Source organism: Singulisphaera rosea, from assembly GCF_054877945.1.
This window is the reverse complement of record NZ_JBTYIP020000015.1, coordinates 115343-173013: the sequence shown is the minus strand read 5'-3', so window position 1 is coordinate 173013 and position 57671 is coordinate 115343. Positions and strand designations below refer to the sequence as shown.

Here is a 57671-nt window from a genome sequence, read left to right as displayed (position 1 = left end):
CATCCCCGTCGTTATCGATGTCGTACTTAATCTTCCCAGTGGAATCAGGATACAAATTTGGAAACGTGGTGGCGTCATGACCGTCTGCATACCGCGGCCTTAGAATCTTGGACTGAGCGACCACACTCTGGCTGGTCCAGTCGTCATAGCCCGTGATGGTAGGGTCAAGGGGGTCTGTTGCCGAAGGGTCGTAGACAAGGATGCCTGGGCGATGGAATGAGGGGACAACGATCTGGCCGTCTGCGCTCTGAATCGCAAGGAACCAGTTTTCTAGATCGCAGGCGTCGTAGTCTTCATCCATGCTGGCGATGGAATTCGGATCCCCATACGCAGGCGCATCTTTGAACGTGTATACGGGTGGAGTCTTTGTCGTGTCGAGAGTTCCTGAAATAAGATTTCCGTTGACGCGAAAATTTGAGTTCCGCGAAATTCCGCCACCGTATCCAACTCCGCCGATATTTACCGATGTGGTAGTCCCGCCTGGCGGTGTAACATTTACAAAGTTCGGATTAGCCCCCAATCCGTCCATGCCCGGTCCGTTAAAGGCGTGGAGATAGCGGCCGTCGAGTGTGCATCCCCAGGACCCGTAAGTGGTCACTCCGGTAGGAGGTGAGATCAACGTATCGAGGGAAAGGAGGGAACTCTGAACAGCTGAAGTCTCCGGACTTAGATAGTTTGCGAAGTTCGCAGGACTGACATTCGGGCTCGTAATTGGGCTGACAGGAGCAGCGCCCAGAGGATTAATGACAGATTTGTTGATGACCGGATCTGGTCGCTGGACGTATAGAGCTCGAAAGCCCGAGGAATCGGTCGGGTCATCTGCGACGACTTCATAAGTCGTCCCGACGAAATAGTTGGAAGTGTTCCCGTTGAACGGGTCCTTGTTCACACCCGGACTCATTCTGAGAATCCACCGGGCAAAATTGAAGCCGTACAGCGACTCATCGCCATTCGGTATATTTGTGATCAATTTATAGAAGCCAGTCACATTCACGTTGTTCACAATCGTCGACGCGGCAGTCACCACAGAATAACCCGTGATTTCTAGATCCGTTCCCGTGGAAGGAATGACGGCCAAAAATCCGTTGTGTGTGGCATCATTGCCATACATATCTCGCTTCAAGCTATGCCCACGGATCGCCGACTGAGGATTTGTCGTGTCATCGATCAGTTGCGCGAGGGCGAAATCCATGATCTCCGCCGTGTCGGGCGTGTTCATCGCTTGCGAGAAGTTTCTCGCGTTTACCTTGGCCTGACCGCTGAAGGTCGCGAACGTCACCCCGATCAAGGCCAGGAGGCCGAGCATCCCGAGGATAACGACCAAGACCACGCCACGGCGTTGAATGCGATTTCGAGTGAATTTGGCGAACATGGGAGAAATCCCCTTCCGTAAGCAAGCACTCAAAGCTTGTCGCTGAAGTCTTGACGAATCGTCAACACCTTGACTTTGGAGTTCCGCGGATCGACCACGCGGACCTGGATCTGGAGCGCCCGGAGCGGCGCCGGATACGGGGCTGGGTACGACGGATAGACCGGGGGCGATATCGGGGGCCCGATCGGAAGTTTGTTCACCGGGTCAAATCCCCTAGAGGGTGCCCTGGAATAGGCAGTCGACCACGAGTCCCAAACGCGTCGGAGGCGAATAACACTGTTGCCGTTATCGCCTATGTTGCCGCCCGTATACCCTGTGTAACTCGGATAAGACGTGGCCCCGTATTGCGAGTCCAACCGAAGGTCTTCAATCCTAGGAGGAATCCGCCCTTCGTGAGCAAACGTCTGGTTGAGCAAGTCGAAGGCGAATTGTCCCGTATTCAGAGTTGTCGTGTATGGAGGTGTCCCGATGATCGGCGGCCAGAAGATCACGGGGGTGGAACCCACGACGTGATCCGCATTGCCCATCAGATAGGGCGGAATGGTGTAATTGGTAAAAATCACCGGACTCGCATAGGGAGATGTTGTAAAGGGCTGGTAAATCCGGAGATCATCCCCCCAACCGAGGTCGACATACCCCGCATAGGCATTGTCGTAAGCTTTGACGTCAAAGCTACGAACTCCCGTCATGACGAGGTCATCTTCCCAGGTAACATTCCACAACGCGGACGGGGCTCCTGAAAGCGCATTCGAACCTCGGCCGTCGTTGTTCGGCTGATTCGTGATGCGGAAAGGAACGGTCATCGGCGGCAGTGAATGGTACTGAGGAGGGCTGGTCGCCGTATTGTCACCGAGGCCTGGGTTGGTCGAAGGGTTGAAGGGGTGCAGGAAGTCCGGTTGGCGGAAATTCGCGGCGAACGGAACTCCGGGATCGGTCCAGGCCGGCGACATCGTCTCTCGCCATGTAGGAAAGCCCCACCATGTCTGAGCTGTCTGTGGCAAAGGCAGACTGTCGCCGAGTTCCAAAGGATTGTGGTTTACGAATAATAATTGATCGAGAAAGTGCGAACCCGTTGCCGCGGGATAGTGTGTTGTGTTCGAAAACGAGTTCAGCGTCGAGGGGTCTTCCGAATGAATCCAGCCCGCTCCAGACAGGGAGTTCGATGCGGAATCGGGCATCGAATACGCACCAGGAAAAATATAAGGAAACGGCATCTGGTCGTAGGTGGGGGTTGTTCCACCTCGAGCTGTGGCCGTTGCATTTCTTACCTCGAAAAGCAGTGAATTGTTGCCGCTGGCAATCATATTCGGATAAAGTGTCGGGTAAAAATCATGGACTCCATTGCCCACGTAAAAACCCCCGCCATCAGTCTCTTCATCATCGGCGATGCCATCTCCAGGGGCATGTACATTGGTCGCGGCGATACCAGTGGAATTGATCATGAAATCGTTCGCGAAGCGTGGGTAGGCGAATCGATTCTCGCGATTCGTCAAGTCGCCCAGATTATTGAGGATAATCGGAGTGTTCGACGCGTCAACCGATCCAGATGAGGATGGGCGAGCGGATAGGTCGTTCATCCCTTGCCAACTGACATTTGCGTAGGCAAACATCTCGGGCTCATAAACAGTCTGTGTCGTCGCCGTATTGATTGCTGTGGTCGCATAGGTATAGATCGAAGATTGCCGATCGGGTGCGACAAGCAAAACACGACGGTAGAGGTTGCCATTTCTCAAAAAGTAAATGATCTCGGCATACTGACTCGTCACGACAATTGGCTGCTTATCAACCTTGATCGTTCCCATAGGAAAGAGATTGTTGATCCAGCATCGACCTGTGAACAATTGGCCTTCGGGTGCCTTCGCGGTGAACCGGACGTAGTCGTCGGAGTCCTCACCTTGGGCATCTGCGAACTGATTCTCCCCGTACTCGAAATAACCGAGGTTGTCCTTCGGATCGAGAGGTGGTGTCAACCGAGCGGTGACACCCTGGAGATCCTGCCTAATGATCGAGTCGAGCTGTCGGAGATTGCCATCCAGCTCCTGGTAGGTCTGGAGGCCCGAGACGGCACCCGTGGCCGCGGAGAAGATCGTGACGAGGATCGTCATCATCAGGACCAGTAGTGCAACCGCCACGAGCATTTCGACGAGGGTCACGCCTCGGCGCGGCGAGCGAGGTCGTGGAAATCGTAGCGTCATCTCGGCTCTCCCCCATTCGAAGCGGCCGGAGTTCGGCCGTTCGCAGCCTCGGGCGTTCTTCGCTTATCGAGTATAGACGGTCCTGGGAAACACATTGATGACGCTGGGTGCGACAAGGGCCGCATTCACATGGACCGGCGAGACCGGGGACTGTGTGCTATCGAGCAACGTCTGCGCCCTCAAGTCCGTGGCCACCCACACCGTCATCGACCTGAAGTCGCCGTTATCCCCATTGAAGGCGACCGCGACATCCGGCACCGTCCGCTTGATGATTTGATACCAGTAGCATCGTTGGTAGGGGTAATACGCGGAAACCGGTAGAGCAGCACCCGTAGCGTTAACAGGATAGGCGCGACTCGAATCTAGCGCGGCGTTGCGTTCGTAGGTCACGTCGGCAATCCAACTCCCGACCCTCACGTCCGGGTCCGGCATCGAGGCTGGCCACCGCAAGAGCACCACCCGTTTCGCGGCCGCTCCATATCCGTAGCTCCCCCCGACGGTGAGGACAGAACTGCTGTAGCCGAATACCGCCTCGACGACCGGCTCACCACTGGCATAGTCCAATTCAGTACCACCAGCGAACGGTGCCGTTGTCACCGCGTCGACACCGATCGGTCGGTTTTCAAACACGACGATGTCACCGTCGAATACGTTCGCGTTGTAGACGTCGCTTTGCTGCCCTGTGAACATCCACGTGTATCGCCATTCATTGACGATCGAACCTGCGCTCATGTCGGGCACGATAGGGCTCGCTTCGCCCGCCCCGGCGGTACCGTCTCCACCCTGGAAAATGATGTCTTCGGGGGACACAAAGATGTTCGGTACGGTGCTCCCTGTAGTGACGACCGGATTGAAGTTGGTGACTCGTTGCAAACCATGGGCGCTTGCCGCCCCTCCGTCCGGATCAGCACGGACATATCCGATGCCATTCGCAAACCGGCATTCGGGCGCGGAGTTGTCAAGATACACTCCGCTCGAACCGGCGTAGCTCGACTGGTAACGCCAAAGGGGATCGTAAGCGACAGGCAAGCCTGCGCCGAGTGTCCGGACCGCACCGTTAGCGATGCTCGTAGCGTCCTTCACAGGATAAACGTTGATGTCATGAATCCAAGGATCATAGGAGCCTGCCGCGTTCGGTAGGGCCCCTCCATTGGCGATGGTGTTGTACCAAGGACTGAAATACGGATTCAGGAACGATGACTTGTTCAGAAGATTCCGGGCGCCAAGATCGGCAGCAGCGAACTCGGTCATGTAACCGGAGCGTGAGAGCCTCGCTGCATCCCGGAGTCGGATGAGGCCGAGCGGAAAAAGGGTGGCGATAGAGACGATCCCGACACCCATGATAAGTATCGAAATCAAGATTTCAGTTAGTGTGATGCCTGACCTGGGCTTCGACACTCGGGGGATCATCGATTTGGGCTCCTTCGACCCCGAACAAACCGGGGATGTCCAAGGGTCGGGATCGGGATCACAAGCCATTCCTGTCGGGATTGGGTGTCGATTTCGAGCAGCGATCGCCCGAGAAAGCCCACTTCATCACTGAATCACACCGCCGGCAGCCATGACGTTGTGGTTGGTGATGTCGTCGGCGCCGGACTCCTGGAGGAAGGCGGCGGTCGGTCTTGTGAGCGGATTCACAGGGGTGCCCGTCGGGTGCACCATCTCATAGATGCCGCACTGGGCTGCGAACCCTTCGATCTGGATTGCCGCTGGTGCCGTGGAGTCGACCAGGGCCGACGTCGGATCGTGGCCGTTTTGATTCACGACTCCACTTGAGAGGTTGCCGTAGTCGACTTCGCACATGCCGACGCCTGGGATCTGATCGGGGCCAGCGGAGAGTATCAGGAACTTCGACTTGAAGGCCCGTCGTTGAGTGAAGGCGGCGGTGGTGGTGCCGGAGCGATTCCACCAGTGGACCGTGTCGACGGTCGCACCCCCATACGTCGCCAAAGGCTCACGGAGCGGGACGAAAAGGGCTTCGAACAACGCACCGCTCGAGCTTAGCGTGCCTTGTGCTCCTGGACCTGAGCTGACACCCCAGTTGACCCCGCCTGTTGCCGTATGTGCGAGGAACCAGGCGGGTGCCATGAGTTGCTGATTCGGATCGATCGGGTTTTGCTCGCGGGTCTGGAATACGGAATCGTAGGGCCCATTGCCTGAGGTCCCCATCGTGAAGCCTTCTTGCAGGTCCGAGTGGTAAAACACCGGCCAGCGGAAAAACTGGAGCGGCTGCCCCCAAGAGTCTACGAACTCGGGCAGGCCGTCACCGTCGGTGTCTTGGACTTCCTTCGCGGTGAAATCCTCAGCCTGAAACGCACTGCCAAATGGGCCAGCCCCTTCGACTAGGAGGGCGTAGAGCATTTCCGCCCGAGCGGTATTATGCTTGTGGGCTTTCAATCTGGTGAGGATCGTGGCCTGCTGGTCGGCACTTAGGCCGATGAGACCTTCGGCGAGGTCGTCAATATATCCTTGGGTGTCGTGGTCATTATCCGTACCATCGAAACCCTGGGGACCGTATCCGAGGTTCTTGTAGATCGCCGCAGCAGCCTCGAACGCCGCGCCATTCCAGCCAGCCGGCAGGATCTGCCAGTATGGCTTCCCATGGCTGTCGTTCCCCACATACGTTGTGCCGGGGAGTTGGGCTCGGTAGACAGTACCTTGCCCTGCACCAAGGGGGTAGCCAGCTCCGACCCCACCGTAAATCCTTCGTCCGAAGTTCAGGGGGTAGACGCCGCTTGGCGATGCAAGTGAGGTTATCTCGACGCCGAACGAATCGGGAAGTTGGGCCGCAAGAAAGTCGAACTGAGCGATTACCTGGGCTCGCTGGTTTCCAGCGATGGCGACCGAAGTGCCCGCTCCGGCCACGGCGTTCAGGCTAATCTGGCCAAGCGACGCGTGAAACGGATTCGGAATCTGTCGCTGTGACGTGATGGCGTCCATGCGATCCGTCATCGCGTTCTCGAGCTTGATGATGAGGGATTGCGTCGCGCGGATCTCCGCACTGCGGATCCCCCCGGAGGCGGCCTGGAGGATGAAGGCCAGGATGATCCCGATGATCACCATGACGATCAGCAGTTCGACCAGGGTGAAGCCGGCCGGTCGTCCTGGTTGGCTCGAGTGTCGTGTCATCGGGACCTGTCTCCATCCCGGCCACGAGGCCGGGCTCGATTCGCGAACGGTACCGTGGGTCGGCCTAAGCGAAGGTCAGGGGTATGGACGCCGAACCGGTGCGGCTTGGGCCGCGGGCAAATGGGGCCGGTTCGTGAGTTCGGTTGCTGGAGGCGGGCCCGAGGCTCGCGACAATCGGGCCCGTTGGGGACCTCGAGGCTGCGGAATTCAGCCTCGAGGTGAGTATCGTTGACGTCCGTCCGGGCGATCAGCCCGAGAGCTTGGTGATCAAGGTGATCAGCGGGAGGAACAACGCGATCACGATGAAGCCGATGATACCGCCGAGCACGACGATCATGATCGGCTCGAGGAGGCTCACGAGGCTCTCGACCAGGGCCTCGACCTCTTCGTCGTAGTTGTCCGCGATCTTGTTGAGCATCGAGTCGAGCTCGCCGGTCTCCTCGCCGACGTCGATCATGTTGACGACGATGTCGTCGACGATGCGCGACTCGCGGAGCGGCTGGGCGATCGTCTCGCCCTCGCGGATGCTGTCATAAATCCGGGTGAAGGCCCGCTCGAACACCATGTTGCCGGCGGTGTCACGGACGATGTTGAGCGACTCGAGGATCGGTACGCCCGACTGCACGAGCGTTCCCAGCGTCCGCGTGGTCCGGGCAACCGTCGACTTTTCGACGATCGCCCCCATCACGGGTATCATTAATAATATTCGATCACAGACATACGCTCCTGTTTTATTGCGGTACAGGAGCTTGATGATGATCCAGACGAAGAACGGGAACATGAACACGACGTAGAAGTAGTCGACGACGAAGTGGCTGGCGGAGATCAGGAACGTCGTCATGCCGGGGAGGGGCACGCCGAAGTCTTTGAAGATCGCCTCGAACTTCGGGATGATGAAGTAGAGGATGAAGCCGACGATCACGCAGGCGACGAAGATGACGACGATCGGGTAGACCATCGCCGACTTGATCCGCCGCTTGAGGGACTGCGACTTCTCCTTGAAGTCGGCGAGGCGCTGGAGGATGGCTTCGAGGGCACCGCCCGCCTCGCCGGCCTTGATCATGTTGCAGTAGAGGCGGTCGAAGGCCTTGGGGTGCTTGGCGAAGGCCTCGGAGAGGGTCTGGCCGCTCTCGATGTCCTCGACGACGTCGCCCAGGGAGTTCTTGAGCACGCCCGGCTTGCACTGGCCTTCGAGGATCTTGAGGCTCCGGAGGATCGGCAGGCCGGCGTCCTGGAGCGTCGAGAGCTGTCGGGTGAAGGTACAGAGCTGCTTGGTCGAGATCTTGCCGATCGTGAAGGCTTTCTTCTTGCCGCGCCGGCCCCCCTTCTTGGCCGCGGTGCGGGTCCCCCCGCCCTTCTTCTTGTCGGCGCGTTCGGAGATCTTCGTGACGAAGAACCCCTTCTGGCGGATCAGCTGCTGGGCTTCTTCCTGGGTCGAGGCGTTGATCGTGTCCTTGACCTCGCGACCCGTGTGGTCCATCGCCTCATATTGATACGTCGGCATCGTCGTCCTCCCGGGAGCGGCATCACCACGTCGGCGTCTTGGCTATTGGCATCGAAGTCGAGTCAATCTTGGGGGGGGGGGCGAGCGTGCCTTGCGTCGCCCGCAAGGCCTCGGCCCTTCCCTGGTGTCGCGTCCAAACAGCCACGCCTTCGCGGCGGGACCTCCTTGGATCAAGTTTCATCGAGGATCGTTTCCCGGAGGATCTCCTCGATCGAGGTTTGCCCGGAGTGGATGGCCTTGAGCCCCGCCTCGCGGAGCGTCCTCATGCCGTACTTGCGGCAGGCCTCGCGGAAGTCGTCGAGCGAGGTCTCGGCGACGACCATCTCGCGGAGGGTGTCATTCATGACCAGGAGTTCATAGATCCCCATCCGGCCCTTATAGCCGGTGTTGTTGCACTTCTCGCAGCCCTTGCCGTAGAAGAATTTCTTGGTGGCGGCCTCGGCCGTCGTCATGCCGAGTTCCATGGCCACTTCCTGGCTCGGCTGGAACTCGGTCCGGCAGAAGTTGCAGATCTTGCGGACGAGCCGCTGGGCGAGCACCCCTTCGATCGTCGCCGTGATGAGGAAGGTCGGCAGCCCCATGTCGCGGAGCCGGGTGATCGCCGAGGGGGCGTCGTTCGTGTGCAGGGTCGTGAACACGATGTGCCCGGTGAGCGAGGCCTGGATCGCGATCTCGGCGGTCTCGAGGTCTCGGGTCTCGCCGACGAGGATCTTGTCCGGATCCTGCCGCAAGATGGCGCGGAGGCAGGCGGCGAAGGTCACCCCGATCTCGCCGTTGATCGGGACCTGGATCAGGCCGTCGATGTCGTACTCGACGGGCTCCTCGGTGGTGATGATCTTCTCGGTGATCTCGTTCAGCTCGTTCAGGGTGGCGTAGAGAGTCGTCGTCTTGCCCGACGAGGTCGGGCCGGTCACGAGCACGATGCCGTTCGGCTTGTGGACGAGCTCGCGCCAAAGGACCAGGGTGTCCTCGGGCATGCCGATCTTGTTGAGGTCGAGCTGGACGACGGTGCGGTCGAGGATCCGGAGGACGACGCTCTCGCCGAAGAGGGTGGGGAGCGTCGAGACGCGGATGTCGATCTGGTTGCCGCCGATCTGGAGCTCGATCCGGCCGTCCTGCGGCAGGCGTCTTTCGGCGATGTCGAGGTTCGACATGACCTTGATACGGCTGGCGATCGCGGGGGCGAGGTGGCGGGGGGGCGGGACGAGCTCGTAGAGCACGCCGTCGACCCGGTACCGCATCTTGTACTCTTCCTCGAACGGCTCGAAGTGGATGTCGGAGGCCTTGTCCTTGATCGAGAGCAGCAGCACCATGTTCAGGAGCTTGCGGACCGGCGCCGCCTCGGCCATTTCTTCGATGGCCTCGAGGTCGATCGTGTTCTCGCTGCGGTGCGAATACTGCGACAGCCCCTTGTCGTTCTCGATCTGCTTGACGACGTCCTCGATCGACTCCTGGTGCCCGGCGTAGAGGCGTTCGATCGCCGCCATCACCTCGGACTCGGACCCGATCGCCCCCTTCACGTCGACGCCGAGGAACTGGCGGAGGCTCTCGAGGGTCGACGGGTTCTGGGGCTCGGCCATCGCGACGGTGACGCTCTTGTCCTTCTTGTTCATCGCGACGGGCACAACCTTGAAGGCCGTGGCCATCGTCTCGTTGACCACGTCCGTCAGCTCGGACGGGATGGTCACGTCGGCGAGCTTCATCACCTTCATCCCGAGCTGCTCACCGAGCGCCTTGAGGACGTGGTCCTCCTTCACGAGCTCGAGTCGCACCGCGACCTTGCCGAGCAGCTCGTTACCGGACCGTTTCTGCTCCTCGAGGACGGCCCAGAGCTTGTCCTCGTTGAGGTAGCCCATGTCCACCAGGATCTGGCCAAGTCGGCGCGCCATGAGTGAAACGACCCTCTCGGGGCGGAGGCCCCTTGACGGAGCCTCCCGGAACCAGGGTGGAACGGTTTAATTTACGGGATCCGAGTATCCGCAAGCTCCGACCCGAACGGGGGAGCGATCGACTTCCAGCAGGGGCGAGGGCGAAGGCTGCGAGTGGGCCGAAGGACGGAGAAGGACTTGCAGACTCACTCGCATACAAAAACGAGCATCCCCGATTCGATACGAGCGAGGGCGTGTGACGTGACGCGCCTCGACCGGATTAACCCTCGTCTTCCCCCTCTTCTTGGTCGTCGAAAATGCCCTTCTTCGCGTTCTCGATGCGTTCGCGAAGCTCGCCGACTTTACGCGATTTCATGAGAACCTCTTCTTCCTCGACGAGCCCTTGCCGCCAGAGGTTGAAGAGGCTGTCGTCGAGGAGGATCATGCCGTGTTTGCGGCCGGTCTGGATCGACGAGTCGATACGATACGTCTTGTTTTCGCGGATCAGGTTCGAGATCGCGGGGGTGATGACGAGCATCTCGTAGGCGGCGACCAGTCCCTTGGGCTTGCGCGGGAGGAGGGCCTGGGCGAGGATGCCGATGATCGCCACGGAGAGCTGGGTGCGGATCTGGTCCTGCTGTTCCTGCGGGAAGACGTCGATGATTCGGTTGACGGTACCTTCGGCGGAGTTGGTGTGGAGGGTACCGAAGACGATGTGACCGGTCTCGGCGGCGGTGATGGCGGCGGAGATCGTCGCCAGGTCTCGCATTTCGCCGACGAGGATGATGTCGGGGTCCATTCGGAGGGCGCGACGGATGGCCTCGGGGAAGTCGGGGACGTCGATGCCGATTTCGCGCTGATTGATGAGCGACTTTTTGTGCTTGTGGAAGTACTCGATCGGGTCTTCGATCGTGATGATGTGCCGGTCCATGTTGTCATTGATCCAGTTGATCATGCTCGCGAGGCTGGTCGTCTTGCCCGAGCCGGTCGGCCCGGTGACGAGGATCAGGCCTCGAGGCCGCTGGATCAATTCTTCGATGACGGCGGGGAGCCCGAGCTGCTGGAACGTGAGGAACTCGTTCGGCACGCGCCTGAGGACGAGGCCGATGTTGCCCCTCTGCTTGAACACGGCGACGCGGAAGCGGGCCATGTCGCCGAACGCGAATCCGAAGTCGGTCCCGCCGACTTCCTGAAGCTCCTGCTGGCAACGTTCGGGGGTGATGCTCTTCATCAACCCGGACGTGTCCGACGGCTCGAGGATCTTCGTGGCCAGCGGGCGCATGTGACCATGCAGACGGAGCATCGGCTGGCTGCCGACCGTCAGGTGCAGGTCGCTCGCCTTTTGGGTGCAGACCGTCTGGAGCAGCTTGTCGATGAGGAGCGTTCCCATTGCCGATTCAATCCTCCCGCATGCGTTCCCTTGGGGACCTCCTCCGGGCCGGGGCCGAGCGGCTCGGCCGATCCGGGGGGGCTTGACTTTGTCTTATGAACCGAGTGTCCACCAGGATGGGATGCGGGCTTCTGGAGTTACGGCAAACGATCCAGGGCCAGTCGCCAACAGCATTATCCGGGCGGTTGAGGGCACGATCAAGCGACCATGTCAAGGTCGACCGATTGACCACAGCGTCGTGGAGGACTTGCCGACCCTCGGTTTGGGTCTCGAGGACGCCTCGCCCGAGGGTCGCGTCACCTCGGATCGGTCGGACCGATCCGAGGTTCTCTCTAAGGTTAACTCGGCAATCGGCGTCCGGCCCGCCTCAGTGCGACGATTCGCCGCCGCCGTCCTGTTTGGTGATCCGCAAGATCTCCTCGAGGGTCGTCAGGCCCTTGAGCGCCTTGATCATCCCGTCCTCGAAAAGCGTACGCATCCCCTGTTTCCTGGCCATCTTACGGATAACCTGGGTGGGCTCGCCCTTGAACGTCATTTCTCGAATCTGGGTCGTCATGGTCAACAGTTCGTAGATGCCCATGCGGCCGCGATAGCCCGTCTTGTTGCAGTGCGAGCAGCCCTTCCCCTTCATGAAGTTCGCCTTCTTCACGATCTCGGGACGGAGGCCGATGGCCTGGATCAGGTGGGCCGGAGGCTCGACCCGCTGTCGGCATTTGGGACAGACTTTGCGCACCAGGCGTTGGGCCATGATCGCCATGACCGAGCTGGCCACGAGGAACGGCTGGACGCCAATATCGACCAGTCTCGTTACGGCGCTCGGTGCATCGTTCGTGTGTAGCGTACTAAAAACCAAGTGTCCTGTCAGTGATGCCTGGATCGCGGTGTTTGCGGTCTCTTCGTCGCGAATTTCGCCGACGAGGAGGATGTTCGGATTCTGTCGGAGCATGGCCCGGATGATTCGCGCAAAGGTCATCCCGATCTTGGCCCGGACCTCGCACTGGTTGACTCCGGGGAGGTAGTACTCGACGGGGTCTTCGGCGGTGATGATCTTGACGTCCGGCCGGTTCAGCTCGTTGAGCGCGGCGTAGAGGGTGGTCGTTTTGCCGGACCCGGTCGGGCCGGTCACGAGGAGAATCCCGTTCGGCCGCTTGATCATCGACGAGAAGCGTTTCCAGTCTTCCTCGCCGAACCCGAGGTCGCGGAGGCCGACCTTGATGTTGTCTCGGTCGAGGATTCGCATGACGACCGACTGGCCGTGGCTCGTGGGAAGGATGCTGACGCGGAGGTCGATGTCCTTGCCGGCGACGAAGATCTTGATCCGGCCGTCCTGGGGACGTCGCTTCTCGGCGATGTCCATGAACCCCATGATCTTGATACGGCTGACGATCGACCCGAGGAGGCGTCTGGGCGGGGAGTCGCGTTCGACGCAGACGCCGTCGATCCGGTAGCGGATCCGGACGCGGTCGGCGAACGGCTCGATGTGAATATCCGAAGCCCTCATGTTGACGGCTTCCTGGATGACCAGGTGGACGAGCTTGATGACCGGGGCGTCACCCTCTTCCAACGTGTTCGCGCCGCTCCCGGTGCGGGTGCCGCCGGCGTCTTCGGCGAAGTCGATCGCGGTGTCGGTGAATTCCTGGAGCATCGAGTCGACCGACTCGGTCTCGGAGGAGGTGCCGCCGTAGTACTTGTTGATGGCCTCGACGATCGCCTCTTTGGGGGCGAGCGAGACCTCGATCTCCCGGTTGAGGACGAACCTGAGTTTGTCGATCGTGTCGAACGAATTCGGGTCGTGCATGATCACGCGAATCGTCCCCGCCTCCGAGGAGAGGGGCATCACGATGTTCTCGCGCGCGAGCGACTCCGGCACGAGCTCGATGACGGAGGGAGGGATTTCGATCTCGCGGAGCTCGACGAAGGCCAAGCCGTGCTGCTCGGCCTTGGCTTTGACGATGTCGTCGATCGCGGCATATCCCAGCTTGACGAGCGCGTCCTCGACGGGGAGGGTCCCCATCCGCTGGGCTTCCTTCACTTGATCCGGGCCGAGCAGTCCCCGCCTGACCAGGATCTCCGTCCAATCTCGGCTCTGCTTCGCCATGGGAGATGCGACTCCGAAGGAATTCGCCGACCGAATGTGGAGGCGCGAGCGCGGAGGCCGTCGAATGACGGCACCCTGGGAGTCGAAACCTCGATCGCTGGTCGGCTGTTACGAGGGAAACGGTGTGGGGAAACGTCCGATCCGCCTGCAAAGGAACGCGAGGACGACCGAATTCGACGGACACGTAACAGGCCGCGATGATGGGGATGACAGAATCGATAAAGTTAACGTTACCACAGCGATGGGGCACCGGCAAGCAACCGGTTGCGAAATCAGGCAAGGGATAACGCGGATGCGAGGCTTCGGCGAACCAGGGCTGCGCGTGCTGAAAGGACGAGGGTCGACGTCGTCCCGACTTGCTTTCGAAATGCGGCGGGGCCGCCCAAGGTGATCCTTTGGACGGCCCCGCGAGGTTCGAAGTTCCCGGATCGGGAACGATTAGCGATCGCGGCTGATCGTCTTCCCGTCGGCCAGCGCCGCCTGGGCGGCGGCGAGGCGGGCGATGGGAACCCGGAACGGGGAGCAGGAGACGTAGTCGAGCCCGACCTTGTGGCAGAAGGCCACGCTATCGGGGTCGCCGCCGTGCTCGCCGCAGATGCCCACCTTCAGGTGCTCACCCTTGGCCTTTCGGGCCGCACGTCCCTTCTGGACGCCCATCTCGACGAGCTGGCCGACGCCGGTCGTGTCGAGCGACTGGAACGGGTCGACCTTGAGGATCTTCTGGTCCATGTAGGTCGGGACGAACGAGGTGATGTCGTCGCGGCTGAACCCGAAGGTCATCTGGGTCAGGTCGTTGGTGCCGAACGAGAAGAACTCGGCTTCCTCGGCGATCTGGTCGGCGGTCAGGGCGGCGCGGGGGACCTCGATCATCGTACCGATCAGGTAGTCGACCTTGACTCCGGCCTTCTTCATCGCCTCTTCGGCAACGACAATGGAGCGCTTCTTGAGGAAGCTCAGCTCCTCGATCAGCCCGACGAGCGGGATCATGATCTCGGGCAGGACCTCGATGCCCTTCTTCTTGACCTCGATCGCGGCCTCGATGATCGCGCGGACCTGCATGTCGCCGATCTCAGGGTAGAGGATGGCGAGGCGGCAGCCGCGGAGGCCGAGCATCGGGTTCGATTCGTGGAGCTGCTCAACTCGTCGCTTGACCTTCTCGATCGGGACGCCGAGCTGCTTGGCGACTTCGGCCTGGCCGGCCTCATCGTGCGGCAAGAACTCGTGGAGCGGCGGGTCGAGGAGGCGGATGGTCACCGGGAGACCGGCCATCGCCTCGAAGAGGCCGACGAAGTCTTCCCGCTGGTAGGGCTCGAGCGAGGCGAGGGCCGCCTGTCGGCCGGCGAGGTCGTCGGCGAGGATCATCTTCCTCATGTCGACGATGCGCTGGCCTTCGAAGAACATGTGCTCGGTCCGGCAGAGGCCGATCCCTTCGGCGCCGAAGTCGCGGGCCTTCTTGGCGTCCTTCGGCGTGTCGGCGTTGGTGCGGACCTTGAGGGTCCGGGCCTTGTCGGCCCAGCCCATCAGGACGGCGAAGTCGCCGGTGACCTCGGGGTCGACCGTGTCGGCCTTGCCGATCATGACGTCGCCGGTGGTGCCGTTGATCGTGAGGAACTCGCCGACCTTGACGACCTTGCCGGCGATGGTGATCGTCCCGGCCTTCTCGTCGATCTGGAGGGCGCTACAGCCGACCACGCAGGGTTTGCCCCAGCCTCGGGCGACGACGGCCGCGTGGCTCGCCTTGCCGCCGGTGGCGGTGAGGATGCCCTTGGCCAGGTTCATCCCGGCGACGTCCTCGGGGCTCGTCTCCTTGCGGACGAGCATGATCGGCTCTTTGGGATTCTCCTCGGCGAACTTCACCGCGGCCTCGGCCGAGAGGATGACCTTGCCCGACGCGGCGCCCGGGCTGGCGGCGATCCCCTGCGCGATCGAGGCGACCTTCGACTTCGGGTCGAGCTGCGGCAGGAGGAGGTGGTTGAGGCTCTCGGGGCTGACCCGCTGGATGGCGGTCTTCTCGTCGATCAGCCCTTCCTTGACCATCTCGACCGCGATCCGGACGGCGGCGCTCCCGGTGCGCTTGCCGGTCCGGGTCTGCAGCATGTAGAGCTTGCCTTCCTGGACCGTAAACTCGATGTCCTGCATCTCTTTGTAGTGGGACTCGAGCTTCTCACGGATGCCCATGAGCTGCGCGTAGACCTCGGGCATTTCGGAGTCGAGCCGGCTCATCGGCTCGGGGGTCCGGATGCCGGCGACCACGTCTTCGCCCTGGGCGTTGATGAGGTAGTCGCCGTAGAAGAGGTTCTCGCCGTTGTTCGGGTCCCGGGTGAAGGCGACGCCCGTGCCCGAGTTCTCGCCCATGTTCCCGAAGACCATGGCCTGGACGTTGACGGCGGTCCCCTTCAGGCCGGTGATCCGCTCGATGCGGCGGTACTCGATGGCCTTCTTGCCTTCCCAGCTATTGAAGACGGCCATGATCGCCGCCCAGAGCTGGTCGAGGGGATTCTGGGGGAAGTCGCTGTTCGTGTATTTCTTGTAGACGGCCTTGTAGCGCGTGACGAGGACCTTGAGGTCGTCACCGGTAAGGTCGGTGTCGAGCTCGACCTTCTTCTCGGCCTTGAGCGAGGAGAGCTCGTGCTCGAAGTGCTCGTGGTCGACGCCCATCACGACGGAGCCGAACATGTCGATGAGGCGTCGGTAGCCGTCGTAGGCGAACCGGGCGTTGCCGGTCTTCTTGGCGAGACCCTCGACGGCCACGTCCGACAGGCCGAGGTTGAGGATCGTGTTCATCATGCCGGGCATGGAGAGCGCGGCACCCGAGCGGACGCTCACGAGCAAGGGGTCGGCCGGGTCGCCGAGCTTGGAGCCGATCATCGACTCCATCTGCTGGATCGCCGCCTGGACCTGCGGCTTGACGGCCTCGGGGAGCGACTTGCCCTTCTCGTAGTACTCGGCGCAGACTTCGGTCGTGATCGTGAAGCCGGGGGGAACGGGGATGCCAATGACGCTCATCTCAGCAAGGTTAGCCCCCTTGCCACCGAGCAGGGACTTCATGTCCGCCTTGCCGTCGGCCTTGCCCCCGCCGAACGAATAGACATACTTCTGCGAATCGGCCATCGGTGGAACAAACTCCCTGGGGCGCGTCAATCGGTCCCTCGGCGACCGTCGCGGACGCGTCTGAAGTTCGCGCGGTCGGCCGCAATCGTTCGTAAGCTTATGAAAGGACAAAGATTATCGGGCCGTTCGCCCGCCGTCAAGGCGCGAGCGATACCCCTCGTCAAACGTTCACATTCGGAGTCCGAATCATGCCGGGCCGGTCGGAAATCCAGGAGCGCGCGACGTCCGATTCGCTCGGGAGGGGCGATGTGGGCCGCGGAGCGTGGGGCTGTGGACCCGGGAGAGGGTCCGCGCCGATGCGGGTCGGTATTCTCGGACGAGGTAAGGGGGTCGCCCTTTCGTCTCGAGGAAGATCAGGCGGATATATTCCCCGATGATCCCCAGGCTGATCAGTTGGACCGAGCCCATGAAGAGCACCACGACGATCGTGCTCGCCCATCCTCGGGGCGCGGAGTGGTGGCGGAACGCGTCGAGGAAGACCCAGACGAGGAGCACGGCGGCCAAGGTCGCCGAGGCGATCCCCAGGCAGGTCACCAGTCGGAGGGGCCGGCCGCTGAAGCTGACGAGGCCGTCCATCGCGAGGCCGACGAGGGCCCGGAGCGGGTACTTCGAGGTCCCGGCCCCTCGGGCGGGGCGGTCATACGGGATGCCGACCTGGCGGAAGCCCACGAACGATCGCAACCCCCGGACGAAGCGCCGGCGTTCCGGCAACGCCTTGAGGGCCTCGACGACCTTCCGGTCCATCAGGCAGAAGTCGCCCGAGTCGACCGGAATGTCGATGTCGCTCAACGCCCGGAGGACTCGATAGAAGGCATGGTACCCGAGTCTCTTGAGCGGCCCTTCCCGTCGGCGTCGACGCACCGCGTAGACAACCTCGTTCCCCTCGCGCCAGAGACCGACCATCCGAGGGATCAGCTCCGGAGGATCCTGGAGGTCGCCGTCCATGACGACGACGACACGCCCTCGAGCGTGGTCGAGTCCGGCGGTCACCGCCGCCTGATGCCCGAAGTTTCGACTCAGGAAGAGCGCGGAGACGTTCGAGTCCTCGTCTTGGATCTCGACCAGACGGTGGGGTGTATTGTCCCGACTACCGTCGTCCACGTAGACGATCTCGTAGGAAGCCGTCCTCGGGCCGAGCACCGCGGTCAGCCGGCGATGGAGCTCGGCGAGGCCTTCCTGCTCGTCATAGAGCGGGACGACCACGCTGATGTCGACCGAGCCCTCGGGCGACGGGTTTTCGGTCATCTCGAGGCCCCCCGCGCTCATCCTTTGAATTCCGGGGTCAGGTCCGCGGCCTCAAAATACCACGGAACTCGCCGACACATGAAGCCCGGATCCGAGGCCCCTGCCCCGTCCTCGCTGCTCGAACCGAGTCGAGATCGCGGGGCAGGAGTGCCCCACCTACCGGGGGGAGGGTCGAAAGCCGCGGGGTCCGGGGGAGAGAGTCGGTCCGGTAGGCGGGGCACTCTTGCCCCGCTCGACCAGCCCCGAGGACGAAATCAGGCTTCCCGGGAATACGCGATCACGCTCTCGATGATCTCCGAAAGACGACGCTCCGGGCGGAAGCCGATCAAGTCGAAAAGCTTCGAGGTGTCGGGGACCCGGCGTGGCATGTCCTCGAAGCCTTCCTCATAGGCTTCCGAGTACGGGACCCGGACGATCTCCGAGGCCGAACCCGTGAGGTCCTTGATCTGCTCGGCGACCTCCATGATGGAGACTTCTTCGCTCGACCCGATGTTGTAGACCTGGCCGACCGCCTCGGGCCGATCCATCAGCCGGATCAACGCGTTGACCACGTCGAGGACGTGGGCAAAGCAACGCGTCTGCTTGCCGTCTCCGTACACGGTGAGCGGCCTGCCGGCGAGCGCCTGGGTCACGAAGGACGGGATCACCATCCCGTACTGGCCGGTCTGCCTCGGCCCGACGGTGTTGAAGAGGCGGACGACGACCGTCGGCAGCTTCTTCTCGCGCCAGTACGCGAGGGCCAGGAACTCGTCGATCGCCTTGGAGCAGGCGTAACTCCAGCGTCCTTTCGTCGTCGCACCCATCACGAGGTTGCCGTCCTCGCGGAACGGGACCTGGTTGCTCAGGCCATAGACCTCGGAAGTTGAAGCGATGAGCACCTTCTTCTTCTTCTTGTTCGCCTGCGCCAGCACGACTTCGGTGCCATGCACGTTCGTCTCGATCGTCCGGACGGGACTCTCGACGATGAGCTTGACGCCGACGGCGGCGGCGAGGTGGAAGATCACGTCGCACTGGTCGACGAGCTCGGCCACGATCGGGTGGTGGTGGACGCTCTCGACCGTGTAGTGGAAATTCGGATGCGCGCGGAGGTGGCTGATGTTCTTGATGCTGCCGGTCGAGAGGTCGTCGAGCACGAAGACTACATCGCCCCGCGCCAGGTAGGCGTCGGCGAGATGGGAGCCGATGAAGCCCGCACCACCGGTGATCAAGACGCGCATTCCGCAAGATCCTCTAGGCAATGGGTCTGCTGGAGTTCGAAGGGATCATCTCAGGCATGGACGACGTTGGGTCCCGGGTCCCGCCCGAGGCCTCGGGTCGCCCCGCGTGTGTCGATCAACAAAGGTGCATGCCGCGTGATGAGATCCCAGTCGAAGAGGGCATGGTCGGTCGCCACGAGGACGCAGTCCTGGGCCGACAGCAGCTCGGCCGACAGCGGCACGCTCTCCATTCGGATCGTGTAGCCACGCATCGGGGGGAGGACCGGGACGTGGGGGTCGCTATAGGAGACGACGGCCCCTCGGTCCTGGCATAGCTCCATCAGCTCGACCGCCGGGCTCTCGCGACAGTCGTCGATGTTCGGCTTGTACGCGGCCCCGAGGACGAGGATCTTGCTCCCCTTCATGGCCTTCCCCCGGTCATTCAGCGCCGCGCTCACACGATCGATGACATAGTGCGGCATCGCCGTGTTGATCTCGCCCGCGAGCTCGATGAAGCGGGTGTGGAGGCCATAGGTATGGGCGACCCACGTGAGATAGAAGGGGTCGATGGGGATGCAGTGTCCTCCCAACCCTGGCCCCGGGTAGAACGCCTGGAATCCGAAGGGTTTCGTCTTGGCGGCGTCGATCACCTCCCAGACGTCGATCCCCATCCGCTCGAAGACGACCTTGAGCTCGTTGACGAGCGCGATGTTCACGGCCCGATAGGTGTTCTCGAGGATCTTGCAGGCCTCGGCCACCTCGCAAGTCGAGACGCGGACGACCCGAGGGACGACCGCACCGTAGAGCGCCTCGGCGAGCGCACCGCTCGTCGAGTCCCAGCCGCCGACGACCTTGGGGATGTTGCTGGCCGAGAACTTCGGGTTGCCGGGGTCCTCGCGCTCGGGGCTGTAGGCGAGGAAGAAGTCCGCGCCCGCTTTCAAGCCGCTCGCTTCCAACTCGGGACGGAGGACGTCACGCGTGGTCCCCGGATAGGTTGTGCTCTCGAGGACGACGAGCTGCCCGCGTCGGAGGTGGGCGCCGATCGACCGGCCGGTGGAAACGACGGCCCTGAGATCCGGCTCGCGATGACCGCCGAGCGGGGTCGGGACGCAAATCAGGATCGCCTGGACTTCGGAAAGTCGGGCGAAGTCGGTCGTCGCCTCGAATCGTCCGCCGTCCCGAAGCGTTTTGATCCGCTCGCTGCTGATGTGGCCGATGTAACTCCGTCCCGCCTGGAGTTGCTCGACCTTGAACCCGTCGATGTCGAAGCCGAGGACGGGGAAGCCTTTGTTGGCGAAGAGCTCGACGAGCGGGAGCCCGACGTAGCCGAGGCCGATCACCCCCACACGCGCCGACTTGGCGTCGATCGCCCCACAGAACTCGGCGGCCACGCCGGCCGAGTCGTGCCGGGTCGGGTCCGCGTTGGTCTCTCGAGATGATTCGTCCATGGGCTCCCGGCCGTTGTTGAGCTAGAGAGGTCCTGGGGATCATAAAGGTTGACGTCGATCGAGACAGGTCGACCGCATGATTATCGAGATTCGATCACGCGTTCACCGCAGGATCGAAGCCCATCGAACGACGCCAGCTCGCCCCTGCCGACCACGCCGGCTTTCGTCGCCGACGGGATGTCCCGTCCGTGGTCGGTGCTCGGGCGCACGTCCGCCCGGCTTGGATGCGAAGCCCCTTCGGTTATCCCGCGCCTTTCACCCGAGCGTCAACTCCGGAAACCGGCGAATCGCATTCGAAACAGGATCGCCCGACCGTGTCGATCACGGCCGGGCGAGTGTAGAGATTCGTCACACCCAAGGGTGCGAGCCACGGTCGGGATCAGGCGTTGTCCTTCTCCAACTGGGCCTTCTTGACGATGTCTTCCTGGAACTTGGCGGGGAGCTTCTGGTACTTGAGGAACTCCATGCTGAAGCTCCCCTTGCCTTGGGTCATGCTCCGAAGGTCGTTCGAGTAGCCGAACATTTCCGACAAGGGGACCTCGGCCAAGATGACCGCGAAGCCCGAACGATTTTCGGTGCCGAGGATGACACCCCGCTTGGACGACACCTGGCCGGTGACCGGACCCTGAAACTCGACCGGGGTCTCGACTTCGACCTTCATGATCGGCTCGAGGAGGACCGGCTGGGCCTTGCGGAACGTCTCGCGGAAGCAATCCCGCGCACAGATCTGGAACGCCATATCCGAGGAGTCGACGTCGTGGTACGAGCCGTCCTGCAGGATCATCTTGACCCCGATGACCTCGTAACCGGCCACGGGCCCCTTGTGCAACGAGTCGCGGAAGCCCTTCTCGACCGAGGGGATATACTCGCTCGGGATGCGTCCGCCGGTCACCTCGTTCTCGAAGATGAACACCTCCGGGGCCTCCGGCGGCAGCGGCTCCAACACGCCTTTCACGTGGGCATATTGGCCCGACCCGCCGGTCTGCTTCCGGTGCTTGTAGTCGAAGGGCGTCGACTTCGTCGGGGACTCGCGATAGCTCACCTTCGGGGCGCCGACGGTGCACTCGACCTTGTACTCGCGGCGGATCCGCTCGACATAGATCTCGAGGTGCAGCTCGCCCATCCCGGAGATGATCGTCTCGCTCGTCTCGGGGTCGACGTGAACGCGGAACGTCGGGTCTTCCCGCATGAACCGGTTCAAAGCCTTCGAGAGCTTATCGTAGTCGGCCCGCTTGGTCGGCGAGATTGACAGGTCGATGACCGGGTCGGCCGCGTAGATGCTCTCGAGGGACACGTTCGTCCCTTCCGCGCAGTACGTGTCTCCCGTGGCGCACTCGAGGCCCATCACCGCGACGATGTCGCCGGCGCCGGCCGAGTCGATGTCTTCCTTCTGATCGGCGTGAACCCGGAGGATTCGGCTGATCCGCGCCTTCTTGCGTTGGCGCGAGTTGAAGTAGAACTCGCCCTTCTTGAGCGTGCCCTGGTAGATCCGCATGTACGTGACCTGCCCGAACGGCTCCTCGACGAGCTTGAAGCCCATCGCGACGAGCGACGCGTCGGGGTCGGGGGCGAGGGGGATCTCGACCATCCCGTCGTTGTTATCCTTGGCGAAGATCTCGCGGTCGAGCGGGCTCGGCAAGTACTCGCTGACGGCGTCGAGCAGGAGCTGGACGCCCTTGTTCTTGTACGCCGAGCCGATCAAGACCGGGCAGATCTGCTGGGCGATCGTCCCTTCCCGGATCGTCTTGTGGATGAGTTCGAGCGGGACCTCTTGCTCCTCGAGCAGAAGCTCCATGATCTCGTCGGAGACCAACGAGAGGGCTTCGAGCATCCCCTGACGGGCACGTTCGGCTTCCTCGCTCAGATCCGCGGGGATCGGCTCGCGGCGAATCTTCTCACCCTTGTCGCCGTCGAAGAAGACGGCCTCGCGATTGATCAGGTCGACGACGCCCTGGAAGTTCGCCTCGGCGCCGATCGGGATCTGGAGCGGCACGGTCGTGAGGCCGAGCTTGCTCTCGAGCTGCGAGATCACGTTCGCCGGGTTCGACCCGGTGCGGTCCATCTTGTTGATGAACGCGAGCCGGGGGACCGCGTAACGCTTCATCTGGCGGTCGACGGTGATCGACTGCGACTGGACGCCCGCCACGGCGCAGAGCACGAGGACGGCACCGTCGAGCACGCGGAGCGAACGCTCGACCTCGACGGTGAAGTCGACGTGGCCCGGCGTGTCGATGATGTTGACCTTCTTGTCATGCCAATGGACGGTGGTCGCGGCCGAGGTGATCGTGATCCCTCGTTCCTTTTCCAGCTCCATGTGGTCCATCACCGCACCCTCGCCACGGACCTCCCTGATCACGTGGGTCCGGCCGGCGTAGAACAAAACTCGTTCGGTGAGTGTTGTCTTCCCCGAGTCGATGTGGGCCGAGATCCCGATGTTCCGGACGTTTCGAAGGTTTTCCATAATGCGGCTACGTCTTGTCTCAAAGGGTGGAACGCCCTTTGGGCTTGGGGCAACCGATCTCGATGTTCGGTCGGGATTAGGTCAGCCCGTCGTTCCAGAGGCGGGCTGAATGGTCGGCCGAAATTCGAAGGCTCATTTGGGAAGCACACCGTAAGGACAGACCGGCGTCCTGCTGACATTCGGTCATACGGTGCGCGTCGATAAGGTAAGCGTCCGAACTAGGTCTATGTTCGAAGGAACAATATGCTACCAATCCTCCGGGCTCGGTCAAGCCCGTTCCCTCTCCGATTGTTCCCTTATACTACGACAGTCGGCAATACCGGTTCGTTCGCATCTTCACAATTAACCGCATTTTGAACGGTTGAGGACCACAGCCCTTCCCCTCCCGAATCGGCAAACCACCCGCCCTGTCATCTCCGAGGAGTCCGGACCGCGTAAAAATCATGCGCGAGATGACCCAATGATGAAATTTTCGTGAAATCCACGTGTGACGCTGAACTCGGACCGAATGAACGAGCCGTTGCGACGAAGTACTTACCGCGCGGTCAACGAATGCGACGGCGGACTCGCTCGGGATCTTGACCGTTTCGCCATGCACCCAACAATAGTGGGAAGGCCTACCCTGTGAGCCATTAGTGACTTAGGATTCGGGGCATCACGAAGAAATACGAACATGGGACGTCGCGATCCATTTCGTAAATTTCAAATTTCGCGTGAATTTCGCGGGCCAATTCGCCCCTCAACACCGCTCAATTCTCCGCAGTTGTCCGGTTTTTGTTGACGCCGCTGAGGACTCGGACAAGAGTCATAAGGATATAGTCCGGACCGACGACGTTCGTCGCCACGCTGGATTTTTCGGGCAGACCGTAGTGAAAGGGTATCGCGTGATGGGATCCGGGAGTCTTGGAGTCTGGTCTCGTGGGCCGCAAACGGTCATGGATCCACGAGTCGGGACGCCTGCCGGCCTGAGGATCCTGATCCCTGGCTACATGCAATGGAGCTGGCGCCAGCGTGAACGGGCGGCCGTCCTGTTCGGGTCGTTCGTCGCGGCGCTGGCGATGGGGATCTTCACTTGGGGTAGTCGGACCGGGGCGGCCGTCCTGGTGTTCGCCTTCACCACACACGTCATCTCCGCGGTCGATGTCTTCCGCCAGAACGCGTTCCCGGGCTTCGGGCGTTGGATGCCGCTGGCGTCGGCCTCGGGAGGCCTCGCCCTCGGGATTTACGCGCCACTCCTCGGCGTGGCCACTTTCTTCGCTTGGCCGGTGATGCAGGCGGGGGGAGGTTCGTCGGGGTTCTATGTCAACTGCTGGGCCTACCACGACTCCTCGCCGAGCCGCGGCGACATGGTCTGGCTACGATGGCCCGGTTCGCAGGGGAAGAGTTGCCCGATGGGTCAAATCGTGGCCGTCGAAGGTCAGGAGGTCGACTGGTCGGCGAATCAACTCCGCATCGATGGGGAGCGGGTATGGCTGAAAGCCCCTTGCCACTCGGAGGATTCCCCGACCCAGATGGCTTTCCGGGTGCCGGCCGGTTACGTCCTCGTGAATCCGACGAGCCCCGGGGACTCGCCGACCCTGACGTCGTCAGGGCCCGTCATCGTCGCCAACGACCAGATCGCCGGCCGTGCCTGGGCCCGCGCCTACCCCCTCCGCGAACGCCAACTCCTCCAGTAACGGCCCGTTTCGGCCGAAACCCCCGCCATCTAAGGCGAACCTCCAGGCCTCGCTCCCCCGTGAAATTGAAGTGGGGTCGCGACAAGTCCTACCGGGAATGGTATCATCGATTGACTCGAGGTCGATGCAACCCACTCTGGAGATTCCCACGTGGAAACGCGGGGGTTCGGGGGGGGTTTTGTGGGTCTGAAATCGACTCGCTCGGTCGTGATCGACTCGCTCGGTCGTGATCGACTCGCTCGGTCGTGTTGGAGGGTTCGAATGGATCGGTTGTGGGCACCCTGGAGAGCGCAGTACATCCGCGACTCTTCCGGGGAGCGTGAGGCGGAACCCGGTTGCTTTCTATGTCGGGGCCTCGCCGGCTCCGACGACCGAGAGAACCTGCTCGTCTGGCGTAGTGCCCACTCCGTCGTGGTCCTGAATCGCTTCCCTTACAACAACGGCCATCTCCTCGTCGCCCCGAACGTACATTGTGGGACGCTCGGCGAACTCGACGGGTCGGATCTGACAGAGCCGATCGAGACGTTGCGACGGATGGTCGCCGTCCTCGACCGGATGCTCCGGCCCCAGGGATACAATATCGGGCTGAATCAGGGCAAGTCCGCGGGTGCCGGCCTCCCGGGTCACCTCCACTGGCACGTTGTCCCCCGCTGGGACGGCGACACGAACTTCATGACGGTGCTCGGGAACACCAAGGTGATCGTCGAGAGCCTCTTCGAATTCTATGACAGGTTCGTCGAGGAGTTGTCGGCCGAGCTCGATCGGCCCGTCGGACACTGACTCGACGGGTCACTCCACCGATGCCCCTGCCCCTCAGCCGCCCCGTCCGAAAGAAAGGCTCTCGGCGATGCTGTTAATCATAATCCGGACGATGTTCGTGTTGGTGATGGCCACCCAGGGGGTCCGGATCGCCAAATCCGTCGGGAATCTCCAGCTTGCCAACCCCTCGCTCGTCTTCCTCGGCGCGATGGTCATCGCAATCTCGATCCTGCTCGCCGACCTCCTCACGCCCAGGAAACGCATCCAGACCATCTCGGCGATCTACTTCGGCATCATCGTCGGGGTGATCCTGAGCGGTCTCGTCCAGAACGCGCTCGAGCCGACAATGGGGAATTACTTCCGCGTCGAAGTTGCCGAGGGGATCAACGGCCTGATCATGATCTCCATCTGCTATATCTGCATCAGCACACTCTTGCAGACGAAACATGACTTCCGGTTCATCATCCCCTACGTCGAGTTCTCTAAGGAAGTCAAAGGGGCGCGCCCGCTCGTCCTCGACACTTCGGTCGTGATCGACGGACGGATCGCCGACGTCGCCGAGACCCACGTCATCGACCAGCCGTTGATCGTGCCCAGGTTCGTGCTCCAGGAATTGCAAGGGATCGCCGACAGTTCGGACAAGCTCCGCCGGAACCGCGGCCGACGCGGCCTGGACATCCTGAACCGGCTCCAGAAATCGACGGGCGTCGAGGTCGCCATCCACGACGCCGAAATCCCCGAGCTCAACGGAATCCGCGAGGTCGACCAACGCCTCGTCGTCCTGGCCAAGCACCTCGGCGGCAAGGTCGTGACGAACGACTACAACCTCAACAAGATCGCGAGGCTCCAGGGGGTCGACGTCATCAACCTCAACGACCTCGCGAACGCGATGAAGCCAATCGTCCTCCCAGGCGAAGCCCTGACGGTCAAGCTCCTGAAGCGGGGCGAAGAGCCCGGCCAGGGGATCGGCTACCTCGACGACGGCACCATGGTCGTCGCCGAACAGGGCGGCTATCACCTCGGCGAGACGATCCGCCTGACGGTCACGAGCGTCCTCCAGACCAGCGCGGGGCGCATGATCTTCGGACGGATCGAGCCTCCCCATCCGCCGATGCGAAACGTGAACAACTCCCCACAGGCCGATCCCCAGAATCGATCCAACGCCTGAGGCGACCCGGAGGGCCAGCCTCTATACCGCTCGCCTCCGATGCGAACGCGAGGCACCTGCGAACGAATCCGTGAGCCGTACGTTACTGCCGACGCTTCGAGTTCGTCGAGGTTGAACCGAGGGACCGGTCGGCCCCATGCCTGGCGGCGATCACCCCGACTCCCAAGGGTACTTCGATCAGTATCCTGAATCGTCCCCCGCCTCATCCGCGACCCCGTCGTATGGCGTCTTGCACCATCGGCAGGCGAGAGTCTCGCCACAGGCAGGACAGGAGAGCCGGACGTCGGACCGGGAGAGCGCCTCGTAGTGGGCCTGGCTCGGCGGGACATACGGGCCCCCGCAATCTTCGCAGACGAGTGGACGCTCGCAGTGGGCGCAGCTCACCATATTTTGGCGGTCCTGTGACGTTCGAGCGAGCAATCGAGCGGGCCGCCCGTCATCAACGCCGGCGGCGGATGACGGGCAACAAACACGTGAGCCCGTGAATGATTCCTCATTCACTCACGGCTTTTTCCATTTTCAGGCAACGGCCGATCTGGCGGACGGCCTGACGGAGGCGCTGGTCGTTCTCGATCAGGGCGAGCCTGAGGAAGCCCTCGCCGGTCTCGCCGAAGCCGCGGCCGGGGCTGACGGCGACCTCGGCTTCCTCGAGGAGCTTCATCGCGAAGTCGATCGAGCCCATCTTGGAGCGCCAGGGCTCGGGGATTTGGGCCCAGACGAACATGCCCGCCTTGGGAGACTCCACGCTCCAGCCGAGTCGAGTGAGGCCGTCGACGAGGACGTCACGACGCATCTGGTACTCGGCGACCTGGGCGAGCCGGCCCGCCTCGCCGTGCCGGAGTGCGACGATCGAGGCGATCTGGACCGCCTGGAAGATCCCGTAGTCGTAGTAGCCTTTGATCGCCTTGAGCGCGTTGAGCATCATCGGGTTGCCGGTCGCGAACCCGACGCGCCAGCCGGCCATGTTGTAGCCCTTCGACATTGTCGTGAACTCGCAGCCGACTTCCTTCGCCCCCGGAACCGAGAGGAAGCTCGGGGCCTGGTAGTCGTCGAAGCTGATGTCGCCGTAAGCGAAGTCGTGGATCACGAAGAAGCGGTATTTCCGGGCAAGCGCAACGATCTCTTCGTAAAAGGCGCGATCGACGACTGTCGCGGTCGGGTTGTGCGGGTAATTAAGGACGAGGATCTTGGGCCTTGGGAATAGGCTCTCGCAGACCCGCTTGATGTTCGCGAGGAAGGCTTCCGAGTCGCGGACGTCGAGCGCGATGACGTTGGCCGACGCGAGCGCGATGGCATGGACGTGGATCGGGAAGCTCGGCGCGGGGACCAGGGCCGTGTCGCCCGGTCCCAGGAGCGCCAGGCACATGTGGCTGAAGCCTTCCTTGGAGCCGATCGTCGCGACGACTTCTTGATCGGGGTCGAGTGTGACGCCGAAGCGGGCCTGATACTTGGCGGCCACCTCGCGCCTCAGGTTATAGACCCCGGACGCGACGCTGTAGCGGTGATTCTTCGTGTCCTGGGCCGCCTCGCAGAGCTTGTCGATCACCGATTGTTCGGGGGGGTCGGTTGGGTTGCCCATCCCCAGGTCGATGACGTCGATCCCGTCCCGACGCTTTCGATACTTCAGCTCGTTGATCTTCCCGAACAGGTATGGGGGAAGCCCGCGGACTCGGGGCGCGACCTCGATGTCATAGTGCTCGACCGAGTCGGGGTTGGTCGTGTGATCGATCATCGCAACAAAGATCCTTGGGCGATTCCCGAGAGGCCGCACCGCCTCGATGGGGCAACCTCGGCACGTCGGGGTGCCTTGCGTGCAAGGAGACGGAGAGGGACGAGAGCCTCATCTCACTATAACGGACAGGTGCCCGAGACGCATCCCGACCTCATTCAAGTTTGCGCGTCCCCCTGAATCCCTTCGAGTCGCGGGGATTTTTCCGAATCTTCACGGCCGATCGGTCGATACTCAGTCGTGCCACCAGGACGCCCCGCCGACTCCCTCGACCAAACTCCCAAGATGCACAGCCCGGATCCGGGCCCGTCCGGATGATCGATAAACGCCGAGGGCCCGCTCGGGAGATTTCCCGAGCGGGCCCTCGCGTTGCTTTCGAAGTGCGGAACGGACGAAGCTCACTTCAAGTCACGTCAGTTCTTCTTCGCCTTGCTGAGCGGGATGAAGTTGCCGGGCAGATTCCGGCCCTGGACGTAGATCGTCAGATCATCCGACTTGTCCGCCAGTTCCTGGAAGGCTTTCACATCCGAAACCTCGGTCGGCGCCTTGTCGACGAGCACCTTGGTGATCACCATGCCGGGAGCGATGCCGGCCGCGTCCGCGGGGCTCCCCTCCTCGACCGAGCTCACGACGAGACCCTTGGTTTCCTTCGTCAGACCGGCTCCCTTGGCCACGTCCTCGGTCAAGGGTTGGAGCTCGAGGCCGAAGCCCTTCACCGAGGTCTTCGCGGGCTCGGGCTTCTGGTCGGGTTCCTCCGACTCCTGGTTGTTCTTCTCGATGTCGAAGACGACCTTCTCGGACGAGGCGAGGACGACCTCGGTGGACCGCTCCTTGCCCGCCCGGTAGTACTTCAGCCCGACCGGCTTGCCGATGTCGCTGGCGGCCACATTCAGGCGGAAGGACGGCACGCTGACGACCGGGGTCCCGTTGTACTCGACGATCACGTCGCCGGCCTTCAGGCCGGCCTTCTCCGCGGGGCTCTCGAGGACAACGGAGCTAACCAGGGCCCCCTTGATCTTGGGGTCGAGCCCGAGCGCCTTGGCGATCGCGGCGGAAACCGGCTGGATCACGACGCCGATCCGGGCGCGGCTGATCTTCCCGTCCTTGATGAGCTTGTCGGCCACGTTCGAGGCGAGGTCGATGGGGATGGCGAAGCCGACGCCGTCGTTACCACCGCTGGCGCCCATGCCTCGGGCCCCGGTCATGATCGCCGAGTTGATCCCGATGACGTGTCCGTCCATGTCGACGAGCGGACCGCCCGAGTTGCCCGGGTTGATCGGGGCGTCGGTCTGGATGAACGACTCATAGGAGTCGACCGTCGAATTGATGCCCAGGTTGTTCCGCTCGGTCGCGGAAATGATCCCCATCGTGACCGACTGGCTCAGGCCGAACGGAGAACCGACGGCCATGACGAGCTCGCCGACGCGGAGCTTATTACTTAGGCCCTTGGGAAGCGGACGATAGCTGGTGTTATCGACCTTGATGACCGCGACGTCCGACTTGGGGTCGGTGCCGACGACGGTGGCCGACGCTTCGACGCCGTCGTGGAAGGTGACGATGATCTTGCCGGCGTTGCTCACGACGTGGTTGTTCGTGAGGATGTGGCCGTGGTCGTCATAGACGAATCCGGAGCCGGTCCCCGCGGCCGGGCCACCGCCGAACTGCTCGTGTTCGGGCGCGAATTCGGGGGCGTTGAACCGCTTCATCATTTCCTGGAGCAGGTCATTGAGGTCCTTCTGGTTCATACCGCCGGGACCGTTCGGACCCGGGAAAGGATTTCGGCCCCCTTGGCCGGGCGTGCGTGACATGTTCCCCGAGGGCTTGCGCTGGACGGAGATCTGGACGACCGAGGGACGGGCGAAGTCGGCGACGGTGACGAAGGCATCGGAGAGCGATCGAGCGGTCCGCTGGCTTTCCACAGGAATCCCGGGGGCCGCGGGAACTTGCCGCGTAACTCCTCGAGAGCTGACCAGTGCGGCGGTCGAGATGGCCAACGCCGACCAGGCGACAAAGTTGCGCTTCATTTCTGATTCAACTCCTGAAAGTCGTTGTGTTTGGGTTGGAAACCGAGCTCACCGGATGAAGCCCTCCCCGTCTGGGGTTGGCTTCGGGTTTCCTTTCTTACGAACGAACTTCCGGAAAGGTTGGGTCGGTGCGGATCGTTCTCGGAACATTCGTCACGATCGCCCCGACTCCCGACGAACTGACCCGATACGACTCGGCCGAAAGGCTCTTCGACGAGTCTGACGGGTAGTCGATAACCCACCTAGCTCGGTACTTTAAGGGAATTCGAGGAATCGTCGACCAAAATTTTGCGCTTTTTCACGAGATGACCGCGTGCTCGACCCCCGCGACGTAACTCCCGAGGTTTTTGCCACCGAAGCCGCCCGGCTCGGGGCGAACGAACTCGCCTCGCGACGCCTCCTCTCGGCGATCATGGGCCGAGGGGTCCACGACCCCGACGTCTGGGGGCGAAACTTCCAGGTGCCTCGACGCTTGAGCGACGCCATCGGGCCGCTCCCGAGGCTTGAACTCGACGCCGAAGTGGTCTCACCCCGCGACGGCTTCCGAAAGCTGCGGTTTCGGACCCACGACGACCTGGCGGTCGAAACCGTCCTGATCCCCCTCAAGAAGCCGGGGGCTTACAGCGTCTGCCTCTCGTCACAGGTGGGATGCGTCATGGGCTGCGTCTTCTGCGCGACCGCGCGGATGACCTCCCGGCGTAACCTGGCGACCTGGGAAATCATCGACCAATGGGTCCAGGCGAGCGACCTGGCCCGCGCGCAAGGGGGGCGCGTCACGGGCGTCGTCTTCATGGGGATGGGCGAGCCGTTCCTGAACTACGACCGAGTGCTGACTGCGGCAGGACTCTTGCGCTGCTCATATGGCGGGGCTGTCTCCGCCAAGGCGATCACGATCAGCACGGTTGGCCTCGTCCCGGAGATCGACCGGTTCACGGCCGAGAGCCACCATTTCCGACTGTCGATCAGCCTCGGGGCGGCCACCGACGCGAAACGCGCGAGGCTCGTCCCGATCGCCGCTCGGACCCCGGTTGCCGACCTGATCGCGGCCGCGCGTCGACACGCGCTCGCTCGTCGAGACCGAGTCATGATCTCGTATGTCTGCATCCGAGGCGAGAACGTCGGTGAAGACGACGCCCAGGCCATCGGCGAACTGATCGGCGACACTCCGGTACGCTTCGACCTGATCGACGTCACGGACCCGTCGGGTCGCTTCCTGCCCCCGACGCCCGAGGAGCTTTCGACATTCCGCGACGGGTTGAGCCGATCACTCGGCCAACCGGTCGTCCGCCGCTACTCGGGAGGCGCGGACATCCAGGCCGCGTGCGGGACGCTGGCCGGGCGCTGAACTTAGACTTTGGGATCCCGGTTCCGTCGAAAGGCCAAGCCTGGTGAAGCCGGCCTCGATCGCGAGTCGGAGTCGTACCGGGATCCTCGATCCACCCTTGACGGTGCCTCAGGTCTGCCGCTAGTTGCGGGTCAGACGAGGCGGAGGGCCTCAGGAGTGCGTGCGGCTCGAGCGTCGGGTGCCTTCTCGACGCAGGGCGGCGATGAATTCGAGGGTGGGCGTCAGGTACGGGGCCAGCGTTTCCTGCTTCGAGACCCAGGTCTCGGCCGAGTCGACGGGCTCGAACGTCCGGCGACCATTCGCCGACACTCGCAGGACAATCCCGCGATCGACGAGGAAGAGCAGGACGGCCACGCGCCGGGCGAGCGGGGCCTTCGCCCAGTATTCCGAGTCGGAGAGGTCGTGTTCGAGGTGGAATCCTGTGTAACGGAGGGCGTCCTCAACGAGCGCTTCGAGGTGTTCGTCGTTGCGATGCCGACGATAAGGGGCCAGGTGATCGATCCACTGGCGCGAAAGGTCACGGACGGATGAAGCGGACACGGAAAATGCGATCCTCGGGGTCCTTTGGAGAGAGCAAACTCGGCGAATCGCCGATTACTGTATCTTGAAGATTTTACTCGAGAAGGCAAGGGCCCGCCCGACTTCTCAAAGCAAACTCTTCACCAGTCGCCAAACTCGTCGACAATTCCCTGACCCACCGCCTCGTCGACCGGCCGAAGGGCCCTCGCTTAAGCAACCAGCCGCATTGACGCAACCCCATACATCCCGCCCAAACAGCCGACAATCTAAAGACAGAGATTGATGAAACGAACAAGGCTCTCATGGCCGAAGGACAACTAAAGGAAACGCCATCCGAGTCCGTTGAGGACAACGCGAACCGGGAGAGAGGGGAGCATGGCGAGCAGTCTCCCGAGGCGGTCGAAACCTTGGAGTGTGCTGCCCGGAAGGGATTGTCCCGAGGGTCTTGAGGCCGCGGTCCGGGACGTGCCGGCTAATTGCCTTTGACAGCATCGGATCGTTTCATTATGTTCCCTCAGTAGACTTTAAGTGCGATCGCCGGTCCGCACTGAGGAAGGGATTCCCGAGCGGCCCACCGAGTTCCGACACGGTCGCGGTCGGTTCCTGCATAACGGATGCAATATTTCCCATGTTCGAATCGATCGCCGACGTGGTCCTCCGCCGGGGAGCCCTGGTCGTCCTCGGATGGCTGGGTCTGGCCGCAGCGCTCTATGCGGTAGCCCCCTCTTGGGATCAAGTTAGCAAGGACGATGACGTCCGATTCTTCCCCGCGGGTTATCCCAGCGTCATCGGCCAGGACCTCCTCGAGCGTGGCTTCCCGCGTGACGCCTCGAGCTCCCAGGTGGTCGTCGTCAGCGAGCGCCGGGAGGGTCGGCTCACGCCCGAAGATTTCAGCTATGTGGATCAGATCATCGCCAGGCTGAACCGCGTCCGCGAGTCCGACGCCGCCCTCGGCATCAAGAAGATCGAGACATTCCGGAGCCCGGTCATCGGCTCTCGGTTCATCGGCACGGGCCCCGACGGCGTCGGGCAGGCGGTCTTGACGATCATCTCGCTGAACGGCACCTACGTCGCGAAGTCGACGCGCATCGCCGTGGACGCCCTGAAAAAGGACATGCAGACGCTGCCGAAGCCGCCGACGGGGCTGACCCTGGCCCTGACGGGGTCGGCGGTCGTCGGCCACGACATGAACAAGGCCTCGACATCCAGCATTTCAAACACGACACACGCGACGATCGCCCTGGTCGTCGTGATCCTCCTCGCGGTCTATCGCTCCCCCCTGCTCGCCCTGATCCCGCTCCTGACGATCGCGCTGTCGGTCTGGGCGTCGATGCTGTCGATCGCGCTGCTCACGAAGGTGCCCGGGCTGAATTTCCAGGTGATCAATATCACGAATGTTTTCGTGATCGTCGTCTTGTTCGGCGCCGGGACCGACTATTGCCTGTTCCTGATCGCTCGATATCGAGAAGAGTTGATCCGTGGACGGCGGCGTGACGACGCGCTCCGCGAGGCGATCACCCAGGTCGGCGGTGCCCTCGTGGCCAGCGCCGGGACCGTGATCGTCGGGCTGGGGATGCTGTGGTTCTCGAGCTTCGCCAAGATCCAATATACGGGCCCCGCGATCGCACTCAGCCTGGCCATCGCCCTGGTCGCGGCCTTGACGTTGGGCCCGGTACTGCTCCACTGGCTCCGGGCGACCGTCTTCTGGCCCTTCCGCCAGCCCCACCACGAGGTTGGGGCCGACCGAGAGATCGAGAGTCTTGAACAATTGCCGATGTCGGGCTTCTGGATGAAGGCCGCCGACCTCGTCGTCCGGTACCCGGTCCGCATTTTGGTCCTCTGCATCCTTGCGCTCGCCCCCTTCGCCTGGATCGGGGCCCACACTCGGCCGAACTACAGCCAGCTCGCCGACCTCAACCCCGACCAGGACAGCGTGATCGGCGCCAAGACGGTGCAGCGCTACTTCGCCGTCGGCGAGTTGAGCCCGACGATTCTCCTGCTCGAACACCCGAAGCTCAACTTTCGCTCCGACGAGGGACGTGCCAAGATCGGCGAGCTCAGCACCCAGCTCGCCGCGATCCCGAACGTGGCCGAGGTCCGATCGCTCTACCAACCCCTCGGCAAGCCACCCGTCCCGGACTCTCAGAAGACGATCTTCGAGCGATTCATCCAGCGTTCGATCCTTCCCGCCGTCGACACTCGATATGTCAGCACCAAGCCGAAGGCGAAGGCCGACGCAGACCACATCACCAAGATCGACGTCGTCTTCAAGAGCGACCCATTCTCCGACTCGAGCTTGCGTGCCCTCGAGACCGTTTACGCGAAGCTCAAGAGCCTGAGGGGTCCTGGCCAGCCACTGGAAGGGACCACCGCCGTCGGGCTTTCCGGAGCGTCAGCTGCCGTGAACGATCTCAAGAAGGTGACGACGAACGACGAACGGCGGATGTACGTGCTCGTCACCGTCGGGGTCTACGCTATCCTCGTCGTCCTGCTGCGTCGACCGGGCATCTGCCTCTACCTGATCGTGACGGTCGTGCTCGGGTATCTCGCGTCGCTCGGCATGACCGAGGTCGTCTTCCGCTCCCTCCATCAAGGCCCCGACCCCTGGATTGGCCTGGATTGGAAGGTAGGCTTCTTCCTCTTCGTAATCCTTGTGGCCGTCGGAGAAGACTACAACATCTTCCTGATGTCGCGGGTCATCGAAGAAGAGCGCAAACACGGTGTCGTCGAAGGGACTCGGTTGGCAATCGCGCACACCGGGGGGATCATCAGCTCCTGTGGGCTGATCATGGCCGGCACTTTCGGCTCGATGCTGACGGGGAGCCTCACCGCACTCCGAGAGCTGGGCTTCGCGCTCGGACTCGGAGTCCTTCTCGACACGTTCCTCGTCCGACCGATCCTGGTCCCCGCCTTCGTCGTGCTGGTCGACCGGCTCCGACCGCCCACCCGCCGCAGGGCGAAGGCAACCGCACTGGTCACGGCCGGATCCGAGCCGGTGATCCCCTTGAAGGTCGATTACGGCACGAGGACGAAGTCGTAAGCGCGACGCCCCTGCCCCCGGCGAGGGCCACGCCCCTTATCGTGGAGGACGGCCGTGTCTCGAACCGATCCGGAACGCTCCAGGGACTTCGCCCGACCTCGCATCCATGGGGGTTGGCAACCACTTGGGTCGCAGTTGTCCGGCGTCGTGGCGATGGCTCTGATGTTGAGTAGCGCCTCCGGGATTCGTGCGGACGAGCCGGATCGGGCCCGGTCGGAAGCCGAAGCCCGTGGCCTGTCCGCCGAAGCCGACCGCCTCTTCAAGGAAGGGGACTTCGCGGCCGCCCTCCCACTGTATGAGGCCGAACGAAGTTCGAGGGCGGCGCTGGGCGACACCCGCTACGAAGCTTACGCGGCGAGGGCGGCGGGATGCTGCCAAGACCGGCTCGGCGACCTCGAGGCTGCGATCTCCCTCTGGAAGTTGGCCCGCGGGCTCGACGCCAAACGAGAAGACCGTGGATTCGAGGGATATGACCAATTCCTGATTGGAGACGCCTTGCTCCGCCTCGAGCGCGCTCCCGAGGCGATCACGGCGATCACCGAAGCCCTCCCCCTGCTCTCGAAGGCGATCGACCGCGATCATGAGGCCGACGCCCGGCTCCTCCTGGCCTACGCCTTGCGTGTTTCAGGCCACCCTGAGGAGTCACCGTCTCATCTCGACCGGGCGATGACATTGGCTCGGGCGCTGAACGACCCCGCGCGAAGCGCGAAAACCCTCGGCGAGTTCGGGCGGACCTACCTGGCTCTCGACAAGGCCGGTCCCGCGGCTCAGAAGCTGCTCGAGGCACGTGACCGGTTCGTCGAGCTCCACCAGGAGGCCGATGCCGCCGCGATGGACCGACTGCTCGGGGACGCCTACCTCGGACTCGACCGGGTCGACGAAGCCCGGAAGCGGGTCGAGCACGCTGCGAGCCAGCACGAGCAACTCGAGGATCATGGAGCACTCGCGGACGACGAGCGGTTCCTCGCGTCACTCGCCGCCGACGCCGGGGACCTCAAGAACGCGATCCTCCTGGGCCGACGTGCGGTCGCCTCGGCGCGAAAGGCCGAAGACGCCGACGAGGAAATCGATTCCCTGGTCGCCCTCTCCAATGACCTGAGTCGGTCGGGAGCCTCGACGGAGGCCTCGACGATACTCGACGAAGCCCTGACGATCTCCCGAGGACAGAGCACGCCGGCCGACCAGGTCCGACTCCTGATCCTCGCCGCGGACGTGTCGAGGCAGGCCCACCGGGATGACCACCGAACCAAGTTGCTCGCCGAAGCCGAGGCCGTCGCCCGGAAGCAGGACAACGGGGCGTTAGTCCGCATGGTCGCCGAAGCCCGCGAACGTTCGCGCTGACTGACGACCTCGAAACCCGATTGGATCGGCTTTCGGGGCAAGTTCATAGGACGTCCGACTCATCGGGGTTTATGTTCCCGACCAACGACGACGGGCGAGTGGAGAGAGAACTCTCCACTCGCCCGTCGATAGTCAATCGGTGCTCGAGGCAGTCGATCAGGACGACTTCTCTTCGGTCGCCGGGGCTGTGCCGCCGACGCCGGCGAGTGCGGGGGTCTCGGCCTTATTCGTGGCCTCGAACTTGATCCGCCTCGTGTCCCCTTCACCCTCGAGGAGGACAGTGATCCTGTCCTTGCCCTTGAAGGTACCGCGGAGGATCTCCTCAGCGAGCGGGTCCTCGATGTGGTTCTCGATCGAGCGACGCAACGGCCGGGCCCCGTAGTCGGGGTTGAAGCCCTTGAAGATCAGGTATTCCTTGGCAGGATCGGTCAGGACGAGCTCGAGGCCGCGGTCGGCGAGACGGCTACGGACCTTGGCGAGCTCGATGTCGACGATATGCTTGAGGTTATCCTTATTCAAGGTGTGGAACACGATGACGTCATCGAGCCGGTTCAAGAACTCGGGCCGGAAGTACTTCTCGATGGCGACCTTGAGCCGATCTTTCATCGACTCGTAGGTGACCGCGTCGTCCTGGCTCCGGCCACGTTCGAACCCGAAGCCGGAGTTGACCGAGGTGACCTCGGCGCCGGCGTTCGTGGTCATGATGATGATCGTGTTCTTGAAGTCGACGTTGCGGCCGAAGCTGTCGGTCAGCCGGCCTTCTTCCATGATCTGGAGGAGCATGTTGTAGACGTCGGGGTGCGCCTTCTCGATCTCGTCGAGGAGGACCACCGCGTAGGGTCGGCGGCGGATCTTCTCGGTGAGTTGGCCCCCCTCCTCGTAGCCGACGTAGCCCGGAGGGGCGCCGATCAGCCTCGAGACGTTGTGCTTCTCCATGTACTCCGACATATCGATCTGGATCAATGCGTCGGAGTCGCCGAACATGAACTCGGCGAGCGCCTTGGCGAGCAAGGTCTTCCCGACCCCGGTGGGGCCGGCGAAGATGAAGCAGCCGATGGGGCGCTTCGGGTCCTTGAGGCCGGAGCGGCTGCGGCGGACCGCCTGGCTGATCCGCTTGATCGCCTCGGTCTGGGAGATGACCTTCTTCTGGATCTCCTCCTCCATCTTGAGGAGTCGACCGGTCTCTTCCGCCTCGAGCCGAGTGAGCGGGATCCCGGTCATCTTGCTGATGACCTCGGCGATCACCTCTTCGTCGACGGTCCCATCAACTTCCTTCGAGCGCTCACGCCACTCGCGGTTGATGGTCTCTTTCTTCTTCTTGAGCTTGTCGGCCTGGTCGCGTAGGGCCGCGGCGCGCTCGAAGTCCTGATTGGCGACCGCCTCTTCCTTGTCCTGGTTGAGGCGTTCGATCTGGTCGTCGAGCTCCTTGAGATCCGGGGGCCGGGTCATCGCCTTGAGGCGGACGCGGGCGCCGGCCTCGTCGACCACGTCGATGGCCTTGTCGGGCAGGCATCGGCCGGTGATGTACCGATCCGAGAGCTCGATCGAGGCTTCGAGGGCCTCGTCGGTGATCTGGACGCGGTGGTGCGCCTCGTACCGGTCGCGGAGGCCGCGGAGGATCTCGAGGGCCTCGGTCTTGCTGGGCGGCTCGACGACGATGGTCTGGAAGCGCCGCTCGAGCGCACCGTCCTTCTCGATGTACTTGCGGTACTCGTCGAGAGTGGTGGCGCCGATGCACTGGACCTCGCCGCGAGCCAGCGCGGGCTTGAGGACGTTCGAGGCGTCGATCGCGCCTTCGGCACCGCCGGCACCGACGAGGGTGTGGAGCTCGTCGATGAAGAGGATGGTGTTCTTGGCGCGGCGGACCTCGTTCATGACCGCCTTGATGCGTTCCTCGAACTGGCCGCGGTACTTGGTGCCGGCGACCATCATCGCGAGGTCGAGGACGACGATCCGCCGGTCGCGGAGGAGTTCGGGGACGTTGCCGTCGATGATCATCTGGGCGAGGCCCTCGACGATCGCCGTCTTGCCCACGCCCGCTTCGCCGAGGAGGACCGGGTTATTTTTCTGCCGACGCGAGAGGATCTGGACCACCCGCTCGATTTCATTTTGGCGACCGATGACCGGGTCGAGCTTGCCCTGACGGGCCAGATCGGTCAGGTCGCGCCCGAACGAGTCCAAGGCCGGAGTCTTGGACTTATTGCCTTTCGACGTGGCGCCGCGTTCGCCTTCGCCGCCAGCGTCCATCCCGTGACCGAGCAAGTTGAGCACCTCCTCGCGCACTTCGTCCAGCTTCAGGTTCAAGTTCATCAGAACTTGAGCGGCGACTCCCTCCTGCTCGCGCAACAGGCCGAGCAAGAGGTGTTCGGTCCCCACGTAGTTATGGTTCAGGTTGCGAGCTTCCTCGATCGCATACTCGATGACTTTTTTCGCCCGAGGGGTCTGGGGCAGCTTGCCCATGGTGACCATGTCGGGGCCGGCCTGGACGATCTTCTCGACCTCGTTCCGGATCTTCCTCAGGTCGACATCCAGGTTCTTCAGGACGTTCGCGGCAACGCCGCTGCCCTCCTTGATCAGGCCGAGCAGGACGTGTTCGGTGCCGACGTACTCGTGGTTGAAGCGCTGGGCCTCCTGATTGGCCAGTTGCATCACCTTGCGAGCACGATCGGTGAAGCGTTCATACATGCGGTCGACTCCGACGGTTCCACCGGGCCTTCCCGGTACAGGGCCTGCTCAATACGTCCCGTGAGATCTACGTACGTACTAGACTTGTCAAACGTTCATCAAGCAGGTCGAGCCGATCCTGATCCATTCCACTTGCGAGCCAGGCTCATTCACGGCCCGACGCGAACGGGACCTTTAACTCGCCCGCGTCCACGAGGCCCTTCCTGGTCCATCGAGACTCCCTAAGCTTCGAGAGTCGCTCCATTATAGGGGGCAAGAGGCCCGCGAAGGAACTGTGTAGGAACCCACGACCCGGGACCACACCGCTCCGACCACGACAACAGGACGTGGTTACGGTCCAAGGCCGCAAAAAAAAGGCCCGGGATCCATCGCCCGAATCGCCGGCGATGCCCCGAGCCTCGTCTCTCGAATCTCCCCTTCCGCCGCCAGTCACCAGCCGGTCCGTCCAAATCCCCGACGAGCACGCCCACTCCCGGGGCCGACTTGCCATCCCAAGCGACCTTCCGAGCCCCGGCTTCGGGGGTGGAACCGGCTCGCTTGTCCGCCGGCGGTCACTCGGATCGGCACCAGCCCGAGAGCTTCCAGACTCCGAACGTCCCGCTCATCTCCCGTGAACCGACCCAAAGCAAACCGAGTCATCGCTCGCCCAACGGCCGAGACGGGGTCCAGGCCAAGTCGGCTCGTGAGCCAACACAGGACGCCCACGGTCAGGAATGTCCCGCCAAAGCCGACAGCGACGTCCGCGATTCTCAGACACGCGGAGGCGCTTGCGAGGGTGGCGATTGACGAGGCGAGGAGCCAACAGAACGTTCGGCGTCCTGACCAGACTTGCGGGAGGCCTGGCCACAGGCTCAACGCCGCGATCCTGAGTCGCCTCGACATGGAACGGCTCCTTCCACTCGATCGGGATCGTCCTTTTTCCACAAACCGGATTCTAATCGGCAATCCTGGGCAAATCAAGCGGACGACGAGCAAGCCACACCGTTTACGACGCGACCGCTCCCTGTCGTGGCGAGAGGGTTCCCGCTCGTCCCACGCGAGTTTGCCGAGGTCCAAACTCGATTCGACGCAGAGGGCCCAGCCGGAGAATTTCGCGGGGAGGGATGTTTCGCGAGAGGTTACCAAGGCAAGGAACCGGGCCCTCGAGCGGATCGAGGACCCGAATGCGAATTCGCGAGGATGAGCAAGGCACCCTCTCTCGACCCCGTTTGGGGTCCAAACTCGAAGCTCAGCTCTGCTTGGTCGGGACGGCCGACTGCATCGAGGGGACGGCCTGGGGGGCGGCGTAGGTCGGCACCGGGGCCGGCGCCGGGCAAACCGGAACCATGCGGGTCACCGGGCGATAGCAGGTTTCGACGACGCGCTCGCAGGTCGTGATCGGGACCTGGCGGGTGATCGTCCGAGGGACGCAGCGGAACGTGGTCACCGGGATCTTGTCGGTGACGACTTCGCTGACCATCCGGCAAGACACGACCGGCACGCTAATCGTCTTGGTCTCGGGGACCATGCGGGTTCGCGTCACGGGGATCTGACGGGTTTGGACTTCCGGCACGTACTGCGTCACGCAGACGTTGCGCACGACGGGGACCGGCGTGCAGACCGTCTGGGCCACGGTCGCACACCCGCAAGGGGTGGGCTTGTGACAGAGGCCACAGCCGTGCGACTTGACCGGCACGGAGACGTACTGGATCGCCGTCTGCATGCAGTACTCCGTGACCTGCTGGACCGACGTCACCGGACGGCAGACCGTCACGCACTGGTTGACGTAAAACGTCTCGGTGACCGGGCGGCAGGCCGTCACGCACTGTTGGACATAGGTCGTGCTATAGACCGGGCGGCAGACCACGCGGGGGCGGTCGATGAAGGTCGTGTCGCAGACCCGCTCCATCACCGTCTCGCTGATCGACTGCCACTGGACCCGCGGCACGATCCGACAGACCTGATAGGGCACCATCTCGGTTACGCACTGGTAGGCGGGCGCAGGCGCCGGCACGTACGAGCACGGAACTTGATGGCACTTCGTACACGCAGACGACGTCCCCGGGACCATAGCGAGCGCCATACCGAGCGCCGCGAAGATCCCTCGCAATCCCATTCGCATCATCAGTTGTTCTCCTCTTGGCGTGCCAAAGCGACGACGACGCAATTCGTGCGAAATCGACCTCACCGTTAGTTTACAGCAGGAAGTTTAGGGTAGATAGAGAATTTCAGAGGATTTTGCCAATCCAGGGTTTTACACGAATCGTCGGGGTTGAAGGCCTCTACGAATAGCCCACGCACGGCAACGGATCGGAGACGTAACCTGCTCGATAGCAAGTAGTTCGATTAGTCAGCCCGGCGAACCGGCCTTGAGCCTCCTGACTATAGCCCATGCGGTTCGTCCCCGGGTGGGTCGAGCTCCTCGGCCACCACGCACTTGGGGGCAACCCGCGCGGCGTCCGCACCCCCGCCCCGCCGATTCGCCCCATGTACCGGTTCGAGTTCCTCTCGGGAAGGCATCCGATCCAGGGTGGCGCCCACCGGGAAGAACCTTGCTCGTGGATGTCGCCGCAATTGAGAGGGTGTTCGTTTCGAGGGTTGATCCGCCGCTGGGGCCGAACTCGCTAACCGCTCGCCCAGCTCGCGCCGACGGTAAGGTCCGTCGAACAGATCGAGGGTCTTCCCTCGAGTCAAGGAGTTCGAGCATGTCGTGGTGCAATCCGGACGGCGGAGTTGGGTCAGCCCTGAATTAAGGTTGATGTCCGCGCAGCAGGTAGGTACACGTGCCGCGACGCTCGCCCCCTCGGCGAGAATTCCGCCCGACATCATAGCTCGCCCCGAAATACGTACCGATTTGACGGCCCGCTGACACCTTGGCGCCAGCATCGCGAATCCGATAAGATATCTGGGGGAACTGCATGAGAATATTACCATAATGATCCTTTGATTCAAAATCGTTGGATTGAGACTGGGTATCCGGCCGTGATCCCGACCTCCGTCAGCCTGCTCGACCGACTCCGGGGAGAGAACCCGGCGCAGACGGACTGGCTCCGGATGCACGACATCTATCGGCCCCTCATCAATCGTTGGCTCGCGCGGATCCCGGGCCTCGGCGACGAGGTCTCCGACCTCGCGCAAGAGGTCCTCATCGTCATGATCCGGGAGATCCCGCGCTTCGAGCGTCGTCGCGAAGGGTCGTTCCGGGCCTGGCTCAGGCAGGTCACCGTGAACAAGGTGCGGAGCTATCGTCGGCAACGGTTGCGGATCCCCCGCACGGGGTCCGACCCGACCGAGAGCTTCCTCGACGACCTGGCCGCTCCTGACGGCGAGCTCGCACGTGAGTGGGACCTCGAGCACGACAGTCACGTCGTCAAGAAGCTGCTCGCGATCGTCCAGCCTGATTTCACTCCATCCAGCTGGGACGCCTTCCAAAAATTCGCCCTCGAAGGCCGCCCTGCCGCCGAGGTCTCCCTCCAAACGGGCCTGACCGAAAACGCGGTCCTCCAGGCCAAATCCAGAATTCTCAAGAGGTTGCGGACAGAAGCCGGCGAACTCCTGAAATAATTTTCGGTTTTCGCGGCAGGTCGCCACTCCCGCCTGCCTTTCCCTTGTGTTGCCCCGATCGGCGGGGAGAAGCTCCCCGCGGGCGCCGGAGGTCTTGAGACCCATGACGACGACGTCTTCACCCCATCCGACGGAGGATCGCCTGCGGGCCTACGGGCTGGGGAAGCTCGATCCGCGCCTGTCCGACGCCGTGCACGCGCACCTCGAGTCCTGCGACGATTGCCGGAACCGAGTGGCCGAGTTATCGGGTGACAGCTTCCTCAGCCGTATCCGCGCGGCGGACGATCGGCCGCGCGGCCGCGACACCAGGGCCGAAGCTTCGGCTATTCCAGGCTCGTCGACCTCGGCGCTGCCTCCCGGACTCGCCGACCACCCCGACTATCAGGTCCTTCGTGAGCTCGGCCGAGGCGGGATGGGCGTCGTCTATCTCGCCCATAACCGCCTCATGGGCCGGGACGAGGTCTTGAAGCTCGTCAGCAAAGACCTCCTCGACCGTAGGGGTGTCCTCGACCGCTTCCTCCGCGAGATCCGATCCGCCGCCCGGCTCCACCACCCCAACGTCGTCTCCGCGCACTCGGCATTCCGTTGCGGCGAGAGCGTGATCTTCGCGATGGAGTACGTCGACGGGCTGGACCTCGCGAGGTTGGTCAAGTCCAAGGGGCCGGTGCCGGTGGCGAACGCCGCGTACTTCGTCCACCAGGCCTCACTCGGGCTCCAACACGCCCACGAGTTGGGGATGGTGCATCGGGATATCAAGCCCGGGAACCTCATGCTCGCCCGCAGCGGGAAGAAGGCCGTCGTCAAGATCCTCGACTTCGGGCTCGCCAAGGCGACCCGGGAGGACCCGGTCGACGGCGGATTGACGCACGAGGGGCAGATGCTCGGCACCCCCGACTACGTCGCCCCCGAGCAGACCCTCGATGCCCAGAAGGCCGACATCCGCGCCGACATCTACAGCCTCGGGTGCACCCTCTACTACCTGCTGGCGGGGGGGCCGCCGTTCCGGGGCACCAGCCTGTACGACATCCTCCAGGCGCACCACTCGATCGACGCCAAGCCCCTGAACCTCGTCCGCACCGACGTCCCGGTCGAGTTGGCGGCCCTGGTCGGCAAGATGATGGCGAAGGACCCCGGACAACGCTTCCAGGAGCCCATCGAAGTCTCCAAGGCGCTGACAAAGTTCTACAAGACCGTCGTGCCGACGAGCCAGGCCACCCTGGAAACGTCCACCGCGACCACTTCGGCCCCGGTCGCGGACCGGACCATCGTGGAGTGTCCGGCCGTGACCCGCCAGGCCGTCGCCCCGAGTCCTGAAGCGACCAAGCTCGCCCGCAAGGACGTGGCGTGGGATAGCCTGATCGAGTTCGGCGACTCGAACCCTTCGAACCCCGGTCCCTCCGCGATTTCCCTCACGCCACGCCCGACGACCGATCGTCGCCGCCTTGTCCTCGCCGCCGGCGCCGTCGGGATCCTCGCGCCGGCGCTCGCGTCGGTCTACTACCTGGCCTCGGGTCGGGGCGACGCCAAGGTCGCTCCGCCGGCCACAACCTCGACGGGGGTTGCCTCCCGCTCGAGGACGACCGAAGCCGCGAGTCCGCCCGAACGGAACGACCGACGTCATGAGGGGCCCTCGACTCCGCCGTCCGAGAGCCTGGGCCAGGTCTTGGATTCCTTCGGAATCGGAGAGGCGACGCCGACGAAGCCGGCCGGGAGCGGGGGAACGGAAGCCGTGTCTCCTCGTGCGGAGGACCTCTTCGAAACGCTTATCAAGTCGCTCGAGATCGACTCGGCCCACAAGCCGGCGAGCTCCAGCTCCGGAGGAGGGGCGGGATCCTCGGCCTCCCGGCCTCGCGTCTCGCTGTTCAACGGCAAGAACCTCGACGGGTGGACGGCCATGGGCGAGTCGGGCGAAATCGAACCCTCGCGGCACTGGTCGGTCCGCGACGGGATCCTCCACGGCTGGGGCGGGCCAACCCACCTCTTCAGCACGCGAGGAGACTACGAGAACGTCCTCATCAAGGCCGAGGTCATGATCAACGACGGGGGAAACTCGGGGCTCTACTTCCGGGCCCAACGCGGTCCGGGCTTCCCACTCGGCTACGAGGCCCAGATCAACAGCACGCATAGAGACCCCGTGAAGACAGGCTCGCTGTATCGCATGCCGATGAAGCCGATCACGTTCACCGAAAGCCCGATCCCCCACGACACCTGGTTCACCCTGGTGGTACAGGCGGTCGGCCCGGGCATCCGCGTCTGGGTCGACGACAAGCTCTTCATCGACTGGGCGGATAGCCAGAACACGTACCGCAAGGGTTACGTCACGCTCCAGGCGCAAGGCCCCGAGACACATGTCCAGATCCGGAAGCTCGAGGTCGTCGAGCTCGACGGGGCGAGAGACGTCGGCAGTCGGGCCGCACTCGCAGCCCGACCGAAGGATGACGCGTCGGCCGATTCCCCGGCGGGTCGTCCGGCCAGGTCGAAGACGACCAAGGCCGAAGACGGCGATCGTGTCACGCCCCAGAGACCCCAAGGCCTCGATGTCCGTCGGATCGAGATCCGGCCCGGCGTCCCTCGCCTGGCCGAGGAAGGCGAGACGCTCCCGATCCTCGACTTCTGGCCCTCGCTGACCCCGGACGACGTGGAGTCGTGGCGGATCGGCGACCCGGAGTCCATCAAATTAGGGCCGAAGGGCCTCCTCCTGAATTCGGGCCCCCGAGGCAACCTCCTGCTCACCCGCCGGACCGATTACCGGAAGTCCAGCCTGAGCGTGTCGCTCGCCGCCGAGAAGGGGACCGAGGCCTATCTCGTCCTCAAGGCGAGCCTCGGCCTCGACGGCTGGCACGGCGTCACCACCCGGCTCGGCGAGCGTGGCGGGAAAGTCCAGGCCGGGCTGGTCTCCATCGACTTCCTCGAAGCCGAGCGGGGCAAGGCCCGAGATGGCCTGGCCGCCGACCAGTTCTTCAACGTCGTGTTCAAGGTCGACGAACGCGGCGTCTCGCGGGTCCTGATCAACGGGCAAGAGACCGCGATGGTCGACCACTCGACCTCCCCGGCCGGTGACTACGTCGGGGCTGCGGGCTTCTTCGTCAAGTCCGGATCGCTCGTCATCCGGCGACTCCAGGTCCAGGACTGAACCCAAGCCCAGTCGACCATCATCTCCCCTCCTCTGCGACCCCGCCGTGTCGCGGCAGGAGGCCCCTACGACGGCGTTTCGTATAAATTAGTTTTCACCTTATAGTTTCTTATTTTTAGAGAGGACAGATAATGATGTCGAATCGACGCATGATTTCGATGGCCGCACTTTTGTCGCTGACGTCCCTGGCCGGCGGATCGATCGCCGCCACCCCGACGCCCGCAGACGTGCTGAGGGAACGAGGCCTCACGAAGTCCGGGGCGTATTTCGTCGTCGCGTCGGAATCCAACGTTTTCGCGGCGGTGAAGCGGATCCGACCGGCGATGGTGCGCATGACCTCGACGGGCGACAAGATCATCGACAACATGGTAGTCGAGGCCAACTTCCAGGAAGCCGACGACATGAGGATCGCGCTTGAGGGGCAGATCCGGATCTTCGACATGGAGATCCCGAGGCTCCCCCGACAGACCTACGAACAGAAGCTTTATGTGGAGGAGGCCATGGCAGAGAGGAACGCGACGCAGGAGAATTTGGTCTACGTCAACGCCCAGCTTAATATGCTCCGAAAGCGACGCCTCTCGGCGCAGCAGGTCGAGAAGCTCAATACCGACTTCGAGAAACACAAGGTCGCGTTCGTCCGTGAACGAGAAGAAATGCAGCCGGTCGTGGACAATACGATGAGCGAATATTCAGAGTTGAATGCCGACACTGCGGTCAGGAACGCCTTGAATGCGTTCGGGACCATGAACAAATTCAAGGCGAAGCTCGGCCCGTCCCCCGCGATGGTGAAGAGCGTCGGTGGTTTGAAGGACGTCGAGCGGGCCTATTCGCCCGAGACCGCCCCCGATCGGGTCAAGTCGAAGCGTAAGTCAAGGCTCAAAGTCAAGAGCAAGGCCGTCGCTTCGCGGAACTCCGGGTAACCTCTCGTCTCGACCGGGGAGCCATCCCGGTTGGATCTCGAAGGCGGCGGAGAAACGGCGATCTCGCCACGTTCGTCCCGAAATCGCCTCGACTCCGCCGTCGAGGATCTCGGTCTCCGAGCCAATCCTTAGTGAAAGGCAGCCCTCCATGTCTCTACCGTCGCGCCCGGCCCCGTCGAACCCGCCGGAGCGAACCTCAACCGCGATCGAGCCTGCAGCCGCCTTGGAGGATCGGCCCCGGCGACCAGATTTCGCCGAGGAACGTTCCGGGACGCTCATCGAGACCGACGAGGATCTCCGCCAAGCCCTCCTCTCGGGCCTCCAACCTCGGGCACAAGCCCAGGCCCAGGGTTCGGTACCTCCTCCGATCATGACCATCGCACCGACGGCCCCCTCGATCGGGGCGCCCCCTGCGCACCTCTTTCGCCCGACTGCGCGGCCGCCCATGCCGATCCTGACGGTTTACGACGACGGGAAGCTTGATGGCGAGGTCATCCGAATCCGAGACCGTCGCTTCGTCATCGGTCGCACGGAGGGGGATCTCCGGATCCCGATCGATGGACGCATTTCCTCGAGGCATGTCGAGATCACTCTCCAGACCGTCGCCGGTGTCCATCGCTGGGTCGTGACCGACCTCCAAAGCCTGCACGGCATGTTCGTCCGAGTCAGCCGGACGGTGATCGCTGACAAGGCCGAATTCCTCGTCGGCAATGGGCGTTACCGTTTCGACGCCCCTCCTTCGGTCTCCGACGCGACGGTCGACCAACTGGGCGACGGTTCGTTCTCCGGCCAGACTCACGGCTGGAACGAAGGAACGAATCCGCTCCGCACTTCGGCCCTGACCGAAGTGATCGGCAACGAGATCGGGAATCGGCTCCTGCTCGTCAAACCCGAGTACTGGATCGGTTCCGACCCCTCATGCCCGGTCGTCCGGACGGACGACCCCTTCTGCGAACCGCGCCACGTTCGCCTGTCGCGGAACGCAAAGGGGGTTTGGAATGCCGAACACAACCGGACTCAGAACGGCCTCTGGCTCCGGCTGTCCCAGATCGTGGTCGACAAGGTGATCCAGTTCCAGATCGGCGAACAACGATTCCGGCTCAAAATCTCGTGATCCACTCCGTCCAAGCGACGTGGGGCGTCGCCCGACACCGAAGGATTTCGTAACGTGGCTCGCCTTGACGGAGTTGACGGCTCCAGGTAGGTTTCGCGACGACCCCAGGATGGGTGTCGTACGCAGACCGAACGCGCTCTCAAATCTCGGGTGCGTTTCCTCAGGGAGGAGAAAGCCCCATGCCCAACGACCAACGTCGGGCCGACGCTCGCCGCCGCGCCTGGGGGCGCGGACCACACGTCCTCCGCTTCGAGCCGCTCGAGGGGCGCCAACTCCTCTCGGCGACCTCCGACCTGCCCGACCTGACGGGGCAGTCGATCTCGGTCCCGTCGAGCCTGACCTGGGGCCAGACCTTCGAGGTCCAGGGGACGGTCGTGAATCAGGGGACGACGACCGTCACGGCACCGATCCAAGTGATGCTCTACGCCGCGCCCGCGTTGGGGAGCACGTCGGGCGAAGTGGCCCTCGGAACGATCACCCTGCCCTCCGGCCTGCTCCCGGGCGCAACGGCCAGCTTCGACCAACAGGTGCTCCTCCCGTCGACTCCCCTGAGCGGAACTTCCCCCTCGGGGACCGTCTTCGTGGGGATGACCGTCGACCCCAACGGCAAGATCGCCGAGAGCAACGAGTCGAACAACACCGCCGTAGGCCTCGGGACCGACATCGCGCAGGCGACGGCCGCCCTGCCGACGTCGGCTTCGCTGGTTGGAACAAGCCTCCAGCTCTCCTCCAACACGACCGAATGGGGACGGCCGATCACGGTCACCGAGCAGATCACCAACAACGGGACGGCCGACGCGCCGGCGACGACGGCCCTGGTCGTGCTCACGCCTTCCGGCAACGCAATCGGTGGGCTGTCCGACGTATCGGTCGGCAACATCGCGATCCCGGCGATCCCCGCCGGGCAGTCGACGACGATCACACGCTCCATCACCATCCCGACGATTCCCCCGGCCGCACTGGCGGGAGGGAGCGACTTCACGCTCTCGGTCGCCCAGGATGCCGATTACGTGCTCAACCAGGTCTACCCCCACGTGGCGAGCCAAGGGGTCGGGGCCGACGAGGCGTTGCTCACGATCAATACCCCGGCCAAACCGCCGGCGATGCCGACGGCCCTGCCGCAGTTGGTCGTCACGGGCGTCACCACGGCGACGACCAACGCGACCTGGGGCCAGAGCGTTCAGGTCACCGCTGCCCTTGGGAACGCGGGTACGGTCGCCGCGGGTTCGGTCCGCGTCCGGTTCGTCCTCGTGGGGACGGACGGGACGGTGAACGGTGTCTTCCTCGGCGATACCGCCGTCAGCAGCCTCGCCGCGGGCGCGACCACCAACGTCTCGGCCAACCTCAAGCTTCCCGCCTCGCTCCCGACCGGACTCAGCAGTCAAATCACGGGGAGGATCGCCGTGATCCTCGACCCGGAACAGAACATCGACCGGGTGCCGACGACGAGCAGCGTCGGATTCTCCAGTACCTTTAAGGTCCAGGGCCCCGCGGGCGACACCAGCACGTCCGCGTCGACCGACGACGGCACGCCGACTGTCGCCGACAAGAAGGCCGCGACCCGGAAGGCTCTCGCCGAGGCCGCCGCGCAGAAAGCCGCCGCCAAGAAGGCCGCCGCCCTCGCCGCCCGCCAGGCGAAGCTCGCGGCACGCCAGCGGAACCCCCGCGTCCATTGACCGGACCTTCCCAGGCTCGGCGTCGCCCCTGCGCCGAGCTTCCCCTCCGCTGGGCCCTTGGGTTCTCCGTCCTCCTCATCCTCACGGCCAACGTCGCCCCCCCTTGAGCGTCGTCAACGGCCCACGTTGACCTTCATCGTGTCGACGCATCTCGCAAAGATGACGGACTCGGCCGAGGCGCAAGGACCGTATAGCCGGCTCGCAGTTCCTCGAAGAGCGGTTGGGCCTCCGAACAACCATCCAGGAGGGCCTGCTCGGCGTTCGTCTTCGCCGATGTCCGATCCCCCTGCTGGAACCTCGCGAGGGCGAGGTTGTAACGCAGGCGTCCCCGGATCTCGCGCTCGGGGACCGGCGCACTCAACGCCAGCTCGAAGTCGTCGATGGCCTGGCGGAGTCGACCATGCTTGTAGGACAGGATCCCGCGATTCAATCGGGCAGCCGTGAAGCCGGGATCGAGGGAGAGCGCCCGGGTGTCGTCCTCGAAGGCTCGTTCCCACTGGCCGAGCGCGTCGTAGGCCAGGGCTCGGTTATATCGGCAGGTCGCGACCTCGGGCGCGAGAGCAACACAGGTGCGGAAAGCCGCGACGGCCTCGCCGAACCGGCCGAGCCGATACGAGCCGAGTCCCGAGTAGAAGTTCGACCAGAAGTCCTGGGGCCTGAGGTCGAGGGCACGTCGAAACGCCTCAGTCGCGGGGGCGAACCTACCGGACCGCAGGAGGTGGCGTCCTTGATCGTAGAACTCCCAGGCCGTCCGAGGCTCGAGGGCTCGGGGATCCCGCGAAGGGCGGCCGCCGAGAGACTGACGTCTGAGGTCGATGGCGAAGCTCGGGCCCGCGGTCGACTCGACCTGTTCGAGGATCCGAAGGGACTCGCGACGGGCGACGTCGAATGTCTCAGGTGTCGCGAGCCCGACGCGGAAATCGACCCAAACGGCCGCGACTTCGACGAGATCCCGCTTGATCCTCTCCTCGAGCTCCTCCGAGAGGGCCGGGACGTTCGATACCGGGAGGATCAGCCCTCGGCGTTCGAAGAGGGATCGGCACTGTCCGACGAGTATCTCCCCGACGTCGGGCTTCGGGAGGTCGATGCCGTAGCGATACCGGATCGGATCGGCCAGGGAATGAAGCTCCTTCGCCATCCGCCCCCGCGAGGCGCGGAGGCGTTCCTCGCGGAGAGCCTTCGACAATCCACTGAGCGCCGGCAGGGAGTCGGCGTCGTCGAGGCCGTCATCCAGGACGTGCATCGCCTCGTCGTACCGGCCGAGCTCTTGATCTCGGCGCCCGACTTCGAGGGCCACCAAGACCTGGCTTATGCGTTGACGATAGGTGGAGACAGCCTCGGCGACCGCCCCGAGCGACGCGACCACGATCGAAAGTCCGGCGAGGTACCAGGCGAGGGCGCCGGGATGGCGTCGCCGCCACTTCTGCCAAAGCTCGAGAGGGCTCCGATTTCGTACGCCGCGCAACGGAAGGTCGTCGAGATGACGCCTCAGGTCATCCGCCAGGGTCGCCGCATCCTGGTAACGGTCGGCCGGGTGGTCGGCCAGGCACTTGGTGAGGATCTCACGAAGCCCGGGACTGATCCGCGGGAGAGCTCGGATCAAGCCCAGAGAATCCTCGCCGTCGAAGGTCGACTCGGGGTCGGCGAGCGATTCGCGGAGCAGGAGCCCGAGGGCGTAGATGTCGGCCCGACCGTCGACGGCCACGTCGATGGGACGCCCGGCCTCGACCGCCTCCATCGCCTCGATTTGTTCGGGGGCCATCCACCCCGGAGTTCCGCCGAGCCGATCGACAATCTCCTCGTGGGCCGAGATCGGTGGGCGGGCGAGGTGAAAATCCAGGAGCATCGGCTGGCCGTCGATCGTGATCAGGACGTTCGAGGGTTTGACGTCCATGTGGACGAGGCCGCGAGCGTGCGAGTAATGAAGGGCATCGGCCAGGCACGCCGCGACCCAGGTGACCGCGTGAACATACGACGCGTCTTCGAGCCCGCGCCGAAACGGACCGGCCGGGGAGGGACAGGCCGGCATCCTCGAGGTGTTCTGGTCGATCAACTCGACCAGGAGCCGTCCCGAGCGTTCGGATAGGGGTACGTCGGCCAATCCCTGGAGGATCAGGGAGAAGCTCGCCCCCCCGAGGTACGGCATGCAGAGCCCACGCAGGCCTCGGTCGGCGAACGAGTGCTCCGAGAAGAGCGGGACGATGTGCGTATGTCGCAGTCGAGCGAGTGCCAGGTGTTCGTCGTAGTCGCCCGGAATCACCTTCACGACGACCGGCCGATCCGCCAACCCCGGCTCGATGGCGAGGTATGTCCGCCCGCACGCCCCCCGCCCCAACTCGGCGAGGAGCCGGAACGGCCCGAGGGCCTCGCCGACCTCGGGCCATGCGACCGGATCGGAGATCGGCGAGAGCATCCGGTCGCACTCGAAGAGATCCCGGAGCTCGACGGCCCAGCGGGGGAACCGTTCGACGACCTCGGACGTGTCGACCTCCAACCCGGCCTCCCGCCTGAGCCAGACTTCCTCATAGACGAGTCGGATCGCCGTCTCGGTGTCGAGTTCCGGCTGCCGCTCGAGGATCTGCTCAGCGGAGACCTGCTCACCCCGTCCCCAGGCATCCGCCATCGCCGCGACCATGTGCGAAGCTCGTCCCCCCTCCCCCGTCAGGCTTGGAGGGGAGGACCGCGAACCCCGGGTCGGAACCTCGGAAGAACCTGAAGCCGGAATCATCGCGAGGTCCCTCAAGAGGATTCGTCGGGTCTCTCGGCCTCCCCCCGACGCGCGATCGAGAGGCGCCTCGCGAGGTCGTAGAAGATCCGTCGGACGCTCCCCTCGTGCAATCCGGTCCGGTCGGCGATCTCTCCGATCCGATAGCCCTTGGCCCGGAGTTTCACGGCCTCCTGATGGGCGGGCGGGCACGTGTCGAGGACGCGTTTCCAGAGCTCGTGCCCCTGCGCGACCTCGCTTGGCCTCGGGGCCGGCGTCTGCGGGGTCTTCCCGAGCGGGACGTCGGCCAGGGACTGCTCCCGGTCGAAGGCGTAGCGATGCTCCTGGTTCTGGTCGGCGAGCCGCCTCCAGGCCACTCGACGGAGGAAGGCCATGACCTGGGGACGGCCCGCGAATTGCCATCCACCGTTGCGGAAGCCCGGCACGACGCCCGCGAAGACCGACTGGACGATATCCATCGAGTCGACCTTGGTGCGGAGCTTGCGTCCCAGCCGACGCCGTACGGCGATTCGCAGCGAGGGCTCGCAGGACTGGAGGACCCGCTCCAACGCCTCGGAATCTCCTTGATTGAGCCGCTCGATCCAGGGATCCAGAGAATCCTCGACCTTCATGGCAACGCCCTCGAGGGGTTCTTCAACGGCCGATCAGGAGAGGCCATGGAGGGCGGATCGCCGACGCCTCGCCGGGCCGCCAGGTCTTGCCGACTCTCGACGTTCCCGCCAACGTCGGGCGACCTCGAGCGCAAGCCCCCCCGCACCCACTATGACCCACCTCGGACAACGTACGCCGGTGTCTCCCCCGTCGTCAGGATCTTCGCCTTCGAACTGGGCGAGGAACCGCGAGACCGACGCTTCGATCGTGTCGCGATCGAGGGGCAACACCGCCGTCAGGAGGTCCGCCCCACGGGGCACCAAGGATGTGTACAACCCGACTCCCGCATCCGAGTCGCAAGGTCGCGCCGACACATCGAGGGGCGATCCCACCTCCCTTTCAAACGCAATCGTCGAGGGAGCGTCGACCGATCCGGTTTCGGATTCGACGAGCGCAGGATCGACCGACGATCGGACGACCGCCCCGGCCCCCGGGATGACCAAGGGCGTCGCCACGAAGCCACCCGGGCTGATCGGCGGTCCGGGCGTCGCGGTGAGGCTCGAAACGGTGGATAGGACAGGATCGAGAGCCGTGTCAGCGGCAACCTCGACCTCGACCGCATTCGGGACGCTTTCCAGCGCCAGGAGGATCTCGAGCGAGGAGAGGACGGGCCGAACCGACTGCGGACGAGGCGAACCGGTCCCTGCGAGAGGCGTGACACTCGGCGGAGTTCCGCTCCCCCGGGCGTTCCCCGACGAAGGCGACGGAACCACGAGGAGAGGTTCAGGACCCTTCGCTTGCTCGGACGGAGTTTGAGCCGAGGGCCAAGCGTTCGCCCCACCGGGTCCAGGTGAAGAGCCCGAGGTCGCTCCGAAGGCCGGACTAGGATTGTCCCGCCCCGATGGACCATGCCCTTGTCCCCCGTGCCCTCCGAGGTCGACGAGTCCCGCGCGCGGCGGTGCCACTTCGGGAGGAGAGCTCGGAGGGGCCGCGGCATGGGCCCCGACCAAGGTACTGAGCAGCCAGCGACGGTCCAGGTGTTCCAGGCCCGTCAAGTCTCGGGCTTCGCGGCGACGTCTCGTTCTCATGGGTAGCTTCGCCTTCGAAGGACGAACCCCGGCCTCCGGACACTCCAGGGAGGGGTTCTCGTGCCCACGGTCCGACGTGATTTTGAGGGTCGTTCGACGAAATCGAGGACTCGTCCCGGGTCGGTATCCCACGTCGGCCCGACCCGTCTTCCCTGAAATCGCCGCCCAAACGCCCCTCGTGACGAACTGAGAACCGTTTCTCTCCGCGCCACGAGACATCGAATCGAGAACGGAGGCGTCTCCTCTTGATGAGTTAATCGAAGAACAAGGAAATTTCGCGAAACGTTGCGCGCGCTTTTCGTCCCGAAACCGGATCCATTCTTTTGTCCGAGCTCGAAAACGTCCGTCCGATGCCAGTCCGGGGGTCATGCTCCACCACGGTCGAGTCGGCCGTCGTGCGTCCGAAGTAAGGCCCGAGAAACGCCGTCGCGATCGTCGCCGAATTCCCGGGCACCGACGACTCGTCCGGTCACCCCACTCCCAGGGCCTTCGCGTCCGGGACGGGGGGCACGGAGCGACACCGAGAAAACACCACAATTTTTCACTTCAGACACGTTTCCTTATTTTTCATCTCCTAGACGACCGGCGACTCGTCCGGCAACGGTCCGATCACTCGTTTCGTCACCGATTGAGACAGGTGGAGTCCACATGATGCCGCTTCGATTGATTGCCAGCCGCCAACGGGCCCTTGGGAGCGTGCCCCGCCGACCCAAGCGGGTTGTCCTGTCCTGCGAAAACCTCGAAGGGCGCATCACCCCCGCCCATGTGGGTGTCCTGCACCACGGGCTCGGCCACTTCCATCACGGCTGGCGGGCCTCGTTCAACACCAGCACGAGTTCGACCACGACGAGCTCGAGCACCGACGGTACCAGCACGAGCACGGCCACTTCGTCGACGAGCTCGACCGGATCCTCGACGAGCACGGGCTCCGACTCGACGAGCACAGGTACCTCGACGGGCTCGGGCACGACCACGACGCCGACGGATTCGTCCGGCGACACCTCGGAGTCGGCGCTCCGAACCGCGGTCGACACGATCCGAGATGACATCGAGACCATCCAGCTCGCCTCGGGCACGACGATCGGCGAACTGACGGCAATCCGCGAGGCCTTCATGACCTTGCAGAAGGATGGGCTGACCCCGAGCAGCCCTTCCGCGTTGGCCTCGTTCCAGGACGGCCTCGTCACGGCCTTCGCCTCCGGGACGACGCTCGCCGACGACGCGACCCTGCTCGCCGAGTTCGAGGCGATCTTCACCGACTCGCCGACCGACCTGGAGACGACCGACCTCACCACCGCCTACAACGCGCTCGCGGCGGCGGTGACCTCCTCGAATATCACCTCAACTGACCTCGCGACTATCGACGCCGACTGGACCGCCGTGTTGGCGGCGCTCGGCGATAACACCGACGCCGGCGCCTTCCCCTACTTCACCCTCGTGATCGGCCCGATGGGGCCGGGCGGAGGAGGCGGGGGCCCATCGGGCAATGACGGACCGCCCACGGGCTTTGGTGGCAGCGGTGGTGGTGGAATGTGCTGATCCTCTCGCAGGCTCGACAGGTGACTTTGTCGGGGCGAATGGCAGAGCCTGCCCCCGAAAACCATGGCGATTTGTCTAACCTCGACGGACAGGACGTCTGCCGCTGGCACGACGGGTCGCCTCAAGGGCGGCGGCTCCGCGACGCGGGGCTCGCCGCCCCGACATCCTGGTGGATCTCTCGGCCTTGATTGTCGACGAGATCCCGACGTCGTTCGGCCCGACATTCCGGGCCCTCCCGATCGCCCAGGTTCCGTGACTACGGAACGTTTCCCTTCCCAAACACCACATCACCCCTGTCCCAACAACGGAGGCGCGACGATGATCCTCACCACCGAGACCAAGCCCCTCATCAAGCGGAACGAACTCGCGCTGGAAGCCCGGATGATCCGCCGCGCGGCGAGTCAGCTCAAGCAGATCAGCGAGACGAGTCGCTTCCAAATCATCCTGATGCTCGCATCGGCCGAGAAGAATGTCGGCACGATGTGCCACGAGCTCGGCCACACCCAACCCGCCGTCAGCCATCACCTCGCCTTGCTGCGTCACGGCGGGATCATCTCGGTCCGTCGGCAAGGACGGAGCAACTACTACGGCCTTACCGAGACGGGCAGACACCTGGCGATCGTCCTGCAACGAATGATCGAGCATCCCTAAGCAGGACTTTCCACGAGTCTCGACAGTGCACCCTGTACCTTTAATCCGAGTTGAGCGGGACATCTCCCAAGTAAATCTTGATAGGTAATCAGCATCCCATTCGATTCCACCCGGAGATGTCCCGATGACTGACGCTACGCTCCTTTTTGGGCGATCTGGCAAACCTTGCTCCGATCCGACTTCCATCAAGAACTTGTCTCTCCACCCGCAGCTACGCCGCTTCATCGCCACGCCGACCGACTTCACCTCCTTCCACAACAACTCGACCCCAAGGAGATCCGTCGGGTCTCGCAGTTGGAAATAGGTCCTCGACTTCTCCAGGCCGTGTCCGACCTCCCTCGTCAAGTGCTCCTGCGCCTTGGCCATGTCGCCCTCGAGTCGCTCATCGAGGTACTCGATGACCGCTGAATGCAACGTCTCCTGGTCCCCTTCAACGCGAGGACGCAGTCGGCCTGGGCCTCCACGAACTGGGCCGCGATCGCCTTCTGAGGCCCCATCGCGTCGATCGTGATGCGCCCTCCCTTGATGTCCACCAGCCTGAGGAGTTCCGGGATCGCCGCGAGCTCGGCGGCCCATCGTGCGATGGAGGTGGGGCAGCAGGCGCCCGCGAGGATGGCCAAGACGGCGATGGCGACGACCGAGGAGAGGGGATGTCGCAGGTTGATCGTCGAGCCAGGGTCGTCGAGTTGTTCGAAGTGCGCGGTGAACTCATCGAGAGAAACGCGAAGTGAGTCGGCCGTAGTTCAAATCCCGGGAGGAGCCGTCGAGGGAGCCGTACGGGGATAAGCGATCCGGCGACCGAGAGAGGGCGTAAGCCCTACAGAAGGCCAAGCCCATGCATAAGTTCGCGCTGGCCGTGGACTGGGAACAAGTTGCCGTGGTATAGGAGAGCGAAGCGAATATGCAACTTTTCGATGTGGTTGCTGCGTCGGTCCAGCGCGGAACGCTTGTGTCCAACCCTGGCGGCACGGCTGACTATCGTTTTGAGCTTTCAGGATCAGCCAACGGGGCGCTCATCGAGATCGAAAAGGAGTGAAGACGGTATCTCTGCGTCGGCGTGCCTATGCCCGGCCGTCTGGTACTATCTGAATACGCGTTCGGGTGAACGCTCGGCAAGACTGCCTCCGACCCAAACCTTTATAATTTTGTGATTACCAGAGTAAGTGTCCTTGGGGAACACTGGGATGATCGACCCAAGCCCGCGACGTACCTGGCGACAAAACCTTCGACCCTTCCTGACTCTCCGGGGGCAGATGGTCGTCATCGGGGCGCTCGCCATCTGGATGGGGTGGTTCATCCACAAAGTGAACGTCCAGCGAGAGTCAATCACTGCCATCTACCGAGCGGGCGGCAGCGTCCATTACGACTCGGATTTCGACATCGGTAAT

The 57671-nt window shown here is 63.5% G+C and carries 37 protein-coding genes and 1 pseudogene (2 of these 38 running past the window's edge); 15 read left to right on the top strand and 23 right to left on the bottom strand.

The window, feature by feature from the left end; translation table 11 throughout:
• The 13 genes from ACYOEI_RS23615 to fusA form a co-directional block, all read right to left on the bottom strand.
• Window positions 1-1372 carry the 5' portion of a hypothetical protein gene (locus tag ACYOEI_RS23615; RefSeq protein WP_462852088.1) on the bottom strand. The gene continues 5219 nt to the left of window position 1, outside the view, so only the first 1372 of its 6591 coding nucleotides appear in the window; the start codon lies at window positions 1370-1372; its stop codon lies beyond the left edge, outside the window.
• Between the two features lie 29 nt (window positions 1373-1401).
• Window positions 1402-3567 carry a PulJ/GspJ family protein gene (locus ACYOEI_RS23610; protein WP_462852087.1) on the bottom strand — a complete coding sequence of 722 codons (2166 nt, stop codon included), beginning with the start codon at window positions 3565-3567 and terminating at the stop codon, window positions 1402-1404.
• Between the two features lie 63 nt (window positions 3568-3630).
• Window positions 3631-4977, bottom strand: a complete 1347-nt coding sequence (locus ACYOEI_RS23605; RefSeq protein WP_462852086.1) for a type IV pilus modification PilV family protein — start codon at window positions 4975-4977, stop codon at window positions 3631-3633.
• 126 nt (window positions 4978-5103) lie between these two features.
• Window positions 5104-6696 (bottom strand): prepilin-type N-terminal cleavage/methylation domain-containing protein, encoded by a 1593-nt coding sequence (locus tag ACYOEI_RS23600; protein ID WP_462852085.1) that lies wholly within the window; start codon window positions 6694-6696, stop codon window positions 5104-5106.
• A gap of 247 nt (window positions 6697-6943) precedes the next feature.
• A complete protein-coding gene (locus tag ACYOEI_RS23595; RefSeq protein WP_462852084.1) occupies window positions 6944-8200 on the bottom strand; it encodes a type II secretion system F family protein in 1257 nt (418 codons plus the stop codon).
• 170 nt (window positions 8201-8370) lie between these two features.
• Window positions 8371-10089: a GspE/PulE family protein gene (locus ACYOEI_RS23590; RefSeq protein ID WP_462852083.1), complete on the bottom strand. Its 1719-nt coding sequence runs from the start codon at window positions 10087-10089 to the stop codon at window positions 8371-8373.
• A gap of 259 nt (window positions 10090-10348) precedes the next feature.
• Entirely contained in the window at window positions 10349-11458 is a 1110-nt protein-coding gene (locus ACYOEI_RS23585; protein WP_462852082.1) for a type IV pilus twitching motility protein PilT, read from the bottom strand.
• Between the two features lie 367 nt (window positions 11459-11825).
• Window positions 11826-13556 (bottom strand): GspE/PulE family protein, encoded by a 1731-nt coding sequence (locus tag ACYOEI_RS23580; RefSeq protein ID WP_462852081.1) that lies wholly within the window; start codon window positions 13554-13556, stop codon window positions 11826-11828.
• A 438-nt stretch (window positions 13557-13994) separates the two neighbouring features.
• Window positions 13995-16667, bottom strand: coding sequence for a pyruvate, phosphate dikinase (gene ppdK / locus ACYOEI_RS23575; RefSeq protein ID WP_462852080.1), 2673 nt, complete (start codon window positions 16665-16667; stop codon window positions 13995-13997).
• A gap of 186 nt (window positions 16668-16853) precedes the next feature.
• The gene (locus ACYOEI_RS23570) at window positions 16854-17933 is read right to left on the bottom strand and encodes a glycosyltransferase family 2 protein (RefSeq protein WP_462852079.1); all 1080 of its coding nucleotides are present in this window, start codon (window positions 17931-17933) and stop codon (window positions 16854-16856) included.
• 233 nt (window positions 17934-18166) lie between these two features.
• Window positions 18167-19129: a GDP-mannose 4,6-dehydratase gene (locus ACYOEI_RS23565; RefSeq protein ID WP_462852078.1), complete on the bottom strand. Its 963-nt coding sequence runs from the start codon at window positions 19127-19129 to the stop codon at window positions 18167-18169.
• A gap of 50 nt (window positions 19130-19179) precedes the next feature.
• Window positions 19180-20556 carry a nucleotide sugar dehydrogenase gene (locus ACYOEI_RS23560; protein WP_462852077.1) on the bottom strand — a complete coding sequence of 459 codons (1377 nt, stop codon included), beginning with the start codon at window positions 20554-20556 and terminating at the stop codon, window positions 19180-19182.
• A gap of 379 nt (window positions 20557-20935) precedes the next feature.
• Window positions 20936-23017: an elongation factor G gene (fusA, locus tag ACYOEI_RS23555; protein WP_462852076.1), complete on the bottom strand. Its 2082-nt coding sequence runs from the start codon at window positions 23015-23017 to the stop codon at window positions 20936-20938.
• A gap of 935 nt (window positions 23018-23952) precedes the next feature.
• Here fusA and ACYOEI_RS23550 point away from each other — a divergent pair.
• The 3 genes from ACYOEI_RS23550 to ACYOEI_RS23540 all read left to right on the top strand — a co-directional run bounded on the left by ACYOEI_RS23550 (window position 23953) and on the right by ACYOEI_RS23540 (window position 26620).
• Window positions 23953-24693 carry a S26 family signal peptidase gene (locus ACYOEI_RS23550; protein ID WP_462852075.1) on the top strand — a complete coding sequence of 247 codons (741 nt, stop codon included), beginning with the start codon at window positions 23953-23955 and terminating at the stop codon, window positions 24691-24693.
• A gap of 261 nt (window positions 24694-24954) precedes the next feature.
• Window positions 24955-25473 carry an HIT family protein gene (locus ACYOEI_RS23545; protein ID WP_462852074.1) on the top strand — a complete coding sequence of 173 codons (519 nt, stop codon included), beginning with the start codon at window positions 24955-24957 and terminating at the stop codon, window positions 25471-25473.
• A 67-nt stretch (window positions 25474-25540) separates the two neighbouring features.
• The gene (locus ACYOEI_RS23540) at window positions 25541-26620 is read left to right on the top strand and encodes a PIN/TRAM domain-containing protein (protein ID WP_462852073.1); all 1080 of its coding nucleotides are present in this window, start codon (window positions 25541-25543) and stop codon (window positions 26618-26620) included.
• A 177-nt stretch (window positions 26621-26797) separates the two neighbouring features.
• Here the strand turns inward: ACYOEI_RS23540 and ACYOEI_RS23535 are convergent, their stop codons facing one another.
• The 3 genes from ACYOEI_RS23535 to ACYOEI_RS23525 all read right to left on the bottom strand — a co-directional run bounded on the left by ACYOEI_RS23535 (window position 26798) and on the right by ACYOEI_RS23525 (window position 30373).
• A complete protein-coding gene (locus ACYOEI_RS23535; RefSeq protein WP_462852072.1) occupies window positions 26798-27007 on the bottom strand; it encodes a hypothetical protein in 210 nt (69 codons plus the stop codon).
• Window positions 27008-27113: 106 nt separating this feature from the next.
• A complete protein-coding gene (locus tag ACYOEI_RS23530; RefSeq protein WP_462852071.1) occupies window positions 27114-28352 on the bottom strand; it encodes an aminotransferase class I/II-fold pyridoxal phosphate-dependent enzyme in 1239 nt (412 codons plus the stop codon).
• A gap of 410 nt (window positions 28353-28762) precedes the next feature.
• Complete coding sequence (locus ACYOEI_RS23525) at window positions 28763-30373, bottom strand: trypsin-like peptidase domain-containing protein (protein WP_462852070.1); 1611 nt, start codon at window positions 30371-30373, stop codon at window positions 28763-28765.
• A 313-nt stretch (window positions 30374-30686) separates the two neighbouring features.
• On the opposite strand from ACYOEI_RS23525, the gene rlmN reads away from it, so the two are divergent.
• Window positions 30687-31718 carry a 23S rRNA (adenine(2503)-C(2))-methyltransferase RlmN gene (rlmN, locus tag ACYOEI_RS23520; RefSeq protein ID WP_462852069.1) on the top strand — a complete coding sequence of 344 codons (1032 nt, stop codon included), beginning with the start codon at window positions 30687-30689 and terminating at the stop codon, window positions 31716-31718.
• A 150-nt stretch (window positions 31719-31868) separates the two neighbouring features.
• On the opposite strand, the gene ACYOEI_RS23515 is transcribed toward rlmN, so the two are convergent.
• Window positions 31869-32258 (bottom strand): hypothetical protein, encoded by a 390-nt coding sequence (locus ACYOEI_RS23515; protein WP_462852068.1) that lies wholly within the window; start codon window positions 32256-32258, stop codon window positions 31869-31871.
• A 607-nt stretch (window positions 32259-32865) separates the two neighbouring features.
• On the opposite strand from ACYOEI_RS23515, the gene ACYOEI_RS23510 reads away from it, so the two are divergent.
• Together ACYOEI_RS23510 and ACYOEI_RS23505 are read left to right on the top strand one after the other, a co-directional pair.
• A complete protein-coding gene (locus ACYOEI_RS23510; RefSeq protein ID WP_462852067.1) occupies window positions 32866-35277 on the top strand; it encodes an MMPL family transporter in 2412 nt (803 codons plus the stop codon).
• A gap of 162 nt (window positions 35278-35439) precedes the next feature.
• On the top strand, window positions 35440-36618 hold the full coding sequence (locus ACYOEI_RS23505; protein WP_462852066.1) for a tetratricopeptide repeat protein: 1179 nt from the start codon (window positions 35440-35442) through the stop codon (window positions 36616-36618).
• A 156-nt stretch (window positions 36619-36774) separates the two neighbouring features.
• Here the strand turns inward: ACYOEI_RS23505 and ACYOEI_RS23500 are convergent, their stop codons facing one another.
• Together ACYOEI_RS23500 and ACYOEI_RS23495 are read right to left on the bottom strand one after the other, a co-directional pair.
• A complete protein-coding gene (locus ACYOEI_RS23500) occupies window positions 36775-39303 on the bottom strand; it encodes an ATP-dependent Clp protease ATP-binding subunit (protein WP_462852065.1) in 2529 nt (842 codons plus the stop codon).
• 1228 nt (window positions 39304-40531) lie between these two features.
• Entirely contained in the window at window positions 40532-41407 is an 876-nt protein-coding gene (locus tag ACYOEI_RS23495; RefSeq protein WP_462852064.1) for a hypothetical protein, read from the bottom strand.
• Window positions 41408-42264: 857 nt separating this feature from the next.
• Between ACYOEI_RS23495 and ACYOEI_RS23490 the strand changes: the two genes are divergently transcribed.
• The 5 genes from ACYOEI_RS23490 (at window position 42265) to ACYOEI_RS23470 (ending at window position 49689) form a co-directional block, all read left to right on the top strand.
• Window positions 42265-42846, top strand: coding sequence for an RNA polymerase sigma factor (locus tag ACYOEI_RS23490; RefSeq protein ID WP_462852063.1), 582 nt, complete (start codon window positions 42265-42267; stop codon window positions 42844-42846).
• A gap of 103 nt (window positions 42847-42949) precedes the next feature.
• Window positions 42950-45979 (top strand): protein kinase domain-containing protein, encoded by a 3030-nt coding sequence (locus ACYOEI_RS23485; RefSeq protein ID WP_462852062.1) that lies wholly within the window; start codon window positions 42950-42952, stop codon window positions 45977-45979.
• Window positions 45980-46128: 149 nt separating this feature from the next.
• On the top strand, window positions 46129-46899 hold the full coding sequence (locus ACYOEI_RS23480) for a hypothetical protein (RefSeq protein ID WP_462852061.1): 771 nt from the start codon (window positions 46129-46131) through the stop codon (window positions 46897-46899).
• A 148-nt stretch (window positions 46900-47047) separates the two neighbouring features.
• Window positions 47048-48013 (top strand): FHA domain-containing protein, encoded by a 966-nt coding sequence (locus ACYOEI_RS23475; RefSeq protein WP_462852060.1) that lies wholly within the window; start codon window positions 47048-47050, stop codon window positions 48011-48013.
• A gap of 179 nt (window positions 48014-48192) precedes the next feature.
• Window positions 48193-49689: a CARDB domain-containing protein gene (locus tag ACYOEI_RS23470; protein ID WP_462852059.1), complete on the top strand. Its 1497-nt coding sequence runs from the start codon at window positions 48193-48195 to the stop codon at window positions 49687-49689.
• Window positions 49690-49822: 133 nt separating this feature from the next.
• Here the strand turns inward: ACYOEI_RS23470 and ACYOEI_RS23465 are convergent, their stop codons facing one another.
• The 3 genes from ACYOEI_RS23465 to ACYOEI_RS23455 form a co-directional block, all read right to left on the bottom strand.
• Window positions 49823-52324, bottom strand: coding sequence for a protein kinase domain-containing protein (locus ACYOEI_RS23465; protein WP_462852058.1), 2502 nt, complete (start codon window positions 52322-52324; stop codon window positions 49823-49825).
• Window positions 52325-52428: 104 nt separating this feature from the next.
• Window positions 52429-53025 (bottom strand): RNA polymerase sigma factor, encoded by a 597-nt coding sequence (locus tag ACYOEI_RS23460; RefSeq protein ID WP_462852057.1) that lies wholly within the window; start codon window positions 53023-53025, stop codon window positions 52429-52431.
• A gap of 33 nt (window positions 53026-53058) precedes the next feature.
• The gene (locus tag ACYOEI_RS23455) at window positions 53059-53340 is read right to left on the bottom strand and encodes a hypothetical protein (protein WP_462852056.1); all 282 of its coding nucleotides are present in this window, start codon (window positions 53338-53340) and stop codon (window positions 53059-53061) included.
• 1401 nt (window positions 53341-54741) lie between these two features.
• On the opposite strand from ACYOEI_RS23455, the gene ACYOEI_RS23450 reads away from it, so the two are divergent.
• Window positions 54742-55632, top strand: a complete 891-nt coding sequence (locus tag ACYOEI_RS23450) for a hypothetical protein (RefSeq protein ID WP_462852055.1) — start codon at window positions 54742-54744, stop codon at window positions 55630-55632.
• Between the two features lie 318 nt (window positions 55633-55950).
• Window positions 55951-56283 carry an ArsR/SmtB family transcription factor gene (locus ACYOEI_RS23445; RefSeq protein ID WP_462852054.1) on the top strand — a complete coding sequence of 111 codons (333 nt, stop codon included), beginning with the start codon at window positions 55951-55953 and terminating at the stop codon, window positions 56281-56283.
• A gap of 341 nt (window positions 56284-56624) precedes the next feature.
• Here the strand turns inward: ACYOEI_RS23445 and ACYOEI_RS23440 are convergent.
• Window positions 56625-56972 (bottom strand): annotated as a pseudogene (locus tag ACYOEI_RS23440) (transposase family protein); the annotation flags it as partial.
• A gap of 212 nt (window positions 56973-57184) precedes the next feature.
• Here ACYOEI_RS23440 and ACYOEI_RS23435 point away from each other — a divergent pair.
• Together ACYOEI_RS23435 and ACYOEI_RS23430 are read left to right on the top strand one after the other, a co-directional pair.
• Complete coding sequence (locus ACYOEI_RS23435; RefSeq protein ID WP_462852053.1) at window positions 57185-57319, top strand: hypothetical protein; 135 nt, start codon at window positions 57185-57187, stop codon at window positions 57317-57319.
• 217 nt (window positions 57320-57536) lie between these two features.
• On the top strand, window positions 57537-57671 hold the 5' end (the start) of the coding sequence (locus tag ACYOEI_RS23430; protein WP_462852052.1) for a leucine-rich repeat domain-containing protein. The gene runs 594 nt beyond the window's last position; only the first 135 of its 729 coding nucleotides appear in the window; the start codon lies at window positions 57537-57539; its stop codon lies off the right edge, out of view.

What these genes read in the sequence shown, in the direction of transcription:
- ACYOEI_RS23610 (WP_462852087.1), bottom strand. Translation starts at nt 3,567, where the DNA reads ATGACGCTACGATTTCCACGACCTCGCTCGCCGCGCCGAGGCGTGACC.
- ACYOEI_RS23605 (WP_462852086.1), bottom strand. Translation starts at nt 4,977, where the DNA reads ATGATCCCCCGAGTGTCGAAGCCCAGGTCAGGCATCACACTAACTGAA.
- ACYOEI_RS23600 (WP_462852085.1), bottom strand. Translation starts at nt 6,696, where the DNA reads ATGACACGACACTCGAGCCAACCAGGACGACCGGCCGGCTTCACCCTG.
- ACYOEI_RS23595 (WP_462852084.1), bottom strand. Translation starts at nt 8,200, where the DNA reads ATGCCGACGTATCAATATGAGGCGATGGACCACACGGGTCGCGAGGTC.
- ACYOEI_RS23590 (WP_462852083.1), bottom strand. Translation starts at nt 10,089, where the DNA reads ATGGCGCGCCGACTTGGCCAGATCCTGGTGGACATGGGCTACCTCAAC.
- ACYOEI_RS23585 (WP_462852082.1), bottom strand. Translation starts at nt 11,458, where the DNA reads ATGGGAACGCTCCTCATCGACAAGCTGCTCCAGACGGTCTGCACCCAA.
- ACYOEI_RS23580 (WP_462852081.1), bottom strand. Translation starts at nt 13,556, where the DNA reads ATGGCGAAGCAGAGCCGAGATTGGACGGAGATCCTGGTCAGGCGGGGA.
- ppdK (WP_462852080.1), bottom strand. Translation starts at nt 16,667, where the DNA reads ATGGCCGATTCGCAGAAGTATGTCTATTCGTTCGGCGGGGGCAAGGCC.
- ACYOEI_RS23570 (WP_462852079.1), bottom strand. Translation starts at nt 17,933, where the DNA reads ATGAGCGCGGGGGGCCTCGAGATGACCGAAAACCCGTCGCCCGAGGGC.
- ACYOEI_RS23565 (WP_462852078.1), bottom strand. Translation starts at nt 19,129, where the DNA reads ATGCGCGTCTTGATCACCGGTGGTGCGGGCTTCATCGGCTCCCATCTC.
- ACYOEI_RS23560 (WP_462852077.1), bottom strand. Translation starts at nt 20,556, where the DNA reads ATGGACGAATCATCTCGAGAGACCAACGCGGACCCGACCCGGCACGAC.
- fusA (WP_462852076.1), bottom strand. Translation starts at nt 23,017, where the DNA reads ATGGAAAACCTTCGAAACGTCCGGAACATCGGGATCTCGGCCCACATC.
- ACYOEI_RS23550 (WP_462852075.1), top strand. Translation starts at nt 23,953, where the DNA reads ATGGATCCACGAGTCGGGACGCCTGCCGGCCTGAGGATCCTGATCCCT.
- ACYOEI_RS23545 (WP_462852074.1), top strand. Translation starts at nt 24,955, where the DNA reads ATGGATCGGTTGTGGGCACCCTGGAGAGCGCAGTACATCCGCGACTCT.
- ACYOEI_RS23540 (WP_462852073.1), top strand. Translation starts at nt 25,541, where the DNA reads ATGCTGTTAATCATAATCCGGACGATGTTCGTGTTGGTGATGGCCACC.
- ACYOEI_RS23535 (WP_462852072.1), bottom strand. Translation starts at nt 27,007, where the DNA reads ATGGTGAGCTGCGCCCACTGCGAGCGTCCACTCGTCTGCGAAGATTGC.
- ACYOEI_RS23530 (WP_462852071.1), bottom strand. Translation starts at nt 28,352, where the DNA reads ATGATCGATCACACGACCAACCCCGACTCGGTCGAGCACTATGACATC.
- ACYOEI_RS23525 (WP_462852070.1), bottom strand. Translation starts at nt 30,373, where the DNA reads ATGAAGCGCAACTTTGTCGCCTGGTCGGCGTTGGCCATCTCGACCGCC.
- ACYOEI_RS23510 (WP_462852067.1), top strand. Translation starts at nt 32,866, where the DNA reads ATGTTCGAATCGATCGCCGACGTGGTCCTCCGCCGGGGAGCCCTGGTC.
- ACYOEI_RS23505 (WP_462852066.1), top strand. Translation starts at nt 35,440, where the DNA reads ATGTTGAGTAGCGCCTCCGGGATTCGTGCGGACGAGCCGGATCGGGCC.
- ACYOEI_RS23500 (WP_462852065.1), bottom strand. Translation starts at nt 39,303, where the DNA reads ATGTATGAACGCTTCACCGATCGTGCTCGCAAGGTGATGCAACTGGCC.
- ACYOEI_RS23495 (WP_462852064.1), bottom strand. Translation starts at nt 41,407, where the DNA reads ATGATGCGAATGGGATTGCGAGGGATCTTCGCGGCGCTCGGTATGGCG.
- ACYOEI_RS23485 (WP_462852062.1), top strand. Translation starts at nt 42,950, where the DNA reads ATGACGACGACGTCTTCACCCCATCCGACGGAGGATCGCCTGCGGGCC.
- ACYOEI_RS23480 (WP_462852061.1), top strand. Translation starts at nt 46,129, where the DNA reads ATGATTTCGATGGCCGCACTTTTGTCGCTGACGTCCCTGGCCGGCGGA.
- ACYOEI_RS23475 (WP_462852060.1), top strand. Translation starts at nt 47,048, where the DNA reads ATGTCTCTACCGTCGCGCCCGGCCCCGTCGAACCCGCCGGAGCGAACC.
- ACYOEI_RS23470 (WP_462852059.1), top strand. Translation starts at nt 48,193, where the DNA reads ATGCCCAACGACCAACGTCGGGCCGACGCTCGCCGCCGCGCCTGGGGG.
- ACYOEI_RS23465 (WP_462852058.1), bottom strand. Translation starts at nt 52,324, where the DNA reads ATGGTCGCGGCGATGGCGGATGCCTGGGGACGGGGTGAGCAGGTCTCC.
- ACYOEI_RS23460 (WP_462852057.1), bottom strand. Translation starts at nt 53,025, where the DNA reads ATGAAGGTCGAGGATTCTCTGGATCCCTGGATCGAGCGGCTCAATCAA.
- ACYOEI_RS23450 (WP_462852055.1), top strand. Translation starts at nt 54,742, where the DNA reads ATGATGCCGCTTCGATTGATTGCCAGCCGCCAACGGGCCCTTGGGAGC.
- ACYOEI_RS23445 (WP_462852054.1), top strand. Translation starts at nt 55,951, where the DNA reads ATGATCCTCACCACCGAGACCAAGCCCCTCATCAAGCGGAACGAACTC.
- ACYOEI_RS23435 (WP_462852053.1), top strand. Translation starts at nt 57,185, where the DNA reads ATGCAACTTTTCGATGTGGTTGCTGCGTCGGTCCAGCGCGGAACGCTT.